Source organism: Caballeronia sp. AZ1_KS37, from assembly GCF_023631165.1.
Lineage (GTDB): Bacteria > Pseudomonadota > Gammaproteobacteria > Burkholderiales > Burkholderiaceae > Caballeronia > Caballeronia zhejiangensis.
The window spans coordinates 624,116-672,711 of sequence record NZ_JALQDP010000001.1; the positions used below are offsets into that span (position 1 = coordinate 624,116).

General features: G+C 63.0%; 40 protein-coding genes (1 of these 40 cut by a window edge). 27 read left to right on the forward strand and 13 right to left on the reverse strand.

Translation table 11 applies throughout. The features are described 5' to 3' along the window. The 4 genes from NCS00_RS02965 to NCS00_RS02980 all read left to right on the forward strand — a co-directional run. A protein-coding gene (locus NCS00_RS02965; protein ID WP_008351314.1) for a DegQ family serine endoprotease crosses the window boundary here: on the forward strand, positions 1 to 743 show its final stretch. Its footprint begins 763 nt before the window's first position; 743 of the gene's 1,506 nt are visible here — the last part of the coding sequence; its start codon lies off the left edge, out of view; the stop codon is at positions 741 to 743. A gap of 138 nt (positions 744 to 881) precedes the next feature. Next, positions 882 to 1,376 (forward strand): hypothetical protein, encoded by a 495-nt coding sequence (locus NCS00_RS02970; protein WP_034470827.1) that lies wholly within the window; start codon positions 882 to 884, stop codon positions 1,374 to 1,376. 143 nt (positions 1,377 to 1,519) lie between these two features. Further along, positions 1,520 to 1,897, forward strand: a complete 378-nt coding sequence (locus tag NCS00_RS02975) for a DUF427 domain-containing protein (RefSeq protein ID WP_008351311.1) — start codon at positions 1,520 to 1,522, stop codon at positions 1,895 to 1,897. A gap of 74 nt (positions 1,898 to 1,971) precedes the next feature. After that, positions 1,972 to 2,763, forward strand: a complete 792-nt coding sequence (locus NCS00_RS02980) for an SRPBCC family protein (protein WP_008351310.1) — start codon at positions 1,972 to 1,974, stop codon at positions 2,761 to 2,763. Between the two features lie 10 nt (positions 2,764 to 2,773). On the opposite strand, the gene NCS00_RS02985 is transcribed toward NCS00_RS02980, so the two are convergent. Continuing rightward, positions 2,774 to 3,418, reverse strand: coding sequence for a TetR family transcriptional regulator (locus NCS00_RS02985; protein WP_250439019.1), 645 nt, complete (start codon positions 3,416 to 3,418; stop codon positions 2,774 to 2,776). A gap of 449 nt (positions 3,419 to 3,867) precedes the next feature. Here NCS00_RS02985 and NCS00_RS02990 point away from each other — a divergent pair, with 449 nt between their 5' ends. The 6 genes from NCS00_RS02990 to NCS00_RS03015 all read left to right on the forward strand — a co-directional run bounded on the left by NCS00_RS02990 (position 3,868) and on the right by NCS00_RS03015 (position 16,147). After that, the gene (locus NCS00_RS02990; protein WP_034470730.1) at positions 3,868 to 5,127 is read left to right on the forward strand and encodes an efflux RND transporter periplasmic adaptor subunit; all 1,260 of its coding nucleotides are present in this window, start codon (positions 3,868 to 3,870) and stop codon (positions 5,125 to 5,127) included. 15 nt (positions 5,128 to 5,142) lie between these two features. Beyond that, complete coding sequence (locus NCS00_RS02995) at positions 5,143 to 8,307, forward strand: efflux RND transporter permease subunit (RefSeq protein ID WP_034470733.1); 3,165 nt, start codon at positions 5,143 to 5,145, stop codon at positions 8,305 to 8,307. A 1-nt stretch (position 8,308) separates the two neighbouring features. Continuing rightward, positions 8,309 to 9,835: an efflux transporter outer membrane subunit gene (locus NCS00_RS03000; protein ID WP_008351304.1), complete on the forward strand. Its 1,527-nt coding sequence runs from the start codon at positions 8,309 to 8,311 to the stop codon at positions 9,833 to 9,835. A gap of 477 nt (positions 9,836 to 10,312) precedes the next feature. Beyond that, on the forward strand, positions 10,313 to 11,488 hold the full coding sequence (locus tag NCS00_RS03005) for an efflux RND transporter periplasmic adaptor subunit (protein WP_051996422.1): 1,176 nt from the start codon (positions 10,313 to 10,315) through the stop codon (positions 11,486 to 11,488). A 17-nt stretch (positions 11,489 to 11,505) separates the two neighbouring features. Then, positions 11,506 to 14,685 carry an efflux RND transporter permease subunit gene (locus tag NCS00_RS03010; RefSeq protein ID WP_008351301.1) on the forward strand — a complete coding sequence of 1,060 codons (3,180 nt, stop codon included), beginning with the start codon at positions 11,506 to 11,508 and terminating at the stop codon, positions 14,683 to 14,685. A 1-nt stretch (position 14,686) separates the two neighbouring features. Beyond that, positions 14,687 to 16,147 carry an efflux transporter outer membrane subunit gene (locus tag NCS00_RS03015; protein ID WP_034470832.1) on the forward strand — a complete coding sequence of 487 codons (1,461 nt, stop codon included), beginning with the start codon at positions 14,687 to 14,689 and terminating at the stop codon, positions 16,145 to 16,147. Positions 16,148 to 16,226: 79 nt separating this feature from the next. On the opposite strand, the gene NCS00_RS03020 is transcribed toward NCS00_RS03015, so the two are convergent. Further along, complete coding sequence (locus tag NCS00_RS03020) at positions 16,227 to 17,618, reverse strand: nucleobase:cation symporter-2 family protein (protein WP_034470735.1); 1,392 nt, start codon at positions 17,616 to 17,618, stop codon at positions 16,227 to 16,229. Between the two features lie 334 nt (positions 17,619 to 17,952). On the opposite strand from NCS00_RS03020, the gene NCS00_RS03025 reads away from it, so the two are divergent. The 7 genes from NCS00_RS03025 (at position 17,953) to NCS00_RS03050 (ending at position 25,031) form a co-directional block, all read left to right on the forward strand. Beyond that, complete coding sequence (locus NCS00_RS03025; RefSeq protein ID WP_250439021.1) at positions 17,953 to 19,386, forward strand: xylulokinase; 1,434 nt, start codon at positions 17,953 to 17,955, stop codon at positions 19,384 to 19,386. A 108-nt stretch (positions 19,387 to 19,494) separates the two neighbouring features. Then, positions 19,495 to 20,709: an AGE family epimerase/isomerase gene (locus NCS00_RS03030; protein WP_034474373.1), complete on the forward strand. Its 1,215-nt coding sequence runs from the start codon at positions 19,495 to 19,497 to the stop codon at positions 20,707 to 20,709. A gap of 27 nt (positions 20,710 to 20,736) precedes the next feature. Next, positions 20,737 to 21,843, forward strand: a complete 1,107-nt coding sequence (locus NCS00_RS03035) for an S-(hydroxymethyl)glutathione dehydrogenase/class III alcohol dehydrogenase (protein ID WP_008351283.1) — start codon at positions 20,737 to 20,739, stop codon at positions 21,841 to 21,843. Between the two features lie 22 nt (positions 21,844 to 21,865). Next, entirely contained in the window at positions 21,866 to 22,714 is an 849-nt protein-coding gene (fghA, locus tag NCS00_RS03040) for an S-formylglutathione hydrolase (RefSeq protein WP_034474375.1), read from the forward strand. Between the two features lie 549 nt (positions 22,715 to 23,263). Then, positions 23,264 to 23,779, forward strand: coding sequence for a PAAR domain-containing protein (locus NCS00_RS33460; RefSeq protein ID WP_075583623.1), 516 nt, complete (start codon positions 23,264 to 23,266; stop codon positions 23,777 to 23,779). A gap of 2 nt (positions 23,780 to 23,781) precedes the next feature. Then, on the forward strand, positions 23,782 to 24,546 hold the full coding sequence (locus NCS00_RS03045) for a hypothetical protein (protein WP_034474377.1): 765 nt from the start codon (positions 23,782 to 23,784) through the stop codon (positions 24,544 to 24,546). Continuing rightward, positions 24,543 to 25,031: a DUF4952 domain-containing protein gene (locus NCS00_RS03050; RefSeq protein ID WP_034474379.1), complete on the forward strand. Its 489-nt coding sequence runs from the start codon at positions 24,543 to 24,545 to the stop codon at positions 25,029 to 25,031. Before NCS00_RS03045 ends, NCS00_RS03050 begins: the two co-directional genes overlap by 4 nt. 356 nt (positions 25,032 to 25,387) lie before the next feature. Here the strand turns inward: NCS00_RS03050 and NCS00_RS03055 are convergent, their stop codons facing one another. The 4 genes from NCS00_RS03055 to NCS00_RS03070 are packed head-to-tail and all read right to left on the reverse strand — an operon-like array spanning position 25,388 to position 28,443. Continuing rightward, complete coding sequence (locus NCS00_RS03055) at positions 25,388 to 26,176, reverse strand: metal ABC transporter permease (RefSeq protein ID WP_034474383.1); 789 nt, start codon at positions 26,174 to 26,176, stop codon at positions 25,388 to 25,390. An 8-nt stretch (positions 26,177 to 26,184) separates the two neighbouring features. Then, a complete protein-coding gene (locus tag NCS00_RS03060; protein WP_008351261.1) occupies positions 26,185 to 27,066 on the reverse strand; it encodes a metal ABC transporter ATP-binding protein in 882 nt (293 codons plus the stop codon). Continuing rightward, positions 27,063 to 27,944 (reverse strand): metal ABC transporter solute-binding protein, encoded by an 882-nt coding sequence (locus NCS00_RS03065; RefSeq protein WP_051996842.1) that lies wholly within the window; start codon positions 27,942 to 27,944, stop codon positions 27,063 to 27,065. Before NCS00_RS03065 ends, NCS00_RS03060 begins: the two co-directional genes overlap by 4 nt. 40 nt (positions 27,945 to 27,984) lie before the next feature. Beyond that, positions 27,985 to 28,443 (reverse strand): Fur family transcriptional regulator, encoded by a 459-nt coding sequence (locus NCS00_RS03070; RefSeq protein ID WP_008351259.1) that lies wholly within the window; start codon positions 28,441 to 28,443, stop codon positions 27,985 to 27,987. Positions 28,444 to 28,776: 333 nt separating this feature from the next. Here NCS00_RS03070 and NCS00_RS03075 point away from each other — a divergent pair, with 333 nt between their 5' ends. From NCS00_RS03075 to NCS00_RS03100, 6 genes are all read left to right on the forward strand, one after another. Then, positions 28,777 to 29,550: an L-iditol 2-dehydrogenase gene (locus tag NCS00_RS03075; protein WP_034474387.1), complete on the forward strand. Its 774-nt coding sequence runs from the start codon at positions 28,777 to 28,779 to the stop codon at positions 29,548 to 29,550. Positions 29,551 to 29,782: 232 nt separating this feature from the next. Continuing rightward, entirely contained in the window at positions 29,783 to 31,150 is a 1,368-nt protein-coding gene (locus tag NCS00_RS03080; protein ID WP_034474388.1) for an ABC transporter substrate-binding protein, read from the forward strand. A gap of 63 nt (positions 31,151 to 31,213) precedes the next feature. Then, positions 31,214 to 32,152 carry a carbohydrate ABC transporter permease gene (locus NCS00_RS03085; RefSeq protein WP_008351256.1) on the forward strand — a complete coding sequence of 313 codons (939 nt, stop codon included), beginning with the start codon at positions 31,214 to 31,216 and terminating at the stop codon, positions 32,150 to 32,152. Then, complete coding sequence (locus NCS00_RS03090) at positions 32,149 to 33,000, forward strand: carbohydrate ABC transporter permease (protein WP_008351255.1); 852 nt, start codon at positions 32,149 to 32,151, stop codon at positions 32,998 to 33,000. The genes NCS00_RS03085 and NCS00_RS03090 overlap by 4 nt, the downstream gene beginning before the upstream one ends. A gap of 10 nt (positions 33,001 to 33,010) precedes the next feature. Then, positions 33,011 to 33,724, forward strand: coding sequence for an HAD family hydrolase (locus tag NCS00_RS03095; protein ID WP_250439036.1), 714 nt, complete (start codon positions 33,011 to 33,013; stop codon positions 33,722 to 33,724). A gap of 46 nt (positions 33,725 to 33,770) precedes the next feature. Beyond that, a complete protein-coding gene (locus tag NCS00_RS03100) occupies positions 33,771 to 34,907 on the forward strand; it encodes an ABC transporter ATP-binding protein (RefSeq protein ID WP_008351252.1) in 1,137 nt (378 codons plus the stop codon). Between the two features lie 51 nt (positions 34,908 to 34,958). Here NCS00_RS03100 and NCS00_RS03105 read toward each other — a convergent pair whose 3' ends face one another. Next, a complete protein-coding gene (locus NCS00_RS03105; protein ID WP_250439038.1) occupies positions 34,959 to 35,633 on the reverse strand; it encodes a glycosyltransferase family 2 protein in 675 nt (224 codons plus the stop codon). Positions 35,634 to 35,903: 270 nt separating this feature from the next. On the opposite strand from NCS00_RS03105, the gene NCS00_RS03110 reads away from it, so the two are divergent. Then, positions 35,904 to 36,770 carry a glycosyltransferase family protein gene (locus tag NCS00_RS03110; RefSeq protein ID WP_008351247.1) on the forward strand — a complete coding sequence of 289 codons (867 nt, stop codon included), beginning with the start codon at positions 35,904 to 35,906 and terminating at the stop codon, positions 36,768 to 36,770. A gap of 85 nt (positions 36,771 to 36,855) precedes the next feature. After that, positions 36,856 to 37,707 carry an MOSC domain-containing protein gene (locus NCS00_RS03115; RefSeq protein WP_034474390.1) on the forward strand — a complete coding sequence of 284 codons (852 nt, stop codon included), beginning with the start codon at positions 36,856 to 36,858 and terminating at the stop codon, positions 37,705 to 37,707. Between the two features lie 4 nt (positions 37,708 to 37,711). Here NCS00_RS03115 and NCS00_RS03120 read toward each other — a convergent pair whose 3' ends face one another. From NCS00_RS03120 to NCS00_RS03135, 4 genes are all read right to left on the reverse strand, one after another. Next, positions 37,712 to 38,659, reverse strand: a complete 948-nt coding sequence (locus NCS00_RS03120; protein ID WP_008351245.1) for a sugar-binding transcriptional regulator — start codon at positions 38,657 to 38,659, stop codon at positions 37,712 to 37,714. A gap of 760 nt (positions 38,660 to 39,419) precedes the next feature. Then, positions 39,420 to 40,901 (reverse strand): xylulokinase, encoded by a 1,482-nt coding sequence (gene xylB, locus NCS00_RS03125; protein ID WP_034474392.1) that lies wholly within the window; start codon positions 40,899 to 40,901, stop codon positions 39,420 to 39,422. Positions 40,902 to 41,110: 209 nt separating this feature from the next. Continuing rightward, a complete protein-coding gene (gene dalD, locus NCS00_RS03130; RefSeq protein ID WP_250439040.1) occupies positions 41,111 to 42,490 on the reverse strand; it encodes a D-arabinitol 4-dehydrogenase in 1,380 nt (459 codons plus the stop codon). A gap of 1,038 nt (positions 42,491 to 43,528) precedes the next feature. Then, positions 43,529 to 44,353, reverse strand: a complete 825-nt coding sequence (locus NCS00_RS03135; protein ID WP_008351242.1) for an EAL domain-containing protein — start codon at positions 44,351 to 44,353, stop codon at positions 43,529 to 43,531. A gap of 252 nt (positions 44,354 to 44,605) precedes the next feature. Here NCS00_RS03135 and hmgA point away from each other — a divergent pair, with 252 nt between their 5' ends. Together hmgA and fahA are read left to right on the forward strand one after the other, a co-directional pair. After that, on the forward strand, positions 44,606 to 45,943 hold the full coding sequence (gene hmgA / locus NCS00_RS03140) for a homogentisate 1,2-dioxygenase (protein ID WP_034472986.1): 1,338 nt from the start codon (positions 44,606 to 44,608) through the stop codon (positions 45,941 to 45,943). Further along, positions 45,940 to 47,226, forward strand: a complete 1,287-nt coding sequence (gene fahA / locus NCS00_RS03145) for a fumarylacetoacetase (RefSeq protein ID WP_250439048.1) — start codon at positions 45,940 to 45,942, stop codon at positions 47,224 to 47,226. The genes hmgA and fahA overlap by 4 nt, the downstream gene beginning before the upstream one ends. Positions 47,227 to 47,346: 120 nt before the next feature. Here the strand turns inward: fahA and NCS00_RS03150 are convergent, their stop codons facing one another. Both NCS00_RS03150 and NCS00_RS03155 read right to left on the reverse strand, forming a co-directional pair. Beyond that, positions 47,347 to 47,772, reverse strand: coding sequence for a lysozyme inhibitor LprI family protein (locus NCS00_RS03150; RefSeq protein ID WP_034472982.1), 426 nt, complete (start codon positions 47,770 to 47,772; stop codon positions 47,347 to 47,349). Then, the gene (locus NCS00_RS03155; protein WP_075583545.1) at positions 47,769 to 48,266 is read right to left on the reverse strand and encodes a lysozyme; all 498 of its coding nucleotides are present in this window, start codon (positions 48,264 to 48,266) and stop codon (positions 47,769 to 47,771) included. The genes NCS00_RS03150 and NCS00_RS03155 overlap by 4 nt, the downstream gene beginning before the upstream one ends. Positions 48,267 to 48,596 lie beyond the last annotated feature (330 nt).

The window sequence follows — 48,596 nt, forward strand, 5'->3', positions numbered from 1 at the left end:
AAGGCGAAGTGATCGGCATCAATTCGATGATCTATTCGCAGACGGGCGGCTTCCAGGGCCTTTCGTTCGCGATCCCGATCAATGAGGCGATCAAGGTCAAGGACGCGCTCATCAAGACGGGTCACGTCGATCGCGGCCGTCTCGGCGTGACGGTGCAGGGCATGAATCAGACGCTCGCGAATTCCTTCGGCATGAAGTCGCCGCAAGGCGCGCTCGTGAGCTCGGTCGAGCCGGGCGGGCCGGCCGCGAAGGCGGGTCTGCAACCGGGCGACGTCATCACGGCGCTCAACGGCGAGCCGGTCACGGATTCGACCTCGCTGCCGTCGCAGGTCGCGGGTCTCGCGCCGGGCACGTCCGCGAAGGTCACGGTGTGGCGCGACAAGAGCGCGAAGGATCTCAGCGTGACCATCGGCGCGTTGAAGGACACGAAGACCGCGAGCGCGAAGACCGGCGGCGGTGACGAATCGTCGGCGCAGGATGCGCGCCTCGGCGTCGCGGTGCGTCCGCTTACGCCGGAAGAAAGGCAGAACGATTCGCTCTCGCGCGGCCTGCTCGTGCAGCAGGCGGGCGGCGCGGCAGCGAACGCGGGCATTCAGCCGGGCGACGTGATTCTCGCCGTCAACGGCCAGCCGGTGACGTCCGTGCAACAGTTGAAGTCGATGGTTCAGCACGCGGGCGACAGCATCGCGCTCCTGATCCAGCGCGACGACGCGCAGATCTTCGTGCCTGTCGATCTCGGCTGACGCAGCGCATCGGGCCGCGACGCGGGCACGAAGCATGCTCCCGGGTTCCCTGGTGCCCCATCGCGTGAAACCGACGCATCGGGCGTGACGCCGCCGGCGCTTTCGAGCGCGGCGGCATCGGAAAAAGGAGCTGAAAACATGACGAGCAGAACCACGGGCAGGCTGGCGGCCGCGCTTCTCGTTGCGGCGGCGAGCGCGAGCATGGCGGGCGGCGCCTGGGCGCAGCAGGCGAGCGGCGCCTCGGGCGGCACGGCGACCGATTTGTCGAGCGCCGGCAACACCAACGGCGGCGGCCTGCCGCAGATCGAGCAGCAAGGCGACGTTTCGTATACGTCGGGCGGCGTCGGCCTCGACGAGTCGCGCGCATTGTTGCGCGAACAGGCGCACTGGCCGCTATCGCTGCGCTTCACGGGGCCGACTTCCGATTACCTTTCGGGCGTGCATGTGCGCGTCGTCGGCGGCAAGGGCGGCGAGGTGCTGTCCACGGAATCGATGGGACCGTACATGCTCGTCAAGCTGCCGCCCGGCAACTATACGGTCTACGCGAAGTACAAGGATCAGGAGAAAAAGCAGGCCGTGACGGTCGCGGGGCCGGGCAAGGCCAAGGCGGCATTCCACTGGAACATTCAGTAAGCGCGGGCGTCGAAAGGGAAACGCCCGGGCCGTCGAAAGCGCTCACGCAGGATCGGAAGTTTGTCTCATAATTAAGCCACGGGTGTCTCGATGACTCGTGGCTTTTTCTTTGGAAGCCGGTTCTTACGCGGAGGGGCAGCACGATGGGCACGGAACTGAACGTCGGGCACGAAACGGCGCATCACATCGAGATCACGCTGAACGGGCGGCGCTGCCGCGTGATCCATCAGGGCGTGACCTACGCCGATACGCACGCATCCCTCACGCTCGTCGAGCAGGGCGCGGAGAAAGTGCACTACTTTCCGCGCGCCGACGTGAACATGGCGCGCCTCGAACGCTCGATTCACACCACGCACTGCCCGACGAAGGGCCAGGCGACGCACTATCATCTGCTGACCGAAGACGGCCCGGTCGAGAACGCCGCGTGGAGCTACGAAGCGCCGCTCGACGCCGCCGCGAAAATCAAGGGCTATCTCGCGTTCTACGGTTCGCGCGTCGATCGCATCGACGAGACTTCCTAGGCGCGCATCCGAACAGACACCTTACATCCGCTCCGCCATAACGAACGCATGCGATCCTTGTCCCGGAGGCTCGAATGGAAGTCACCGATGCGCTGTGCGTTCCGCTCGATTGCGCGCACGTCCGCGAGGCGCTCTCCGATCTCGCGTTGCTGCGCGCGAGCCTCGACAATTGCGAATCGTTCACGCGCACGCCCAACGGCGAGTATGTCCTCACGCTGATCGTGCCGCTCGGCGCGCTGCGGGCGCGCTACGAAATTCGCGCGCACGCCGCCGGGCGCACGCGACAGGCGGCGCATGAAGAAGGGGAAAGCGACGCGTCGCACGACGGCGCGTACGCGCGCACGCTGAGCTTCAAGGCGCGCGGCGAAGGCGTCGGCTCATTGCGCGGGCAGATCGCGGTCGCGCTCAATCCCGATGACGACGGCGCCGCGACGTGGATCGAATACACCGTCTGGGCGACGGTCTCGGGACCGCTCGCCGGCTTGCCCGCGCGTCAGATCGAAAACGCGCTTCGTGAAGGCGCCGACGATTTCTTCGCCGAGTTCTGCGAAGTGGTGCGTGCGAAGCACGGCTTGCCGTCGATGCGCGCGGCAGGCGCAAGCGCCGAGCGCCGGCATGTGTTCTTGCGGCCGGGCGCGATGTCGGCGGCGTTCTCGCGTCGCTCGGGCGCGATGCGCGGGCATTCCGCCGACGCCCACGCGAGCGGCGTGCTGCGGCATCGGCTGCACGGACACGGATTCGTGCACAACGACCGCGATCATTCCCACGATCCGCATCCGCTCGGCCTGCCGATATGGGCGTGGGCGGCGATGCTCGTGTGCATCGCGCTGTTCGCGTATTTCGCGCAGCGCATCGGTTCGCAATAGACGGCGCGAATCAGGCGCTCGCGGGCATCAGCAGCGACGGGCTGCAGCGCAATGCGTCGAAGCATGCGTCGATGAGCGCTTCGGCGTCGCGTTCCGGATGAACGATGTCGGGCAGCATCAGCGAATGGTGCAGGATGCCCGTGAAGAGACAGTGGAGCATGGTCATCGCGCGGCGCGTGTCGAGCGTCGCCGGAAGCTGCTTCTTTTCGACGGCGTTGCGCAGCGCGCGCTCGATGCGCTCCATGCCGTCGCGCATGTTGTTCCGATGCCGCTCGCGCACCGGCCCCATTTCCTCGACGAATTCGCATTTCATGAAGAGGATGTCGAAGACGCGGCGCCGCTGCTCGTCGGTCGTGATGTTGCGCATGCACCAGACGAAGAGTTCATGCAAACGCGCGAGCGGGTCTTCCTCCTTGCCGTCCAGCGTGGATTCCACGAGTTCGTCGAGCGGCAAAAGGCTGCGGTCGAACATCGCGTTGAAGAGATCGCCCTTGTTGGCGAAATGCCAGTAGATCGCGCCGCGCGTGACGCCCGCCGCCTGCGCGATGTCCGCGAGCGTCGTGCGCGATACCCCTTTTTCGTAGAAGACGCGCTCGGCCGCGTCGAGTACGCGGTTGCGCGTCAACTGCGCTTCTTCCTTGGTTCGTCTGACCATATCCTGCGGCCGGTGGCCGTCTGCTCCTGCTACTGCCGTTTGAAAGCCGCTCTGTGGACGACTCTGTCGAAGGTTCGTCGAACGTAATCGATTCCCCGGAGCGGTTTCTTCTCATCGCCAATGGGGAGAAACACGTACGGTTTTTTACATTCATTCGTGAATGTATATACAATACCACCCGTTTACGAATATTCACAAATTCATCCGGCGGGCGGATTTCGCATAAGCTTGCGTTTCCATTGCCCGTTCTGGCCGTCCTGTGGCCACGGGCGACGCCTCCGAGCGTCGCGCACGGGTATGAGGCGTCACGCGCAGGCTGGCGTCGCCGCTCACTCGCCGGACAAGTTGGTGTATTCACAGCGTCCCGAAGGACGCTCGTGCGCGGCGTTGCCCGGGGAAGGCCGCCGCGTGCCCAAACTTCACTCTCAGTCTTAGACAGAGGTCGCTCCATGCGCGTCGAACGGGTTCCACTCCGCTTAATCACCGCCGCGACGGCTGCCGTGTTCCTGGCAGCGTGCGGGCAAAAACAATCAGCGCCTCCGCCGCAAACGCCCGAAGTGGGTATCGTCACCGTGCAGCCGACGAGCGTGCCGGTCATCGTCGATTTGCCGGGCCGCACCAACGCCTATCTGGTCGCGCAAGTGCGCGCACGGGTCGATGGCATCGTGCTGCGCCGCGAGTTCACTGAAGGCTCCGAGGTCAAGGCCGGTCAGCGTCTCTACAAGATCGATCCGGCGCCGTACATCGCCGCGCTGAACAACGCCAAGGCGACGCTCGCGAAGGCGCAGGCGAACGTCGCGTCGCAGAATGCGCTCGTCGCGCGCTACAAGATCCTCGTCGCGGCCAATGCCGTGTCGAAGCAGGATTACGACAACGCCGTCGCGGCGCAAGGCCAGGCCGTCGCGGATGTCGCCGCGGGCAAGGCATCGGTCGATACCGCGCAGATCAACTTGGGCTACACCGACGTCGTCTCGCCGATCACCGGCCGCACCGGTCTCTCGCAGGTCACGCCGGGCGCCTACGTTCAGGCGAGCGCCGCGACGCTGCTCACGACCGTGCAGCAGCTCGATCCGATCTACGTCGATCTGACGCAATCGAGCGTCGAAGGCTTGCGCCTGCGCCGTCAGATTCAGGAAGGCCGTCTGCAGACCGAAGGCATCCACGCCGCGAAGGTCACGCTCCAGCTCGAAGACGGCCGCACGTACACCGAGCAGGGCAAGCTGCAGTTCTCCGACGTGAGCGTCGACCAGAGCACCGGTTCGGTGACGGTGCGCGCGATCTTCCAGAACAAGGACCGCGTGCTTCTGCCGGGCATGTTCGTGCGCGCGCGGATTCAGGAAGGCACGAACGACCACGCGCTCGTCGTGCCGCAGATCGGCGTCACGCATGACCAGAAGGGCACGCCGACCGCGCTCGTCGTCAACAAGGACAACAAGGTGGAACTGCGCCAGCTCGTCACGGGCAGCACGTTCGGCAACAACTGGGTGGTCGACAGCGGCCTGAACCCGGGCGACCGCGTGATCGTGAACGGCGTGGAGAAGGCGAAGCCCGGCATGCAGGTGAAGCCGGTCGACGCGAAATTCCCGTATCCCGTAGCCGGCGCATCGGATGCGCAGGCGGCATCGGCGCCGGCCAGTGCCAGCGGCGCGAGCGCTGCCAGCGGTCCGCAAGCCGCATCGGCCGCCTCCGCTGCATCGGGCGCGCAATAAAAGGGAGCCTGTTACATGGCAAAGTTTTTTATCGATCGACCGATCTTCGCGTGGGTGATCGCGATCATCCTGATGCTGGCGGGGATGGCGTCGATCTTCACGCTGCCGGTCGCGCAGTATCCGACGATCGCGCCGCCCGCGATCCAGATCAGCGCGACGTATCCGGGCGCATCCGCGAGCACCGTCGAAAACACGGTGACGCAGGTGATCGAGCAGCAGATGACCGGCCTCGACCACTTGCTGTACCTGTCGTCGACGTCCGATGACTCGGGCACGGCCACCGTCACGCTGACGTTCGCGGCGGGCACGAACCCGGACATCGCGCAGGTGCAGGTGCAGAACAAGCTGCAGCTCGCGACGCCGCTGCTTCCGCAAGTCGTGCAGCAGTTGGGCACGAAGGTCACGAAGTCGAGTTCGAGCTTCCTGCTCGTGCTCGCGTTCGTGTCCGAAGACGGCAGCATGAGCAAGTACGACCTCGCGAACTACGTGGCGTCGAACGTGGCGGATCCGCTCTCGCGTATCGACGGCGTCGGTACGACGACGCTGTTCGGCTCGCAGTACGCGATGCGCGTCTGGCTCGATGCGACCAAGCTCACGAACTTCGCGCTCACGCCTGTCGACGTGAAGAACGCGATCACGAACCAGAACGTGCAGGTGGCGGCGGGTGCGCTCGGCGGCACGCCGGCGGTGCCGGGGCAGATGCTCCAGGCGACCATCACGGAAGCGACGCTGCTGCGCACGCCCGAGCAGTTCGGCAACATCCTGCTGAAAGTGAATCAGGACGGCTCGCGCGTGTTGCTGAAGGATGTCGCGCGGCTCGAGCTCGGCGGCGAAAACTACAACTTCGATACGAAGTACAACGGACAGCCGACTGCCGGCTTCGGTATCCAGCTCGCGACGGGCGCGAACGCGCTCCAGACCGCGAAACTGGTCCGCCAGAAGATCGACGATCTGTCGAAATACTTCCCGCATGGACTGGTGGTGAAGTATCCGTATGACACGACGCCGTTCGTGCGACTGTCGATCGAGGAAGTGGTCAAGACGCTGATCGAAGGCATCGTGCTCGTGTTCCTCGTGATGTATCTGTTCCTGCAGAACCTGCGGGCGACGATCATCCCGACGATCGCGGTGCCGGTCGTTCTGCTCGGCACGTTCGCGATCATGTCGGCGGTGGGCTTCTCGATCAACGTGCTGTCGATGTTCGGCCTCGTGCTCGCGATCGGCCTGCTCGTCGACGATGCGATCGTGGTCGTGGAGAACGTCGAGCGGGTGATGTCGGAGGAGCATTTACCGCCGCGCGAAGCGACCCGCAAGGCGATGGGGCAGATCACCGGCGCGCTGGTCGGCGTGGCGCTCGTGCTGTCGGCGGTGTTCGTGCCGGTGGCCTTCTCCGGCGGCTCGGTCGGCGCGATCTACCGTCAGTTCTCGCTGACGATCGTCGCGGCGATGGTGCTGTCCGTCATGGTCGCGCTGATTCTCACGCCGGCGCTGTGCGCGACGATCCTGAAGCCGCATCCGGAAGGGCACGAGCCCGAGAAGAAGGGCTTCTTCGGCTGGTTCAACCGCACGTTCAACAAGAGTCAGGAGAAGTATCACAGCGGCGTGCAGCACGTCATTCGCCGCTCGGGACGCTGGCTCATCATCTATATCGTCGTGATCGTCGCGGTGGGCATGCTGTTCCTGCGTCTGCCGAAGTCGTTCCTGCCCGATGAAGACCAGGGCACGATGTTCGTGCTCGTGAACGCGCCGTCCGGCTCCACGCAGGAGTACACCGCGCACGTTCTGAAGGACGTGCAGGACTATCTGCTGAAGGACGAGAAATCGATCGTCGAATCGGTCTTCACGGTGAACGGCTTCTCGTTCGCGGGCCGCGGCCAGAACTCCGGCCTCGTGTTCGTGCGGATGAAGGACTACGCGGAACGCCAGCACAGCGACCAGAAGGTGCAGGCGCTCGTCGGACGCATGTTCATGCACTTCGCGCCTTACAAGGACGCGATGATCTTCCCGGTCAATCCGCCTTCGATTCCGGAACTCGGCACGGCGGCGGGCTTCGACTTCGAGCTGCAGGATCGCGGCGGCCTCGGCCACGCTAAGCTGATGGAAGCGCGCAACATGCTGCTCGGCATGGCCGCGAAGGATCCGACGCTCGCACAGGTGCGTCCGAACGGCCTGAACGACACGCCGCAGTTCAAGGTGAATGTCGATCGCGAGAAGGCGAGCGCGCTCGGCATCGCCGTATCGGACATCGATCAGACATTCTCGATCGCGTGGGCGTCGCAGTACGTGAACAACTTCCTCGACGTCGACAACCGGATCAAGAAAGTCTACGTGCAGGGCGATGGTCCGTTCCGCATGAACCCCGACGACCTGAACAAGTGGTACGTGCGCAATGGCGCCGGAACGATGGTGCCGTTCGGCGCCTTCGCGACGGGCAACTGGACCTACGGTTCGCCGAAGCTCGAACGCTACAACGGCATCTCGGCGGTGGAAATCCAGGGCGCGGCGGCGGCGGGCAAGTCGACCGGCCAGGCGATGACCGCGATGGAAGCGATCGCGGCGAAGCTGCCGGCGGGCATCGGCTACGAATGGACGGGCCTTTCCTATCAGGAACGCCAGTCGGGTTCGCAGGCGCCGATTCTCTACGGCATCTCGATCCTCGTCGTGTTCCTGTGTCTCGCGGCGCTGTATGAAAGCTGGTCGATTCCGTTCTCGGTCATCATGGTCGTGCCGCTCGGCGTGCTCGGCGCGCTGCTCGCGGCGACGCTGCGCGGTCTGGAAAACGACGTGTTCTTCCAGGTCGGCCTGTTGACGACCGTGGGTCTGTCGGCGAAGAACGCGATTCTGATCGTGGAATTCGCGCGCGAGTTGCGGATTCAGGGCATGTCGACGGTCGAAGCGGCGATGGAAGCGGCGCGCCTGCGGTTGCGCCCGATCCTGATGACCTCGCTCGCGTTCATTCTCGGCGTGATGCCGCTCGCGATCAGTAACGGCGCGGGCTCGGCGAGCCAGCACGCGATCGGCACCGGCGTGATCGGCGGCATGTTGACCGCGACCTTCCTCGCCATCTTCATGATTCCGATGTTCTTCGTCGTTATCAGCAAGTTCAGCAAGAGCAAGGACGTGCCGGCGCCGGGTTCGTCGGGCGACATCGAAGGCACGAACGGTAAGGAAGGACACTGAGATGCTTAAACATTCCTTGATCGCGGCCGCCGTGGCGGTATTCGCCGCGGGCTGCACGCTCCAGCCGAAGTACGAGCGTCCGCCCGAGCCCGTCACGCAGACGTTTCCGGAAGGCGGCGTGTACGCGCACCAGCCGGATGCGAGTTCGAGCGCGAGCAACGGCCGCACGGCGAACGGCCAGAGCGCGCCGGACATCGGCTGGCGCGATTTCTTCGCCGATGCGCGCCTGCAGAAGATCGTCGAGCTCGCGCTGAAGAACAATCGCGACCTGCGCGTCTCGGTGCTCAACGTCGATGCGGCGCGCGCGCAGTATCAGATCACGCGCGCGGGTCTGTTCCCGACGCTCGATGCGGCCGCGTCGCAGACGAAGCAGCGCACGCCGAAGAATCTGTCGTTCTTCGGTAACACGATCTCGAACGAGTATTCGGTCGGCCTGAATGCGTCGTGGGAAATCGACTTCTTCGGGCGCATCCGCAGCCTGAAGGATCAGGCGCTCGCGCAATATCTGTCGACGGCGGAATCGCGCAAGGCGGCGGAGATCTCGCTGGTGTCGTCGGTGGCGGACCAGTATCTGACGATGCTCGCCTACGACGATCAACTCGTCGTCACGCAGAACACGCTCAAGACGGCGCAGGAGTCGTTCCGCATCACCAAGCTGCAATACGAGAACGGCACCGGCACCGAACTCGATCTGCGTCAGTCCGAAGGCGTGGTCGAGGAAGCGCAGGCGAATCTGCAGACGCAGTCGCGTTTGCGCGCGCAGGCGGAAAACGCGCTCGTGCTGCTCGTCGGGGAGCCGTTGCCTGCGGATTTGCCGGCCGGCATGCCGCTCGATACGCAGAATCTGCTCTCCGACATTCCCGCGGGTCTGCCGTCCGATCTGCTGACGCGCCGTCCCGATATCGCGGCGGCGGAGCAGTCGCTGCTCGCGGCCAACGCGAATATCGGCGCGGCGCGCGCGGCGTTCTTTCCGCGCGTCTCGCTGACGGGCAGCTTCGGCACGCTGTCGCCGACGCTCGGCGGCCTGTTCAAGCCGGGGTCGGCTGCGTGGTCGTTCGCGCCGCAGATCACGGTGCCGATCTTCGAGGGCGGCCAGAACAAGGCCAATCTCGATCTGGCGAACGTGCAGAAGCGCATCGAGATCGCCAATTACGAGAAGGCGATCCAGACCGCGTTCCGCGAAGTCGCGGACGGCCTCGCCGCGCGCGGCACCTTCGACGAGCAGATCAAGGCGCTCGAGCGCTTCGTCAATTCGCAGAGCCGGCGTCTGGAGCTGTCGGACCTGCGCTATCGCAATGGCGTGGACAGCTATCTGTCGGTGCTGACCGCGCAGACGGCGCTTTACGAAGCGCAGCAGCTGCTCATCACGGCGCGGCTGAATCGACTGACGAACCTCGTCGATCTGTATCAGTTCATGGGCGGCGGATGGATCGAGCGTTCCGGCGACGCGCCGCGTCCCGCCGATGCGCCCGTCGACTACGGCTCGCAAGGCGCGCCGCAAGCAGCCTCGGCGCCCGCGGCGAGCTGATTCGCCTAAAACTGTCGCACTCGAAGCCCGGCCGCGCGCCGGGCTTTTTTTCGCGCTTTCGAACTTGTTCCACATCGTTTTGCATCGATGTCTGGGTGATGCAACAGACTTGGCACATTGTTTCAGTTGCCATCAAAGATCCACACATCTGCCTACTCTTTCGTCTTCCTCACTGCGCGCGATAACTATAATCGGCTGCTTGCCGCAGTCGTGACGGCGCGATCCGTTCCATCGATCGTTCGAAAAAGTCGTTGACGAAGCTCGCCGCGAGCGTCGCATACATTCAGTTATCCCAAAAATATGGCCGCATTTCTTCCGAAAGCGGCCAGCCCCATCCAAGGCGCGCGGGCCGCACGAATGCCCCGGTCGCCGCGGTCAGCGACTTTCGCATCGCACGACAGCACATTGCGCGCGGCTCGCGGTCAACGCGAAGACGCGCGCCTTTCATTGTCAGTAACCTCAGAGGTCTCGCGTTCCATGCGTCTCATACGGATTCCATACCGCCTCATCGGTGTCACGACGGCCGCCTTGCTGGCAGCCGGTTGCGGAGAGAAGCATCCCGCGATGGCGCCGCACACGCCGGAAGTCGGCGTTGTCATCGTCGAGCCGGCCGATGTGCCGGTCACGACAGAACTCTCGGGCCGCACGAGCGCCTTTCTCGATGCCCAGGTGCGCGCGCGCGTCGATGGCATCGTGCTGCGCCGCGAATTCACGGAAGGCAGCCTCGTCAAGGCCGGGCAACGCCTTTACAAGATCGATCCGGCGCCGTATATCGCGCAACTGAACAACGCGAAGGCGTCGTTCGCGAAGGCCCATGCGAATCTCGTCTCGACCGCGGCGCAGGCCGAGCGCTACAAGGTGCTCGTCGCGTCGAACGCGGTCAGCAAGCAGGACTACGACAACGCCGTGGCGGCGCAAGGCCAGGCCGAAGCCGATGTCGCGTCGGCCAAAGCCGCGATCGACACCGCGCAGATCAAGCTTGGCTATACCGACGTCACGTCGCCGGTTTCGGGGCAGGCCGGCATTTCCCAGGTCACGCCCGGCGCATACGTGCAGGCGGCGCAGGCGACGCTGATGGTCACCGTCCAGCAGCTCGACCCGATGTACGTCGATCTCACGCAATCGAGTCTCGACGGTCTCAAGCTGCGCCGTCAGATTCAGGAAGGGCGTCTTTCGACCAACGGCCCGAACGCGGCGAAGGTCACGCTGATCCTCGAAGACGGCCGTGAGTATCCGGAGCAGGGCAAGCTGCAATTCAGCGATGTGAGCGTCGATCCGTCGACCGGATCGGTGACGCTGCGCGCGATCTTCATGAACAAGGATCGGGTGCTGCTGCCGGGCATGTTCGTGCGCGCGCGCATCGAGCAAGGCGTGAATCCGAAGGCGCTCGTCGTGCCGGTGCAGGGCATCACGCACGATCAGAAAGGCACCGCGCTCGCGATGGTCGTCGGCAAGGACAACAAGGTCGCGATGCGCCCGCTCGTCACCTCCGGGACGCTCGGCCAGAGCTGGATCGTCGACAGCGGTCTGAACGCGGGCGATCGCGTGATCGTCGAGGGCATCGATCACGTGCGTCCGGGCATGGAAGTGAAGGCCGTGCCCGCGCGTCAGCCCGAAGCGAAAGCCGACGCAACGGCCGCCTCCGGCGCGTAAGGACGGGAGACACGTCCATGGCCAAGTTCTTTATCGATCGCCCGATTTTCGCGTGGGTGATCGCCATCATTCTGATGCTCGCGGGTCTCGCGTCGGTGACGACGCTGCCCGTCGCGCAATATCCGACCATCGCGCCGCCCGCGATCCAGATATCCGCGAACTATCCGGGCGCATCCGCTCAGACCGTCGAAAACACCGTCACGCAGGTGATCGAGCAGCAGATGAGCGGTCTCGACCATCTGCTGTATCTGTCCTCGACCTCCGATGACAGCGGCACCGCCACCGTCACGCTGACGTTCGCGGCCGGCACCAATGCCGACATCGCGCAGGTTCAGGTGCAGAACAAGCTGCAACTGGCCACGCCCAATCTGCCGGCCGTCGTGCAGCAGCTCGGCATCAGCGTGACCAAGTCGAGCAGCAGCTTCCTGCTCGTGCTGGCGTTCGTGTCCGAAGACGGCAGCATGAGCCGCGAAGACCTCGCGAACTACGTGGCGTCGCACGTGCAGGATCCGATCAGCCGGCTGAACGGCGTCGGCACCGTCACGCTCTTCGGCTCGCAGTACGCGATGCGAATCTGGCTCGATCCGAACAAGCTGACCAAATTCAGCCTGACGCCGGTCGACGTGCAGAACGCGCTGACTTCGCAGAACGTGCAGGTCGCGGGCGGCCAGCTCGGCGGCGTGCCCGCGGTGCCGGGTCAGTCGATGCAGGCGACCATCACCGAAGCGACGCTGCTGCGCACACCGGAGCAGTTCGGCAACGTGCTGCTGAAGGTGAATCAGGACGGCTCGCAGGTGCGTATCCGCGACGTGGCGCGCGTCGGTCTCGGCGGCGAGAACTACAACTTCGAGACGCAGTACAACGGCCGTCCGGCTGCCGGATTCGGCATTCAGCTCGCGACCGGCGCGAACGCGCTCGCCACCGCGAATCTGGTGCGCGCGAAAGTCGACGAGCTCGCGAAGTTCTTCCCGCACGGTCTCGTCGTGAAGTATCCGTACGACACCACGCCGTTCGTGAAGCAGTCGATCGCCGACGTCGTCAAGACGCTCATCGAGGCCATCGTGCTGGTGTTCCTCGTGATGTACCTGTTCCTGCAGAACCTGCGCGCGACGCTCATTCCGACCATCGCCGTGCCGGTCGTGCTGCTCGGCACCTTCGCGATCATGGCGGCGGCGGGCTTCTCCATCAACACGCTGTCGATGTTCGGGCTCGTGCTCGCCATCGGCTTGCTGGTGGACGACGCGATCGTGGTCGTCGAAAACGTCGAGCGCGTGATGACCGAAGAGGGACTGTCGCCGAAGGAAGCCACGAAGAAGGCGATGAGTCAGATCACCGGCGCGCTCGTCGGCGTGGCGCTCGTGCTCGCGGCGGTGTTCGTGCCGGTGGCGTTCACGGGCGGCTCGGTCGGCGCGATCTATCGCCAGTTCTCGCTGACGATCGTCTCGGCGATGGGTCTCTCGGTGCTCACCGCGATGGTGCTCACCCCTGCGCTGTGCGCAACGATGCTCAAGCCGCACCCGGAAGGCCACACGGAAAAGACGACCGGCTTCTTCGGCTGGTTCAACCGCACGTTCGCGAAGAGCCAGGCGAAGTATCACGGCGGCGTGGCGCATGTCATCAGGCGTTCGGGGCGCTGGCTCGTCATCTATGTGGTGATCATCGTGGCGGTCGGCATGTTGTTCGCGCGTTTGCCGAAGGCGTTCCTGCCCGATGAAGACCAGGGCACGATGTTCGTGCTGGTGGCGACGCCCGCCGGCTCCACGCAGGAGATGACGCAGCGCGCGCTGGACGATGTCGCGGGCCATCTGCTGAAGAAGGAAAGCGCGCTCGTCGAGTCGGTGTTCACCGTGAACGGTTACAGCTTTGCCGGTCATGGCCAGAACTCGGGTCTCATCTTCGTGCGGCTGAAGGACTTCGCCCAGCGCACGAGCGCCAACGAGAAGGTGCAAGCGCTGGTGGGCCGCACGTACGGCGCGTTCGCGGGCTACAAGAACGCGCTCGTGTTTCCGGTGAATCCGCCGTCGATTCCGGAACTGGGCACGGCGTCGGGCTTCGACTTCGAACTTCAGGATCGCGCCGGTCTCGGCCACGAAAAGCTGATGCAGGCGCGCGCGATGCTCCTCGGCATGGCCGCGAAGGACGAGACGCTCGCGCAGGTCCGGCCGAACGGCCTGAACGACGCGCCGCAGTTCAAGGTGAACATCGACCGTCAGAAGGCGCTGGCGCAGGGCGTCGATCCGTCGAGCATCGACCAGACGTTCTCGATCGCGTGGGCGTCGAAGTACGTGAACAACTTCCTCGATACGGACAGCCGCATCAAGAAGGTGTACATGCAGAGCGATGCGCCGTTCCGCATGTCGCCGGAGAACATCAACAGCTGGTACGTGCGCAACGCGTCGGGCTCGATGGTGCCGTTCTCGTCGTTCGCGACGACCGAATGGAGCTACGGCTCGCCCAAGCTCGAACGCTACAACGGCCTGTCGTCGATCGAAATCCAGGGTGTCGCGAAGCCGGGCAAATCCACCGGCGAGGCGATGGCCGCGATGGAAGCGCTCGCGGCGAAGCTGCCCGCGGGCATCGGCTACGAATGGACGGGGCTGTCGTATCAGCAGATCCAGTCCGGCTCGCAGGCGCCGATTCTTTACGGCATCTCGATCCTCGTCGTGTTCCTGTGTCTCGCGGCGCTGTACGAGAGCTGGTCGATTCCTTTCTCCGTGATCATGGTCGTGCCGCTCGGCGTGGTCGGCGCACTGCTCGCCGTGTCGCTGCGCGGACTGGAGAACGACGTGTTCTTCCAGGTCGGCTTGCTCACGACAGTGGGCTTGTCGGCGAAGAACGCGATTCTGATCGTCGAGTTCGCCCGCGATCTGCAGCTCTCGCAAAAGATGGGGCCGATCGAAGCGGCGCTCGAAGCGGCGCGCCTGCGCCTGCGTCCGATTCTCATGACATCGCTCGCGTTCATTCTCGGCACGATGCCGCTCGCGATCAGCAACGGCGCGGGCTCGGGCAGCCAGCACGCGATCGGCACGGGCGTGATCGGCGGCATGGTGACCGCGACTTTCCTCGCCATTTTCATGGTGCCGATGTTCTTCGTCGTGGTGCGCTCGCGTTTCGGCGGCGACAAGGAGGACACGGATGCCGCGCTCGCGCGTTACGAAGCGCAGCGGCGCGCGCAACAGGGCAACGAAGGACACTGACATGCGTAGACTTTCCTTGATTGCAATGGCCGTCGCCGTACTGGCGACCGGCTGCACGATGGCGCCGAAGTACGAACGCCCCGCCGCGCCGGTGTCGGCGAATTTTCCGGCGCACGGCGTCTACGCGACGCAGCCGGTCGCGACGCCGGACGGCGCACGCAGCGCGAACGGCGTGGCCGCGGCCGATATCGGCTGGCGCGATTTCTTCGTCGATGCGCGTTTGCAGCGGCTCATCGACATCGCGTTGAAGAACAACCGTGACTTGCGCGTCGCGATGCTCAACGTGCAGGCCGCGCAGGCGCAGTATCAGGTCGTCACGACGCTTCTGCTTCCGTCCATCACCGCCGTGGGCGCGCAGTCGAAAACGCGCAAGCCCGACAATCTGTCGTTCTTGAATCAGACCATCTCGAATACCTACACGGTGGGCCTGAATGCGTCGTGGGAGATCGACCTGTTCGGCCGGGTGCAGAGCATGCGGAATCAGGCGCTCGCGAAATATTTCGCGACTGCCTATGCGCGCAAGGCTGCGGAGATTTCGCTCGTCTCGCAAGTGGCGGTGCAGTACCTCCAGGTCTTGCAGACGGACGACCTGCTGAAGGTGACGCATCAGACGCTGGCCAGCGCGAGCGAATCCTACCGGATCGTCAAGCTGCAATTCGACAACGGCGCCGCGTCGGAGCTGGACGTGAGCCAGGCGCAAACGGTGATGGAAGGCGCGGCGGCGAATCTGCAGGCGCAGGAGCGCGCGCGGGCGCAGGCGGTCAATGCGCTCGTGTTGCTGCTCGGCGAGCCGGTGCCCGACGATCTGCCGGGCGGCATGCCGCTCGACGGTCAAGACCTGCTCGCGGACATTCCTGCGGGTCTGCCGTCGGATTTGCTGCTGCGGCGGCCGGACATCATGGAGGCCGAACAGAATCTGCTCGCGGCGAATGCGAACATCGGCGCGGCGCGCGCAGCGTTCTTTCCCAACATTTCGCTGACCGGCATGCTCGGCACACTGAGCCCGACGCTCGGTGGTCTGTTCAAAGCGGGGTCGGCGGGATGGAGCTTTGCGCCGACCATCACCTTGCCGATCTACGGCGATCAGTTCGCGAATCTCGAGTACGCGAATATCCAGAAGAAGATCGAGATCGCCAATTACGAGAAGGCGATTCAATCCGCGTTCAAGGATGTCGCCGATGGTCTCGCCGCGCGCGGCACCTACGATCAGCAGATCGCCGCGCTCGTGCGCGATACGGCCGCGCAGCAACGCCGGCTGGAGTTGTCGACGCTGCGATACAAGCAGGGCGTCGACAGCTATCTCGGCGTGCTGACCGCGCAGCAGGATCTGTATTCGGCGCAGCAGACGCTGATTGCCGCGCGCACGCAGCGGTTGGCGAATCTCGTGACGTTGTATCAGGCGCTGGGAGGCGGGTGGATCGAGCGGACGGGCGATGCGCCGCGGGCGGCGGATGCGGGCTGACGCGCGACCCTCGCTTCGATAAACAAAAAAACGCCGCGGCTCCCGCCGCGGCGCTCAACGCAAGTACAGCCCAAACTCCTCAGTGCGCGTCGCCCGCATGGGCCGCGCCTTCGAACTCATGCGCGGCTTCACGCGCATCGCGTTCGGCATCGCGTTCCTTGCGCACGCCGTTGAACACGATGTTCAACACCACCGCCGACACCGACGCCAGCAGAATCCCGCTGTGAAGGATCGGCTCCAGCGCGTGCGGCAGTTGCGTGAAGAACTTCGGCGCGACGACCGGCACCATGCCCATCCCGACGCTCACCGCGACGATGAACAGGTTGTGCTGATTCTTCGAGAAGTCCACGCGCGACAGCGTCTTGATGCCGTTCGCCGCGACCATGCCGAACATCACGATGCCCGCGCCGCCGAGCACGAACGGCGGCACCGACGCCACCACCTGCGCCATTTTCGGAAAGAGGCCGAGCACGACGAGAATCACGCCGCCTGTCGCGCAGACGAAGCGGCTCTTCACGCCCGTCACGCCGATCAAACCGACGTTCTGCGAAAACGACGTATGCGGGAACGAGTTGAAGATGCCGCCGATCAGCGTGCCGAGACCGTCGACACGCAAGCCGCGCACGAGCGCCTTCTGGTCGACCGGACGCTCGACGAGATCGCCGACCGCGAGGAACATGCCCGTCGATTCGATGAACGTCACGAACATGACGATGACCATCGTCGCGACGGAGAGCGCATCGAAATGCGGCATGCCGAAGTGGAACGGCAGCACGATGCCGACCCACGGCGCGTGCGCGACGCCGTCCATGTCGACGCGGCCGAGCATCGCGGCGATCACGAAGCCGACGACGATCCCGAGCAGCACCGAAATATTCGCGATGAAACCTCGCGCGAACTTGTTGATGAGCAGAATCAGCGACAACACGACGAGCGACAGCAGCAGGAAGACCGGATTGCCGTAGTCGGGATTGCCGATGCCGCCCGCCGCCCAGTTGATGCCCACGCCCATCAGCGAGAGGCCGATCACCGCGATCACCGTGCCGACCACGACCGGCGGGAAGAAGCGCAGGAGCTTGCCGATCATCGGCGCGAGGACGATGCCGATCACGCCCGCCGCGATGGTCGCGCCGAACACGTCGAGAATGCCGAGCGAAGGATTCGTGCCGATCGCGACCATCGGGCCGACGGCGGCGAAGGTGCAGCCCATGATGACGGGCAGGCGAATGCCGAAGATCCACAGGCCGAGCGTCTGGATCAGCGTGGCGACGCCGCACGAGAACAGATCCGCGCTGATGAGAAACGCGACCTGATCTTTCGGCAGGCCCATCGCGGCGCCGAGGATCAGCGGCACCGCCACCGCGCCCGCGTACATCACCAGAACGTGCTGGATGCCGAGCGTCAGCAGTTGACCGGCGGGGAGCCGTTCGTCGCACGGATGCACCGACGGGTTCACCGAACTTAAAGCCATGTCTCTCTCCTATGTCTACTTCCATTTGAATGGCCTCCAAGTTAAGTGCATCGGCAACCATGAACAAGACCACGCGGCGCTATACGTCGCGTTCGCGTGCCGATATGGGTTTCGCGCGCCGCGAGCGGCGCAAACGTGCGAACGGCCCTGTCACAAGGGGTTTGACGCAAATCAAGGGAAATTCGTCGCCTGACGGAAGGCCGCGATCTTCGGACGGTCGTTATGATGTGCATCACGCCCCGCGTATAGTCCATTTTTCACGTTCATCGCGCGATGGCGGGGTTAACCCCCGTTTTACGCGTTTTCCCTAACGCCTTTTCAGACTCGGAATCCCATGCGTTTTTTAGGCATCGATCTCGGCACGGGCTCCCTCAAGCTCGCGATCGTCGATGAAGCCGGACGCGACATCGCGTCGTCGAGTGCGGCGTACGCGGTGACGAGCGCGCAGCCCGGCTGGGCCGAAACCAGCGTCGATGCGTGGTATGGCGCGCTCGTCGACGCAGCATCGCGTTTGCCCGCCAACGAGCGTCAAGCGGTACGCGGCATCGGCTTTTCGGGGCAGATGCACGGCGTCGTTTTGACCGACGCGCATGGCCACGCGCTTCGCCCCGCGATGCTGTGGCCCGACACCCGTGCCCGCGATCTGCTCGACGCGTGGCGCGAGCCGCAGCCGAATCCGGTCGCGCCCGGCATGGCGGGGCCGTTGCTGCGCTGGCTCGCATCGAACGAACCGCGGATCGCGGCGCAAACGCGCTGGGCCTTGCAGCCGAAAGACTGGCTGCGCGCGAAGCTCGGCGGCGCGTTCGTCACCGATGCATCCGATGCGTGCGCGACCGCGCTCGCCGCGCCATCGGGCGAATGGGACGAGGCGCTGATCGACCGGCTCGGCTTGCCGCGCGCGTGGTTCGCGCCGCTCGCGGCATCGCATGAAGTCGGCGGCGCGTTGTCTGCGGCGTCGGCGTCCGCGCTCGGTCTCGAAGCGGGCATTCCGATGGCCGTCGGCGCCGGCGATACGCCGTGCGCTGCGCTCGGCAGCGGCCTTTGCGCCGATGGCGACGCGCTCCTCACCACCGGCACCGGCGGGCAGATCGTCGTCATGTGCGCCGACGCGCCCGCGCCCGTGCACGGCCTGCACACGTATCGCGCGGCCAACGGCGCGTGGTATCGCATGGCGGCGATGCAGAACGTCGGCGTCGCGCTGGAAGCGGTGCGCGGCTGGCTCGGTTACGCATCGTGGCCCGACGCCTACGACGACGCCTTCGCCGCGTCGGCGAGTGCATCGGTGAGTTTTCTGCCGTATCTGAGCGGCGAACGCTCACCATGGATGAACCCGAACGCGCGCGGCGGCTGGCTCGGACTCGGCCTCGAGGACACGCGCGGCACGATGATGCGCGCCGCGTTCGAGGGCGTGGCATTCGCATTGCGTGCGGGACTCGACGCGATTCGCGCCAACGGCACGCCGCTCGATGCGATGCTGCTCGCGGGGGGCGGCTCGGTCGATCTGCGCTGGCGGCAGTTGCTCGCCGATGCATTGCGCGTCGAGCTGCGCGCCGTCGATTGCCCGAACGCGGCGACGCGAGGCGCGGCGCTGCTCGGCGGCATCGCGGCGGGGCAGTGGCGCATCGGCGATATCGCTTCGCTCGCACCGAAGGCGACGCTCGCCGCGACGCCGCGTCCGAATCCGTCGCTCGATCAGCGGCTCGCCCGTTTCATCGATCTGTACCGGCGCACCGAAGACTGGTTCGCGATCGGGCGCGAGTCCGCTTAAACTTGCGTACCTTGGATCCCGACGCCATGCGCGCCGGGGAGTATGAAGCGACGCTTCATATGAGCGGTAACTGAAGCTCGCTTCGTCACGACAACATCGAACTCAGCCATGCCCGCACCGTCACCGTCACATCCCGATTTCCGCTCGCGCGCGTTCCTGCTCGATCACGCGCTGCGCACGATGACCTTCTATCATCCGCACTGCATGGACCCGGCGGGCGGCTTCTACCACTTCTACAAGAACGACGGCACGATCTACGACCGCACGTCGCGTCATCTCGTGTCGAGCACCCGCTTCGTCTTCAACTATGCGATGGCCTACAAGCACTTCGGCCTCGACGAATATCGCGGCGGCGTGGCGCATGGCATCGAATATCTGCGCGAGGTTCATCGCAATCCGCAGACGGGCGGCTATGCGTGGACGTTGAACGGCCGCGACGTCACGGATGCAACGAATCATTGCTATGGCCTCGCGTTCGTCGTGCTCGCGTATGCGAAGGCGGTCGAAGCCGGATTCGACGAAGCGCGCGCGTATCTCGACGAAACCTGGCATCTGATGGAGACGCACTTCTGGGACGCGCAGCACGGCCTTTACAAGGATGAGGCGAGCGCGGACTGGCAAGTGTCCGACTATCGCGGGCAGAACGCGAACATGCATACGTGCGAAGCGCTGCTCGCCGCGTTCGAAGCGACCGGAGAAGCGCGCTATCTCGATCGCGCGGCGCTGCTCGCGGACAACATGGTGAATCGGCAGGCCGCGCTCGCGGGCGGGCTCGTGTGGGAACACTACAAGCCGGACTGGTCGATCGACTGGGACTACAACAAGGGCGATCGCAGCAATATTTTCAGGCCGTGGGGCTTTCAGCCTGGGCATCAGACGGAATGGGCGAAGTTGCTGCTGATCCTGGATCGTCATCGGCCGGAGGCGTGGCACGTCACGCGTGCGCGCGAGCTGTTCGATCGCGCGCTGCAATTGTCGTGGGATCACGAGCACGGCGGCATGGTCTATGGCTTCGACACCGAAGGCAAGTTCTACGACGAAGACAAGTATTTCTGGGTTCAGGCGGAATCGTTCGCGGCGGCCGCGCTGCTCGCGGATCGCGCGCAACGCGATGGCGACGCGGCGCTTGCCGCGCGTTACTGGAACGATTACGACCGCCTGTGGACTTATAGCTGGGAGCATTTCGTCGATCACAAGTGGGGTGCGTGGTATCGCATTCTCACGCGCGACAATCGCCAGTACAGCGACGAGAAAAGCCCGGCGGGCAAGACGGACTATCACACGATGGGCGCATGCTACGAAGTCCTGAATATCGTGCGCTGAAACAATCACAACCTTGGGAGTCAGACGATGAAAACGAAAGCAGCAATCGCATGGGAAGCCGGCAAGCCGTTGACGATCGAAGAAGTCGATCTCGAAGGTCCGCGCGCGGGTGAAGTGCTGATCGAGGTGAAGGCGACGGGCATCTGCCACACCGATTACTACACGCTCTCCGGCGCGGATCCGGAAGGCATTTTCCCCGCGATTCTCGGGCATGAAGGCGCGGGCGTCGTCGTCGATGTCGGGCCGGGCGTCGGCACGTTGCGAAAAGGCGATCACGTCATTCCGCTCTACACACCGGAATGCCGCGAGTGCAAGTTCTGTCTGTCGCGCAAGACCAATCTCTGCCAGAAGATTCGCGCGACGCAAGGCAAAGGCCTCATGCCCGATGCGACTTCGCGCTTCTCGCTCGATGGCAAACCGCTGTTCCATTACATGGGGACGTCGACGTTTTCGAATTACATCGTCGTGCCGGAGATCGCGGTGGCGAAAGTGCGCGAGGACGCGCCGTTCGACAAGATCTGCTACATCGGTTGCGGCGTGACGACGGGCGTCGGCGCGGTCGTGTATTCGGCGAAGGTGGAAGCGGGCGCGAATGTCGTCGTATTCGGGCTGGGCGGCATCGGCCTGAACGTGATACAGGGCGCGAAGATGGTGGGCGCGGACAAGATCATCGGCGTCGATATCAATCCGGGCCGCGTCGAGCTCGCGAAGAAGTTCGGCATGACGCACTTCATCAACCCGAAGGAAGTGGAGAACGTCGTCGATCACATCGTGCAATTGACCGATGGCGGCGCGGATTATTCGTTCGAATGCGTCGGCAATACCACGCTCATGCGTCAGGCGCTCGAATGCACGCACAAGGGCTGGGGCCAGTCGTTCATCATCGGCGTGGCGGCGGCGGGGCAGGAAATCAGCACGCGTCCGTTCCAACTCGTCACGGGCCGCGAATGGAAGGGCTCGGCGTTCGGCGGCGCGCGCGGCCGCACGGATGTGCCGAAGATCGTCGACTGGTACATGGAAGGCAAGATCAACATCGACGATCTGATCACGCATCATCTGAAGCTGGAGCAGATCAACGACGGCTTCGACCTGATGAAGAAGGGCGAGTCGATTCGTTCCGTCGTCATCTATTGAGCTACTGAGCGAGGAAAACGCGATGCTGGAACTCGTGGAAGAACATCGTTGTTTCGATGGCGTGCAGCGCATCTATCGGCATGAATCGCAGACTATCGGCCTGCCGATGCGCTTTTCCGTCTTTTTGCCTGCTGCCGCGTCTTCTTCGAAGGTGCCGGCGTTGTTTTATCTCGCCGGCCTGACTTGCACCGAAGAGACGTTCCCGATCAAGGCGGGCGCGCAACGTTACGCGGCGGAGCACGGCATCGCGCTGATTGCGCCGGATACTTCGCCGCGTGGCGCGGATATTCCGGGCGAGACGGATTCGTGGGATTTCGGCGTCGGCGCGGGGTTTTATGTCGATGCAACGCGCGAGCCTTGGGCGCGGCGTTATCGCATGTACTCGTATGTGACGCAGGAGTTGCGCGAGACAGTTCTCGCGGAGTTGCCGGTGCGAGAGGATCGTATCGGCATCTTCGGGCATTCGATGGGCGGGCACGGGGCGCTCGTGCTCGCGTTGCGCAATCCGGATCTTTATCGGAGTGTGTCGGCGTTTGCGCCTATTGCGGCGCCGTCGCAGTGTCCGTGGGGCGTGAAAGCGTTTTCTGGCTATCTCGGCGATGATCGTTCGGCGTGGGCGCAGTACGATGCGAGCGAGTTGATTCTCGGCGATGCGGCTGCTCGGTTCGAAGGCGGGATTCTCATCGATCAGGGACTGGCGGATCAGTTTCTCGCCGAGCAGTTGCATCCGGATGTCTTGGAGCGCAATGCGCGTGATGCCGGACACAGTTTGATCGTGCGGCGGCATGAAGGCTATGACCACGGGTATTTCTTCATTTCTACCTTCGTCGGGGAGCATGTCGCGCATCATGCGCGGGTTTTGTGTCGGTGAGGTTTTTTGATGTTCCGGTCCGCTGAAGGCGTTGGAGGAGAGCGGACCCCGATCGATACAGGCTTGTCGCGGCCGGACGACAATCCGGGTTGCTTGCCTCGGGAGATATGTTTGCCTGAAAGCAGGCCCGTATCGAATGCGACAGTGTTTGCGCAGGTGTGAAACAAGCTCGCGCGCCGATATGTTCGAGAATGCAGGCTCCGGGTTCGTCAACACAAAATGACCTGGGTTCTCTTCCAATCTGGCTTTTAACTCTGTAAGTTCGTTATCCATATCAATGGCTTAGATAGAGATATGCAGGAACGTTCGTACCTAGTGTCGACGATCGGTAAATCGGTCACGTATAGCGATGAAAACGAAGCCAACATTGCTGACGAAAGGGGGCTAGTCGCTATATGGGCTAATACACTGTTCGCGTTTGTTGGCTTAAAGCTCAACGACCGAGATCGAAACGTAATAACTCCGCGCTTAACGTTCGGTACACCCATAAATGGCAGCGAGTCAATTGCGGGCCACGATTCCCTTTTAATCTCCGATCAAGGCTGAGCCATGCGTAAAGCAGCGATACGCGAGGGCGATCCAACAACCACAGGTGGTTACGTCATCGCAGGTTCATCGACGATCAGCGACGACAGACGGAAAGTCGCTCTTAGCGAGGATCAAGCGACGTGCGGAAGCTGCAACGGAGCGCACAGAATTCATGGCACCGGTCTAGGCATAAAGGAAAAGGGCCTTTGTGCGGTCGTCGAAGGCGACATAGTGCTTTGCCCGTGCGGTAAAAATCGTGTTGCCGTGGGAAGAAATCCAGGCATCTTTCTAAGGAGTGGCGGGGACAAGGGTCACGCGCTAACTACGAGAGCGCCGTCGCCAGCGGATATTGCTCCTTCTGTCTTCGACGAGTTGATTGTGTTGCGGGACGAGGACGGCCAGCCAATTTCGCATCAACGCTTTCGCATCAAGTCAGCGGACGGCGCGACATACGAGGGCATCACGAGCGATGCAGGCGAGACGGTACGCGTTCGCACGAATGCACCCCTACAAATCGAAATCGAACTCTTGGTATAGAGATGACCGGATTGAATGTCCAATTCTTGAGGAATCACCGCGCACAAACTAACGCCAATCAAGCGAGCACGCACGCGGTGACCGTAGAGACGCGCTACCTACGCTTGCCTGGCGACACACACGGCTGGATTGACGTAATCATTGAAGCTACCCGTGACCGGGTTAGCCTCTGCGAATACACGAAGGTTGCTTTGGTGAAGGATGATGGCGAGCGCACCTACTTCCGAATCCAAGATGGATCAATTGCCGTTGGTCAATTGGCAAGCATGAAAAGCAGTGCCGCAAAAGCGCATTTCAAGAAGACGCCGCCAACCGTTGCGACGAACACGGTCTCGGTGAAGTACGGAACTCTTGGTAAAGAAGACTCACCGTTCAAAGGTCGACTCCGGCAGCAATGGGCCACGCTGAATGTCGGAGGCGAGGCCATTACAGTCACGCTCAATAGCGTCTGGAATGAGGGATACACACCGATCGCTTCGGGACGTCACCGGATCATGTCACCAGATCGGTCTCATGCGAACGTAAGTACCGAGGGATATCGAAATAGTTATCCCGGAAGGATCAAAGCGAACGATGTCTGGTTTCCCATCGAACTTGAAGGCGGACGCGGAAACTCATCTCGATACGTGCACATTGGTCACTTGTCAGAGGGTTGCGTGACCGTGCATGACATCGTTCGCTGGAATTTGGTCTATAACTACCTCATTTCGCACCGGCTTCCGGATACAGACGGGAAGTATGTGGCTTTGTTGGATGTTGATAAATGAAGAAGCTGTTAAGTTTGAGTATTTTGATCTTCGCAACGATTGCGCGGGCGGATAGCGATCCGACTGTTGTAACTCATGCAAGCTCCTCATTCAATGACACGGCAGAGCCTCCGCTCGCGTGTGGTGATTTTCTGAAGCAGATGGGACGGGATCGACCGGAAATTGTTTTCGTGGGGTGCCGGTCGATTGAAGGAAACAATGCGAATGATCCTGGTTTTGAAGCGACTTACCACGTCAAAGGTAAACATATCGATGCGACCGATAACTGGATCGGTACTTGGGCGAAATGGGAACGCCTGCGGTTCTCCTGTTGCCAGTGGGATGCGCCGAGGGGCTTTTACCGGGACAATCTGGGATCACACTATGAAGTCAACCTGTTCGCGGAGGCGTACATTAACGGGGGGATCATGGTGAACCAGCGTAAGGACTTTCCAAAGCTACCCTACGCAATCTTGACCATAACACACTACCTGTACCGGCCCTAGCACGTGTAGCAAGCTCTTTGACCGCCCGCGAGAGTTCGTGGAAGAGTGCCTATGCCCTCAGAGAAACCAAGCCCTCGCGCATGATCCTGCCTTGTGTGCATGATTTTTTCTTTGAAAGATCGTCGGAACGCACGCACGGGTATCCAGATGAGTCGGCTATGCTGCTCCGAACTGCGGTCGGAAGCGTCTCGCGGACGAATCCTTTCTTTGCGCAGGACCAGAGTAAGCGCTAAAGCGCTAACTCTGGTCGACGGCAAAGAAAGTGACTGCCGCCCCGCACAGGGGCAGTGCTATTAGGCCGACATGAACATTGGATCCGGCGAAGAAATCAACGAAACCGGGCTCCAGCGAAGAAATCAATTCCCCCGCTTTCCCAACAGGCTCGCCCCATAAACAACCGCAGCCAGCATAGTGATCCAGAAACTAGTAGGCCAATCGGTATAGAAGGCGAGCGTAAGCCCAACCCAAGCCTGTGCGAGTGCAAACAGCGCCGCAAGCACGAGCCCTGACGACAATCGCGTCGTGACGTTCTGCGCCGCCGCCGCGGGCCCGACCATCAACGCAAAAACGAGCAGCACCCCGACGATCTGCGTGCAAGCCGCGACTGCCAGCGCGGTGATCGCGAGAAACATCACGGAGACGAGCCGCAACGACACGCCCTTGGCCTCCGCGAGCTCCGGCTGCAAGGACGCAAACAACAAAGGCCGCATGATGACCGCAAGCGCACCGAGGCTGACGACAGCGAGCCCGGCAAGCACGACCAGCGTGTCATGACTCACGCCAAGCACGTTGCCGAACAGAAGCGCAGTAGCCTGAGTCGCATACGCGGTGAAGAAGTGCAGAAACAGCAACCCGAACCCGAGCGAGAGAGAAAGAATCACACCGATGGCCACATCGCGGCCCGAGAGCCGCTCGCCGAGCGCACCCATCCCGACGCCCGCCGCGAGCGTGAATCCGACCATCCCCCAGAGCGGCGGCATGCCGAGCAGCACCGCGCCCGTCGCGCCGGTAAAGCCGACGTGCGATAGCGCGTGACCCGCGAAGGTCTGTCCGCGCAGCACGAGAAAATACCCGACGATCCCCGACAGCACCGCGACGATCCCTGACGCCGCGAATGCATTCACCATGAAGTCGTATTCGAACATTGCGCTTTCTATTTGACGTGACTGTGGCTGTGGCCGTGATCGTGCTCATGGCCGTGATCGTGTTCATGCTCGTGCTCTCCGCCTTCCTCGTGCGCGTGATCGAGCTTGTCGATTTCGACATCGCCCGACATCACGAAGATGCGGCCGTTCACGCGCATCACGTCGATGGGCGAGCCGTACAGACGCGAGAGCACCGGCTTCGAAATGACTTCATCGACAGTGCCGAGCGCCGCGCGCCCGCTGCCGAGATAAAGCACGCGGTCGAGCGAATTGAGCAGCGGATTGAGTTCGTGCGCCGAGAACAGCACGGTGATGTTCAACTCGCGCTGCACGCGCCGCACGAGTTCGACGACCCCCGTCTGATGCCGCGGATCGAGGCTGATCAGCGGCTCGTCGAGCAGCAACAGACGCGGATTGCCGAGCAGACACTGCGCGAGCAAAAGACGCTGGCGCTCGCCGCCCGACAACTCCGACAACGGACGCGAAGCAAGCTGATGCGCGCCGACGAGCTCCAGCACGCGCTCGACATCCGCACGGATGCGGGCATTGCGATGCGGCAGTCCCCAGTGATGACCATCCGCGGCCATCGCGACGAAATCGCGGCCGAGCACGCGCCGGTTCGCGAGACCCGTGCGTATCTGCGGCATATAGCCGATCGACGGATTGCCGCGCACGACCGCTTCGCCATTCACGCGAATCGTCCCGCTCTTCACAGGCACGAGTCCGAGCAGGGCGCGCATCAGCGTGGTCTTGCCCGCGCCGTTCGGCCCGAGCACGCCGATGAACTCGCCGTTCTTCACCGTGAAACTCGCGTCGTTGAGAATCTCGCGCCCGCCGAGCGCGAGCGTCACGCGATCGACTTCGAGCGCGGGCTGCATCGTCGCATTCATCGCTGCCATCCTTGCAAGGCGCCCGCTAGCGAGTCGAGCTGCGACTGCATCCATTGCTGATACGTCTTCTTCGCGGGCAAAGTCTCCGTCACGCTGATGCTCGGCACATGCGCGTCCTTCGCGATGTCGAGCAGACGCTTCGTCAGCGCGCCCGTCGCCTGGCTGTTGTAGATGAGCACGTGCACGCGACGCTCGCGCAGATCCTTCTCGAACGCGGCGATGTCGGCGGGACTCGGCTCGGTCTCGTTCATCGACGCGAGCTGGAAGCGCTGGTTGCGCATCTCGAAGCCGATCGCATCGGCCATGTAGCCGAACACCGGCTCGGTCGCCGTCACGGGCACGCCCTTGTAATGCGACTTCATCTGCGCGACGGTCGCGTCGATCGGTTTCATCGAATCGAGGAACGCTGCGAGGCGCGCGTCGTAATCGCTCTTGTGCGACGGGTCCGCGCTCACGAGATACGCGCTCACCGCCTTCGCGACGACGGGCATCGTCGCCGGGTCGTACCAGAGGTGCGGATTGTCGCCGCCCTTCTTGCCGACGAGCTTCGCCGCGACGATCGCCGTGCGCTTGCCATTGCTCTTGGATGCCGCGAGCAGCTTGTCCATCCACGGATCGTAATCCGCGCCGTTATAGACGACGAGCGCCGCGTGCTGCAACGCGCGCGCGGTCTTGGGACTGGCTTCGAAGAGATGCGGGTCTTCGTCCGGATTGTTGAGGATGCTCGTCACCTGCACATGATCGCCGCCGAGCTGGCGAATGACGTCGCCGTAAAAGTTCTCCGCCGCGACGACCGGCACGCGCGCGGTCTGTGCCGATGCCGCGCTGCAAAAGCCGAGCGCGAGGGCGAAGCAGGTCAGGACGTGCGCGAGTTTCATCGATTTCCTTGCAAGTGAGATGTTCTTGAGACGCGGCGATTCAGACATCGCGATGCTTTCGCTGGCAATCGGCGCACAGCCCGCTCAACTCCACGACCTGGTGATGCACCTGAAAGCCGTGCGCGGGCGGGCTCGCCGACAGCGACGATGCGAGTTCGCGGCCCTGAATTTCGAGCGTCGCGCCGCATTCGTCGCAGATGAGGAACTGGCTCTCGTGAGGCTTGCCGGCATCGCAACACGCGATGAACGCGTTCTTCGACTCGATGCGATGCACGAAGCCGTTATCGACGAGAAACTCCAGCGCGCGATACACCGTGGTCGGCGGCACGCGCGCGCCGCGTTGCGGCTCCATCGCGTCGATGAGGTCATAGGCGCCGATCGGCTTATGCGCCTTCAGCACGAGTTCGTAGACCTGACGGCGCAGCGGCGTCAGCGCGACGCCGCGCTCGATAGCGAGCGCTTCGGCGCGCGCCAGCATGTTTTCGACGGATGCGGTCATGTGATATCGGCCACGCAGAGGTGGCTGCAAAAGGTTGAAGCGCGAGCGAGGGCCGCTCGTCGGACGTTTGGGCGATGATATAACGTATCACGTTCCGTTGCACATTCGCGCACGCTTTATTTTCGGCGGCCGCGGTACGCCTTTTGCTCTCGCGCGCTTGCCGGACGGGGTTTTCCCGAGGTTTTGCGATGTTTGCGCGTCGCAGCATCGAAAGCTGTGTTGACACCTTGACACGATCACGCGCAGCGCCGATCATTCGATCAAACAGAGAGCAATTGTTCATTCGCGGAGCGTTCGCTCGCCGCGAGGGACAAAAAACTATCGGAGACATCGGTGAGATTGAGAGACAAGGTCGCGATCATCACGGGCGCCGCGAGCGGCATCGGCGAAGCAGTTGCGCGGCGCTATCTGGAAGAAGGCGCGAACGTCGTCGTCGTGGATGTGAAGAACGAAGACGACATGGCCCAGCGCTTCGCGGACGTGGCCGACCGCGTGCTCGCGCTGAAGGCCGACGTCACGCAGCGCGACGACATCGCACGCATCGTGACGCGCACCGTCGAACGTTTCGGCGGCATCGACATTCTCTTCAACAACGCGGCGCTTTTCGACATGCGCCCGATCCTCGACGAATCCTGGGACGTCTATGACCGCCTCTTCGCGGTCAACGTCAAAGGGATGTTCTTTCTGATGCAGGCGGTCGCGCAGCGCATGGTCGAGCAGGGGCGCGGCGGCAAGATCATCAATATGTCATCGCAGGCCGGGCGGCGCGGCGAAGCGCTCGTGTCGCATTACTGCGCGACCAAGGCGGCGGTCATCAGCTATACGCAATCGGCGGCGCTCGCGCTCGCGAAAGAGCGCATCAACGTGAACGGCATCGCGCCGGGCGTCGTCGACACACCGATGTGGAAGGAAGTCGACGCGCTCTTCGCGCGTTACGAGAATCGTCCGCTCGGCGAGAAGAAACGGCTCGTCGGCGAAGAAGTGCCGCTTGGACGCATGGGCGTGCCCGACGATCTGACGGGCGCGGCGCTCTTTCTGGCGTCATCCGATTCGGATTACATCACCGCGCAGACGCTCAATGTCGACGGCGGCAACTGGATGAGCTGACGCGCCGCACGCGCGCCACGCAGCTTGAAGCGCGGGAAGCACCGTCTATAGTGAAACGGCGTCGAGTCGATGGCGCCAAGTCGGCGAAGGCAAGGGCGGCAACAAGGATAACCCCGGCAACCACGCGATCCACGATCGCGCACCCTCAAAAGCAGGCAGCGGCATCCACGGCGCTTGCGTCATGCAGCGAGACCATCGCGGCGCCCGTGCCAACAAAAAGGAGACGAACTCAATGAAACGCACTCAACGCATCGTTCGAGCACAACCGCGCGCGCGTCGCGCTCCGTTCGCGACCGCGGCGCTGTCCGTCGCGCTTGCAGCGGCCGCGCTCGTGCCGCTGTCGGGGCATGCCGCGACGACCATCACCATCGCGACGCTGAACAATCCGGACATGATCGAGCTGAAGAAGCTCGCGCCGGCGTTCGAAAAGGCCAATCCGGACATCCAGCTGAAATGGGTGATTCTCGAAGAGAACGTGCTGCGCCAGCGCGCCACGACCGACATCACGACCAACAGCGGCCAGTTCGACGTCATCACCATCGGCACGTACGAAGCACCGCAGTGGGGCAAGCGCGGCTGGCTCTCGCCGATGACCGGCCTGCCCGCCAACTACGATCTCGACGATGTCGTGAAGACCGCGCGTGACGGCCTCTCGTCGGGCGGCGTGCTGTATGCGCTGCCGTTCTACGTCGAAAGTTCGATGACGTACTACCGCAAGGATCTGTTCCAGGCCGCGGGACTGAAGATGCCCGATCAGCCGACCTACGACCAGATCAAGCAGTTCGCCGACAAGCTCACCGACAAGTCCAAAGGCCAGTACGGCATCTGCCTGCGCGGCAAGGCGGGCTGGGGCGAGAACATGGCGTACGTGTCGACGGTCGTGAACACGTTCGGCGGCGAGTGGTTCAACGAGAAGTGGCAGGCGCAGCTCGACACGCCCGAATGGAAGAAGGCAGTCGGCTTCTACGCCGATCTGCTGAAGAACGACGGCCCGCCGGGAGCGAGCTCGAACGGCTTCAACGAGAACCTCACGCTGATGTCGTCCGGCAAGTGCGCGATGTGGATCGATGCGACGGTCGCGGCAGGCATGCTCTACAACAAGTCGCAATCGCAGGTGTCGGACAAGATCGGCTTCGCGGCCGCGCCCGTCGCCGTCACGCCGAAGGGCTCGCACTGGCTGTGGTCGTGGTCGCTCGCGATCCCGAAGACGTCGAAGCAGCAGGAAGCCGCGAAGAAGTTCGCCGCGTGGGCGACGTCGAAGGAATACATCGAGATGGTCGGCAAGGACGAAGGCTGGGCATCGGTGCCGCCGGGCACGCGCAAGTCGACCTACGCGCGCCCCGAGTACAAGCAGGCCGCGCCCTTCGGCGACTTCGTGCTGAAGGCGATCGAAACCGCCGATCCGAACGATGCGACGCTGCACAAGGTGCCGTATAGCGGCATCCAGTTCGTCGGCATTCCGGAGTTCCAGTCGTTCGGCACGGTGGTCGGCCAGTCGATCGCGGGCGTCGTCGCCGGACAGACGAGCGTCGATCAGGCGTTGAAGGCCGCGAATGCCGCGGCGGATCGCGCCGTGAAGCAAGCGGGCTATCAGAAGTAATTCCTGTGGTAACGGGCCGCGTCGCCTGATGCGGCCCGGGAAGCATCATCGAGAGGTGACACGATGAGTCAACTGAATCCCCCCATCACCGATCATCATCTGGAGGAGTCCGCCGCCGAACGCGACAAGCGCCGCGCGAAGTCGGTGCGATGGCTGATCTCGCCGTCGACCGGACTGCTCTTCCTGTGGATGGCCATTCCGCTCGCGATGACGATCTGGTTCTCGTTTTCGCGCTACAACCTGCTGAATCCCGATGTCAAAGGTTTCGCGGGCTTCGATAACTTCGAGTTTCTCGTCACCGATCCCGCGTTCGGGCCGTCCATCGGACATACGCTGACGCTGATCGTGTCGGTGCTCGTCATCACGGTCGTAGGCGGCGTGCTGCTTGCCGTGCTGTTCGATCGCAAGTTCTTCGGACAGGGCATCGCGCGTCTGCTCGTGATCGCGCCGTTCTTCGTGATGCCGACGGTCTCCGCGCTCATCTGGAAGAACATGATCCTGCATCCGGTGTACGGCCTGATCGCGAGCCTGATGCGCTCGATGGGCATGCAACCGATCGACTGGTTCGCCGACTATCCGCTTTTCGCGGTCATCGTGATCGTCGCGTGGCAGTGGCTGCCGTTCGCCTTCCTGATTCTCTTCACGGCGATCCAGTCGCTCGATCAGGAGCAGAAGGAAGCGGCGCGCATCGACGGCGCGGGTCCGTTCGCGATGTTCTTCTTCATCACGCTGCCGCATTTGAAGCGCGCGGTGGCCGTGGTCGTGATGATGGAAACCATCTTCCTGCTGTCGATTTTCGCGGAAATCTATACGACGACGGGCGGCGGTCCCGGCACCGCGACGACGAATCTGTCGTACCTGATCTACGCGCTCGGCCTGCAGCAGTTCGACGTCGGCCTTGCATCGGCGGGCGGCATTCTCGCGGTGATTCTCGCCAATATCGTCGCGTTCTTCCTCGTGAGAATGCTCGCGAAGAACCTCAAAGGGGAGTACGAGTCATGAGCACGCAATCGGTCAATGTTCCGCCGCGGACTTCCGCGCTCGGCCATGCGAAGAACATCGTGCCTGGCATCGTCGCGTGGATCGTGTCGATCCTGCTGTTCTTCCCGATCTTCTGGATGACGATCACCGCGTTCAAGACCGAGCAGCAGGCGTACTCGTCGTCGCTGTTCTTCACGCCGACGCTGGAGAGCTTCCGCGAAGTGTTCGCGCGCAGCAATTACTTCGGTTTCGCGTGGAATTCGGTGCTGATCTCGGTCGGCGTCACGGTGCTCTGCCTGATCCTCGCCGTGCCGTGCGCCTACGCGATGGCCTTCTTTCCGACCAAGAAGACGCAGTCGGTGCTGCTGTGGATGCTGTCGACGAAGATGATGCCGTCGGTCGGCGTGCTCGTGCCGATCTATCTGCTGTGGAAGAACACGGGCCTGCTCGATACCGTGTCCGGCCTCGTGATCGTGTACACGCTCATCAATCTGCCGATCGCCGTATGGATGGCCTACACGTACTTCAACGAAGTGCCGAAGGACATTCTGGAAGCGGGCCGCATCGACGGCGCGACGACGTGGCAGGAAATCGTCTATCTGCTGATGCCGATGGCGTTGCCCGGTCTCGCATCGACGGGGCTCTTGCTCATCATCCTGTCGTGGAACGAGGCGTTCTGGAGCATCAACCTGTCGAGCTCGAACGCGGCGCCGCTGACGGTGTTCATCGCGTCGTATTCGAGTCCGGAAGGCTTGTTCTGGGCCAAGCTCTCGGCGGCTTCGTTGCTCGCGGTCGCGCCGATTCTGATCGTCGGCTGGGTCTCGCAGAAGCAACTGGTGCGCGGCCTTACGTTTGGCGCGGTGAAGTGAGGACGCACTCGTGAATCTCACTCCATCCCGAGACGCCAATCTCGAAGATCGCCTGCTGATCTGCGATTGCGACGGCGTGCTGATCGACAGCGAAACGGTGGCGGCGCGCGTGCTCGTCGCCGAGTTGCAGGCGCTGTGGCCGGGCGTCGATGTCGAGCCGGTCGTGATGCCGCTGCTCGGCCTGCGCATCGAGGCCGTGCTCGCCAGCGCCGCCGATACGGTGAACCGGACGCTGACGCACGATCAGGTCGTCGCCATCCGGCGGGCCGTCGAAGCCGCGGCGATGCAGGCGCCGACCGTGCCGGGCATCGCCGAGGCGCTCGCGGCCGTGCCCTTCACGAAGGCGTGCGCGAGCAACAGCTTCTCGACGTATGTCGATGCCGTGCTGCAGCGCACGGGTCTGCTGCGCTTTTTCGGCGAGCGGCGTTTCTGCGCGGACATGGTCGCGAATCCGAAGCCCGCGCCGGACGTGTATCTCGCGGCGGCGCGCGCGATGCGCATCGATCCGCTGCGCTGCCTCGTCGTCGAAGACAGCGTGACCGGCGTGACGGCGGCGCGCGCGGCGGGCATGCCGGTGCTCGGCTTCATCGGCGGCGGACACGCGACCGAAGGGCAGATCGGCGCGCTCGAAAAAGCGGGCGCGCAGGCGGTATTCGACGACATGACGCGACTGCCTGCGCTCGTCGAGCAATGGCTGCAGAACGCGACGTTGGAACTCAGATAGCGATGGCGTTTGATCGCATCGCCAATGAAGACTGGAGACACACACCATGGCTAGCCTGACACTGCGCAACATCAGCAAGCGTTATGAAGAAACCGAGGTGATGCGCAACATCAACCTCGATATCAACGACGGCGAGTTCGTCGTGTTCGTGGGCCCGTCGGGCTGCGGCAAGTCGACGTTGATGCGGATGATCGCCGGCCTCGAAGACATCAGCGGCGGCGACCTGATGATCGACAATGCGCGCGTGAATGAGCTCGCGCCCGCGAAGCGCGGCATCGCGATGGTGTTCCAGTCGTACGCGCTTTATCCGCACATGACGCTGTACGACAACATGGCGTTCGGCCTCAAGCTCGCGGGCGAGAAGAAGCCCGCGATCGACGCCGCCGTGAAGAACGCCGCGAAGATTCTGCACATCGATCATCTGCTCGATCGGAAGCCCAAGCAGCTTTCGGGCGGCCAGCGTCAGCGCGTCGCGATCGGGCGCGCGATCACGCGCAAGCCGAAGGTGTTCCTCTTCGACGAGCCGCTCTCGAACCTCGACGCCGCGCTGCGCGTGAAGATGCGCCTGGAATTCGCGCGCCTGCACGACGATCTCAAGACGACGATGATCTACGTGACGCACGATCAGGTCGAAGCGATGACGCTCGCGGACAAGATCGTGGTGCTGTCGGCGGGGAACATCGAGCAGGTCGGCACGCCGAACACGCTTTATCACGCGCCGGCGAACCGGTTCGTGGCGGGCTTCATCGGCTCGCCGAAGATGAACTTTTTGTCGGGCACCGTCGCCGCGGTGCAGAACGACGGCGTCCTCGTGAAGTACGCGACGGGCGAGACGCAACTCGTCGGCGTGCTGCCGGGCAATGCGAAGCCGGGCGATGCGGTGACGGTCGGCGTTCGTCCGGAGCATCTGCAGCCGAATTCGCCGGAAGCGGGCGATTACGGTCTCTCCGCGACGGCGATGACCGTCGAGACGCTCGGCGATGCGGCGTATCTGTACGCGGAAACCGAAGTCGCGCCGGATGGATTGATCTCGCGCATTCCGCCGCTGGAGAAGCACGCGCGTGGCGAGAAGCTGAAGCTCGGCGCGTCGCCTGAGCATTGTCATCTGTTCAACGCGGAAGGGCAGGCGTTTACGCGCAAGGTGGTCGATTCGTGGCTGCGGGAGCACGCGACGGCGGCTTGAGCGTTCCTCGGGTGTTGCGGGCGCGGTTCGTCGGGACCGCGCTTTTTCGTTTTATGCCGCGTTATTCGACCTGACACCTTTCCAAAGGGCTTCGGTGCAAAGCGCAATGTGCTCCGGACTGCGCGGATAGACTTGCTCGCGGGCCTTTACGACTTCGTTGAGCATTCCCAGCAACCGGCCTTCTAGCTCGACGCGGCTTGCGCCCCAAGTCATATCGATATCGGAGATGGCAACGCCTACGGATCGGTGCAGCTTGATCAGGGCATCGACGATATCGAGATTCGGGTCGTAGCGGATAGCGTGTTTCTGAATGAACGCGCGCCGGAACATGGTGCTCGGATTGGCTAGATAAGCCGCTCCGAGAAGAAAGCGGCCTTTGATGGTCGCATCGTCGAGCGGAAAGTCGGTTATGGATTCTTCGTCGCCAGAGAGCCTGATCTGAGAGCCGACCACGGTCACATCCGGATTCGCATCGAGAAAATCTGCCTGTTTTCGGAGACGCCCCGGTTCGGCCAGATCGTCGTGATCGATGCGCGCGATGTATTCGCCCCGGCACAGATCGAAACCGCGATTGGCGTTGGCAGGGCGGCCCTGATTGTGCTCGAGCGGGAAGATGCGGATGCGCTCGTCGTTCAGGCTTCGAACGAGTGAGAGCGTGTCGTCGGTGCTGGCGTCGTCGAGAACGAGGATTTCGAAGTCGGCGTCCTGATTGAGCAACGATTTCAACGTTTCGACGATATGCGATTAGGTGTTATAGGTTGGAACGACGATTGATATTTTTGGCATTACTAATAGTGAAGGAATAAAGTCGGCGCGTAGCTTACGTCCCAATGTCGCTCAAAAGGAACCAGCGCATCGATTAATCATTTGAGTTGCCTGCAAATCGATGATCCGCGTCAAAACCTTGTTTCTCTCGGCTTCCTCCTAATCAAATCACGACAGCGAGCCGCTAGCATGTCGTGCACATTTATGCACCTGACGCGACAAGGAGAAGCAGTGCGTTTCGACGGCTATTTCATCAATCTGGATCGGAGTCAGGATCGGCGCAAGTCGATGGAGACGCAACTGGCGAGCATCGGCTATCAGGATCGAATCGTGCGTTTCCCCGCGGTTGACGGCATCGCCCAAGGACCGTTCGACAACGCGGGCAAGAACTGCGTCTGGGCATGTCGGCAATCGCACGAACGGGTGATCCTCAACTCCTCCGCCGACACCGCCACCGTCGTGCTGGAAGACGACGTGGAACTGAGCCCGCTCTTTCCGACGCTCATCAACGATCAAATACTCGCGGCGCACATCGGCAACAATCCCGACCTCGACCTGATGTTCCTCGATTGCGCACCCGTATTCGACCGCGTGTCCCTTCTGCTGCTGGAGGCGGAGAAGCGCATGAACGGCCGCGCGAATCCGCAATTGCTCGGCGATGGCCGTCACTATTTCGACAATGTCAGTTTGTTCGACGCGAGGGCAACCTACGCGTTTTGTGCGGCGGCGTACGTTGTCACGCCGAAGGGAAAGCAGAAACTTCGTACGCTGTATTCAGCGTCGGAAGACCAGGCCGTGCCGGTCGACATGCTTTTCAGGCACTGGCTGCACTTCGACGGGCTGTCCGGCCAGCTGGTCGTTCCGTTCCTCGCAACGCCGGAATACATGAGCGCATCGACGATTTCGTACGATGCACTCGACGCGCCCGTCATCGATCAGACAGTCGGCCTGGCGATCGGCGCCATCCGCAGGCTGCTCTTCGCCGGCGATGCCAATCTCGACACGAACAGGATCGATGCGCTCATCGAAGCCGGCCCGCGTTCGCCCGAATACAAGCTAGGGCTGGAACTTGCCGCAGCGATGATGAGGGCGTCGTAAAACCGTACCCGTATCGGGCGATGCGCGATAATCTCGGCTTTCGACCGGCCACATCCGATGACCGGCGCCGAACCCCCATACCGCCATGCCCGTCCTGAACGAAATCTTCGTCTATCCGATCAAGTCCTGCGCGGGCATTTCACTGCGCCGCGCGACGCTCTTCGAGACCGGCCTCGAATACGACCGCCACTGGATGGTGATCGACACCGCCGGCGCCATGTTCACGCAACGCTCGCATCCGCGCATGGCGCTGGTCCGCACCGCGTTCGATGCCGATGATCTCGTCATCGACGCGCCCGGCATGCCGACCCTGCGCACGCCCTTGCGCGCCGAAGCGCTCGCCGATGCGAAGCCGATTCGCGCGACCGTCTGGCGCGACACCGTCGATGCGCTCGACGCGGGCGAACAAGCCGCGCACTGGTTCAGCACGTTCCTCGGCGTATCCGCGCGGCTCACGCGATTCGCACCGGCATCCCGCCGCGATGTCAGCGATAAATGGACCGCGCCGCAATCCACGCACACGCGTTTCGCGGATCAGTTTCCGTTGCTGGTCGTCGGTCAGGCATCGCTCGACGATCTCAACGCGCGGCTGTCGGCCAAAGGCGCGCCGGGCATCGCGGCGAATCGCTTCCGCCCGAACCTCGTGATCGGTGGACTCGATGCTTACGAAGAGGACTACGTCGGCGAAATGCGGATCGGCGATGCGCAATTGCGGCTCGTGAAGCTCTGCACGCGCTGTCCGATTCCGTCGATCGATCAGGCGACGGGCGCGCCGAACCCGGCATGGCCGCACGAACCGCTCGACACGATGAGCGCGTACCGTGGCAGCGACCAGTTCGACGGCGCGCTCACCTTCGGCAAGAACGCGATCGTTCTGGAAGGCGAGGGCGTTGCGCTGGAGATCGGACAGGAAGTGGAAGCGGAAATCGACTTCTGAGCCGTCAGGCTTCGAGCGCGGCCTTCGCGCACAGTTCATCGGTGACGAGCCCCGACAGCCACTTTCCCTTCAACGCCGCGACCAGTGCTTCGCGCTTGCGCTCGCCGCCCGCGAAGCCGATGGTCGGACGTTTGGGCGGCGAGTCGAGCGCGAGGCTCGTCGCGCGCGCGCCGGTCTTCGATTGCACGCGGCGGCCGTCTGCATCGATCGGCAGGCCGAGCCATTCGGCGACCGCGCCTGCCGACATCATTTCATCGACTTCCGCGCGCGTGATGAAGCCGTCCTCGTGCAGCGGGCAATTCACGCCCACGTTGCCGATGCCGACGAACGCCACGTCCGCCTTCTGCGCGAGTTCGCCGACGATGCGATACAGCCGGTGATTGACCCACTGCGCGCGCTCGGCGACGTTATCTGCCATGAGCGGCGCGGGCAGCATGAAGTGCTTGCCGCCGGTCTTTTCCGATAGCTGCTGCGCGACGTCGTAACGATTCGACGAGCCGTCCTGCGCGATTGCGCCGACCATCGACACGAAACGATGCTGCGGCCGGTCGATCTGTCCGATCTGCGCGACGCAGGCTTTCAGCGTGCGCCCGCTGCCGATCGACACGACGAGCGGCTTTTCTTCGAGCAGATAGCGCTCCATGACCTGCGCGCCGGCGACGGCGAGCTTGCGGTCGACCTGTTCGGGCGCATCGCCGTCGATGGGCACGACTTCGCACATCGCGAGGCCGTAGCGGTCGCTCAGCGCTTTGGCGAGCGAAAGACAATCGGCGATGCGGTGATCGACGCGCACGCGGATCAGGTTTTTTTCGACCGCGAAGGCGACGAGGCGCTGCGCCACCGGACGCGAGATCTGGAGCTTTTCGGCGATCTCGTTTTGGGTGTTGCCGGCGACGTAGTAGAGCCACGCTGCGCGCGTTGCGAGATCGAGTTTTTCAGTGGATTTGGGCACTGGGGGTTTGGTTTTCGGTTCTTGGTTTTTGATTTTCGCTTTCTGGCGAGGGTGTTTGTCGTGGAATCCTGATTACGTGTCGGTCTATTAGCACTGCCCCTGTGCGGGGCGGCAGTCACTTTCTTTGCTGCTGCAAAGAAAGTAAGCAAAGAAAGCAGCTACTGATACGCCCGCGGTCACACGCAATTTGGGTAGTCCTCTCGTCCATCGTGGGCTGCCTAAAGAGTGCCCTCATAGGCCCCATCGGGCTTGGCTCGCGCACGGTCTGTCTCATCGCACCACACACCAAACTGGTTCAGCACCAAATAGCTCCGGCCCGCTTCGCGGCCGACCGGTCAATCGGGTCCGCGCGTGCTTCTCTACTAACGTCTCCGTCCCGCTGCAATCGCCGCCCTTTGGTTTCCCTTGCATACCCAACGGCAGCGCGTAGCGCTGTGCCGAAGCTCTTTCGTGCTGAACCAGCGGCCATCTAAAACCAGCTCGTCAGACCGTGCGCGATCCAAGCCCGATTGGTCCTTTGAGGGCGACACTTAGGCGAGTGCCACCGAGGACGAGAGAACTACCCAAATTGCGTGTGACCGCGGGCGTGTCGAGCTGCTTTCTTTGGTTACTTTCTTTGCAGCAGCAAAGAAAGTGACTGCCGCCCCGCACAGGGGCAACGCTAATAGACCGACACGAAAACGGGATCCGGCGAAGAGAAAAAAAGCGCCAAACCCCGCACCGCCCACACGCTTCATAGAAGCTCAATACCAATACAAAATCAAGCCAACCGCGGCCGCGCCGAATCGAACAACGGCCTCACATGCTGATACAGCTCCCGAAACCCCTTCAACCGCTGCCGCAGCAACGCATGCCGTTCGGAATTCGGCGTGAATTCCTGCTTGATCTCGGGCTTCGCGAGCACCGTCGCCGGATCGCCGCCCGCCGCAAGCCACCCGAGCCGTGCCGCGCCGAGCGCCGCGCCGGTCTCGCCGCCGCCGTGCGTGCGCGTCGGGGTATCGAAGGCATCGGCGAACATCTGCGCCCAATACGCGCTACGTGCACCGCCCCCGAGCATCGATAGCGCGCGCGCCTGCGTGCCCGCGGATTGAAGCGCATCGAGGCCATCGGTCAAGGAGAGCGTCACGCCTTCGAGCACCGAATAGCCGAGCAACGCGCGATCGGTCGCGTGCGTCATGCCGAAGAACACGCCCTGCGCATACGGATCGTTGTGCGGCGTGCGCTCACCACTCAGATACGGCAAAAACAACGGCGCAGACGACAAAACATCGACAGGCAAAGATTCGATTTCCGCGAGCAGCGTCGGCTCATCCGTCGATGTCAGCTTGCACACCCAGCGCAAACAGCTTGCCGCCGACAGCACCACGCTCATCTGATGCCACCGATCCGGAATCGCGTGACAGAACGCGTGGACGGCCGAAGCCGGGTTCGGCCGAAAGCGATCGCCGATGACGCACAGCACACCCGATGTGCCCAGCGACAGAAAACCATCGCCCGGATCGGTCGCGCCGATGCCCACCGCGCTCGCGGCATTGTCGCCGCCGCCCGCCGCGACGATCACGCCTTCGCGCAAGCCGAATTCGCGCGCGAGCTCGGGCCGCAAGGTGCCCGAGGGCGCGCTGCCTTCCGCGAGCGACGGCATCTGCCGGCGCGACATGCTGCACGCGGCAAGCAACTCGTCGGACCAGTCGCGGCGCGCGACATCGAGCCAGAGCGTGCCCGCGGCATCGGATGGATCGGACACTTTCGTGCCCGTCAGATGCATCCGCAGATAATCCTTCGGCAACAGCACGCACGCGGTCTGACGGAAGACATCGGGTTCGTTGTGCGCGACCCAGAGCAGCTTCGGCGCGGTGAAGCCAGGCATCGCCAGATTGCCGGCGATCTCGTGCAGGTTCGGCGCGCGCTCGTAGAGCTCGGCGCATTCCTTGTCGCTGCGCATGTCGTTCCACAGGATCGCGGGACGCAGCACCTTGTCCTGCGAATCGAGCAGCACGGCGCCGTGCATCTGACCGGACAGACCGATGCCGCGCACCTGCGCGAACTCATCGGGGAATTTCTCGCGCAGCTTGAAGAGCGCGGCGCGCGTGCCTTCCCACCAGTCGAGCGGATTCTGCTCCGACCAGCGCGGCTTCGGACGCGAAACGGTGAACGGCGTGCCGGCCGTGCCGACGACGCTGCCGTCGCTCGCGAGCAGCAGCACTTTCACTTCGGAGGTGCCGAGGTCGATGCCTAAGTACATGAACGGACCCTTTGTCGTTGCCGGAATCGAACTTGGTCAGAAACCAGGCGGGACGCCATATCGGCGGGAGGCGCTAATTTAACGCCACGCGCGACGCCGCGCCATGAGCACATTACCCGAGCGGCGCGGCTTGCAGTTTCGCGATGCCATTAACGCGGCGATAACAGCGCGCTTATGGCCGCTTATGGCCGGTTATGGCCGCTTGCCGCCTACGGCCGATTGGCGAGCCATGCATCGACTTTCGCAATCGCGCTGCGCATCACGCGTTCGAGGCCTTCGGTCTGCGCCATGCTGCCCCACAGGAGCTTGTCGCTCGTGAAGGCCTTGACCGGATCGGGCGACGTGAAGAAGCCGTGCGCCACCTCCGGATCCATCACGCCATCCTGATACGCATACGGCAGCTTGCCCTCGTGCCAGCGTTCGAGAAAGCGGAAGAAGAGCGCAGGCAGGATCGCGGTCGAATCGGGATCGACCTTGCGCGCGAAGCATTCCGAGAGCGTCGGCGCGATGAAGCCCGGCAGCTTCGAGAAGCCATCCGCCGCGACGCGCTGGTTCGTGTCCTTGATGTACGGATTGCTGAAGCGGTCGAGCACGACATCGCGATATTTCTCGAGATCGATCGGGCTCGGCGTGAGGCAGGGAATCACGTCGTCGGTGACGTAGGCGTCGGCGAGCGCGCGGATTTCCATGTCCTGCGTGCCTTCGTGAATGTATTGCAGCCCGACGAGCGTGCCCGCCCACGCAATGCAGCTATGGCTCGCATTGAGGATGCGGATTTTCGCCTCCTCATACGGATGCACCGATTCGACCATCTCCGCGCCGACCTGCTCCCACGCGGGCCGCCCGGCGATGAAGCTGTCTTCGATCACCCACTGGATGAACTTTTCTCCCATCACGGGCGCTTTGTCGTCGAAGCCGGTCGCGGCCTTCACGCGTTCGGCGACGTCGGGCGTCGGGCGCGGCGTGATGCGATCGACCATCGCGTTCGGACACGACGTGTTCGCGATCATCCACTCGCGCAGCGCGGTCTCGCCGCGCCGTTCGAGAAATTCGAGCATGCCCGCCTTGAAGCGGTCGCCGTTGCTGCGCAGGTTGTCGCAGTTCTGCAGCGATACCTGGCCCGCGCCATTCTTCATGCGCGCATCGAGGATCGCGGCGAGCGCGCCGTAGATCGTGGTTTTTGCGCCCTTGAGGTCGGCGGCGAGATCGGGGTTCGCGGTGTCGAGCTTGTCGTGCTCGTCGAGGTAATAGCCACCTTCGGTGACGGTGAACGACACGATCTTCGTCTTCGGGTCCGCGCCCACGGCGACGAGTTCGGCGAGATCCGCGGACCACGGCACGACCTTTTTGATCGCGCGGATCGTCTCGTATTCGCGCTCGCCCTTCGGCGTGACCGTTTCGAGCGTGTATTCGCCGTTCTGCGCGGCGAGGGCATCGAGCACGGCGTTCATGTCGCCGCGAATATTGCCGACCGCGAGCGACCAGCTTTTGTCGCCCGACTCGTTCAGTCGATGCAGATACCACGCCTGGTGCGCGCGATGAAAAGACCCGGCGCCGATGTGCAGGATCACGTTGGCTTCGTTCGTCATGTCGTCTCTTCCTCTGAATGGCGGCGCGCCCGTTCTTCGCGGGCGGCTGGTCGCTTTGGCGCCACGACGGCGGCGGTCAAGGCGGTTTGAGTGAACATTTGCTCGTTCGATGATCGAATGATCGTATTCGGTTCGGCGAAAGTCAAGGCGCGAGGTGGGGTGGGGTTTGCCGCAATGCGGCGCAATTCGCGCGCCTTTGAGCGTTGGGAAGGCGAGTGGTGGAGCGCTCGCGAGCGCCGTTGCAGTGCAGCAAGCGATGCGGCAGCGGGAGATCGGGAATAACCCGTAGCGGTGATGCTTTCGGCACTAAGCGAGCCAGATGCCTTCGGATCGGGGGCAGTGTTCGAGCCGATTTCCCAGCGCGTGGATCTGCGCCTTCATGAAATCCTGTCTTCGCGTCGGTCTATTTGCACTGCCCCTGTGCGGGGCGGCACCTACTTTCTTTGCTGCTGCAAAGAAAGTAGGCAAAGAAAGCAGCTTTTCAGGCCCGCGGTCACACGCAATTTGGGTAGTCCTCTCGTCACAGGGGGCACTCGCCTAAAGAGTGCCCTCAAACACCTAATCGGGCTTGGATCGCGCACGGTCTGACGAGCTAGTTTTCCAAGGACACTGGTTCAGCACGAAACAGCATCGGCACAGCGCTACGCGCTGCCGCTGGGTCTGCAAGGGAAACCATCGGTTTGCGCGCGCAGTGTGCTAAAGATGTTAGGAGCGAAGCGCGTGCCTCCCCGATTGACCGGTCGGCCGCGAAGCGGGCCGGAGCTATTTGGTGCTGAACCCGTTTGGCGTGTGGTGCGATGAGACGGACCGTGCGCGATCCAAGCCCGATTAGGTGTTTGAGGGCACTCTTTAGGCAGCCCACGATGGACGAGAGGACTACCCAAATTGCGTGTGACCGCGGGCGTATCGGAAGCTGCTTTCTTTGCTTACTTTCTTTGCAGCAGCAAAGAAAGTGAGTGCCGCCCCGCACAGGGGCAGTGCTAATAGACCGACACGAATACGGGATCCAACGACAACCAAGACCCCGAAAAAAACACGTCACCGCGCATGCAAACTCGGATGCGCATCAAACACCGGTCCTTGCACGAAATGCACATCGAACTGCTGAAGCGCATTGAACTGCGCCTCATCGCAGACATTCGAAAAGATGAGCGGAATCCTCAACCGATGTGCATACGCCACGAGATGCTTCACCACCGAATCCCGTAAAGCCTGCGCCGCATCCATCTTGATGAAATCGAGCCGCGCCATATCCGACACTGCCATGATCTGCCCGGCATTCGGCAGATTCCCCGCGACCTTGAATCCGTAATGCTGATAGCTCTTCGTGAGATACCCAAGAAACGTCTTGTGCGCGACCGCCGCCGCAGGCAATTCGATCACCACCCGCGACGGGTTCATCCCGAACTCCATCAGCACGGAAGAGAAGTGCAGTCCGTGGTCATACTTCACGCTCTTCAATAGCCGCTCATGCACGCGCAGAAACAAAAGCCCCGGCCGATGCGGCCCGAAGAAATTGAACGCATGCAGCGCGCGCGACAGCCGGTCCAGCACGACCAGCTCGCGATCGTCTTCCAGTTGTCCGAACGGATCGCGCGGCGCATCGCCCTGAATGAGCGTCAACGCCTGCACGCCGAGTTCATCGCCGAAACGCTCCGCGCTCTCCGGCGATGCGCTCAAAGTCTGCGGAAAGCTGTGCGTGCCGACATCGAAGATAGGCTCGTAGGCGCTCGAAATGCACAAATCGCGGTAATGCGCGATCGCCTGACCGGCGTGCTCGTTCTCGCCAAGCACGACATGCGCGCCAAGAAACGGATGTTCCGCGGCGCGGGCGACGAGTTCAGGCAGGGACGGGGCGATCATGGATGGAGCGTCGAGTTCGTGAGGCGTGCCGTACCGGGCAATTTTCATTCGAATGGTCGATGGTATCAGCGCGCAACGCCGCGTCCAGCACCAAATTCACATATTGATATGCGCGGCGAGGCCCGTCGATTAAGGGTATACGATGAATTTCACTAATCGTAATTGGTTTTACCATCCGTAAATTGCAGCGACGACATGCCGCGCACGGCGCCGTCGCCTGAACCGTTGCACTTTTCGTCGAGGATTCCGACCATGCCAACGTTCGAGACGCACACGGACGCGAACCAGCACTATCAATCGGGTTTCGCCAACGACTTCGCCACGGAGGCGCTGCCGGGCGCGTTGCCGATCGGCCGCAACTCGCCGCAACGCGCCGCTTACGGCCTGTACGCCGAGCAGCTTTCGGGCACCGCGTTCACCGCGCCGCGCGCGCACAATCGCCGTTCGTGGCTCTATCGGATACGTCCGGCGGCCGTGCACAAGCCGTTCACGCGCATTCCCGCCGACATGCTGCGCGCGAAACTCGTGGCCAATTTCACCGATGTTCCGCCGACGCCGCCGAACCAGTTGCGCTGGGATCCGCTGCCGATGCCCGCCGCGCCGACCGATTTCATCGACGGCTGGGTGACGATGGCCGGCAACGGCGCCGCGGAATCGATGTCCGGTTGCGCGATCCATCTCTACGCCGCGAACCGCTCGATGCAGGACCGCTTCTTCTACAACGCCGACGGCGAATTGCTGATCGTGCCGCAGCAGGGACGTCTCGCGATCTTCACGGAACTCGGCAAGCTCGATATCGAGCCGCACGAAATCGCGGTGATTCCGCGCGGCGTGCGCTTTTCGGTGACGCTGCCCGATGGCGAAGCGCGCGGCTACATCTGCGAAAACTTCGGCGCGCTGCTGCAATTGCCCGATCTCGGTCCGATCGGCTCGAACGGGCTGGCGAATCCGCGCGACTTCCTCACGCCGAACGCCGCGTATGAAGACCGCGAAGGCAGGTTCGAACTCGTCACGAAGATGAACGGCGTGCTTTGGCGCGCGGACATCGGTCATTCGCCGCTCGATGTCGTCGCGTGGCACGGCAATTACGCGCCGTACAAGTACGATCTGCGCCACTTCAACACCATCGGCTCGATCAGCTACGACCATCCGGATCCGTCGATCTTTCTCGTGCTTCAATCGCCGAGCGACACGCCGGGCGTCGATTCCATCGACTTCGTGATCTTCCCGCCGCGCTGGCTCGCCGCGGAAGATACGTTCCGGCCGCCGTGGTTTCATCGCAATGTCGCGAGCGAGTTCATGGGACTCGTGCACGGCGTCTACGACGCGAAGGCCGAAGGCTTCGTGCCCGGCGGCGCGAGCCTGCACAACTGCATGTCGGGGCACGGGCCGGATGCGGAAACGTTCGAGAAGGCATCGAAGAGCGATACGTCGAAGCCCGCGAAAGTCGACGCCACGATGGCCTTCATGTTCGAGACGCGCACGCTCATCAAGCCGACTCAGTTCGCGCTCGAAACCGCGCAGTTGCAGGCGAATTATTACGAGTGCTGGCAAGGTCTCACGAAACACTTCAACCCGGAGCAACGATGAACGACGCGCTGAAGGCCACACTCGCGCCCACTTTGAAGAGCTGGATCCAATCCGCGAACGATCCCGCGAGCGACTTCCCGATTCAGAACCTGCCGTTCGGCATATTCAGCGACGCGGTGAACGCGCAGCCGCGCGCGGGCGTCGCGATAGGCGACTGGATCGCCGATCTCGCCGTGCTCGCAGACGCGCGTCTGATCGATGCGCGCGGCACGTTCCACGCATCGCGCCTGAACGACTTCATCGCGCTCGGACGCGAGACGTGGCGAGGCGTTCGTATCGCGCTGTCCGCGTTGCTCGCGCACGGCAATGCGACGTTGCGCGACGACGAAGCCTTGCGCCGCCGCGCGCTCGTGCCGCGCTCCGATGCGACGATGCATCTGCCGGTCGAGATTCCTGGCTACACGGATTTTTATTCGTCGAAGGAGCACGCGACGAACGTCGGCTCGATGTTCCGCGATCCGAAGAACGCGCTTCTGCCGAACTGGTCGGAATTGCCGGTCGGCTATAACGGGCGCGCGTCGTCGGTGGTCGTGAGCGGCACGCCCGTGCGCCGCCCGAACGGTCAGATCAAGCTGCCGAACGAAGAGCGCCCGATCTTCAGCGCGTGCCGCAAGCTCGATATCGAACTGGAGGCGGGCTTCATCATCGGGCGCGGCAATGCGCTCGGCGAGCCGATCGCGTGTGAGGACGCGGAGGCGCATATCTTCGGCATGGTGCTGCTCAACGACTGGAGCGCGCGCGATATCCAGCAATGGGAGTACGTGCCGCTCGGCCCGTTCAACTCGAAGGGCTTCGCGACGACGATCTCGCCGTGGATCGTCACGCTCGATGCGCTCGAACCGTTTCGCACCGCGACGCCCGCGCAGGATCCGCAACCGCTCGCGTATCTGCGTCACGAAGGCGATCACGCGTTCGATATCGAACTGGAAGTCACGCTGCGTCCGGAAGGCGCGCACACGCCGACGACCATTTCACGCACCAACTTCAAGCTGATGTACTGGTCGATGGCGCAGCAGCTCGCGCATCACACGGTTGGCGGATGCAATACGCGCGTCGGCGATCTGATGGGATCGGGCACGATAAGCGGGCCGACGCCGGATTCGTGCGGCAGCCTGCTCGAAAGCACCTGGAACGGCCAGCGGCCCGTGAAGCTGGAAGAGGGCGGCGAGCGCGCGTTTCTACAGGACGGCGATGAAATCACCCTGCGCGGATGGTGCCAGGGCGAGGGATATCGCGTGGGCTTCGGCGAATGCGCGGGACAGATTTTGCCGGCGCGCGGGTGATCGATTACGAAGGACGGAGCGGCCCGATTGGGCCGCTTCACGCAATACACGGATTACATCGAGCAGCGTGAGTGTGAGTTGCTCGAGCACTCGGCTATGAATCGGCAACGCGTGCCGCACTTAAGAGGGTGCACCGCCCGTGCTTGCGGATAGCTTCTTCGTCATCTTCTTCGTCGCCGCGGTCGCGCAGATCGCAAGCGCCGCTGGCCGCATCGACCCGTTGCCCCATTCCCTGCGCGCTGACTTTTCGCACGATTCATCGCGGGCCTTTCTCCAATTCGCGATTTTCGCTTCGAGTGCGGCCTTGCGCTCAGGATGTTCGCCGATCTGCTTCTCCACGACCTGCTGCAGGTCGCGCTCGGCGACGATCTGGTCGCGCCACGCGCAGAAATTCATGCTGGTCTGACTTGAATCGCAATTGTTTAGCAGTGCGCCGACTTCACTGGCCGGCAGACCGCTGCGGGCCGCGATCTCGTCGGCCGGCGTCTGATCGGCACGCGCGGCGGCCGACATCATCAAGAGTAACCAGAAGCAATGTTTTCTCACGGTGCGCTCCGTCGCTGGAACGGGGCGGTCTCCAGCCGACGCCGGTTTACGAGACCATTCGACCGCACTGCGGAAAGTCGACGCCCACGAGCGTCGCGCGGATGGATATAGACGCGATGATTCATGTGCGACACGACGCCCGCATCATCGTTCTGGTTCGCCGAGCGCAGTGCGTCGAATGCACCGGCATTGCCGACATTGTAGGTGTAGCTCACAAGCTCATCGAATTGCGCCTGCGTCAATTCTCGCTGTGTGACGGTTCTACGTACCTGGGCTTCTGCTCGGCCGACTCCCGTAGCCAGCTGCGCATTGACCTGAGCTGGCGTAACCGGGCGGCGCAGTTCTTCGGCCGTGCATAGCCCTGTGTGTGCGAGCGTGCCCACGCCGAAGGTGCAGTTGTTCGCTTGATCGTTGTAATAGGCCATGACCGCGTGTTCCCGCGTCCGCAGCTCGGCCCGGCCTGCCTCGCTCAGCTGCATATTTTCGTTTGCCATCGCCGCCCTCTCGTAGCGCTGTTCGTGGTCCGTCGCGTCAGTCGATCCGCTTCGTGCGACAAGCGGCTCAAGTCGTCAAAAAAAGAAGGTAACGAATTGCGTCGAATGAAGGGCGAGGCGATCCGTAAATCTTCGTTGAATTCTGCGACGCGGCTTCTTCGGGTTGCTTGAATGGTCGCTCGCTTTCAGTCGAATAACGCAATCTATTGCCGTGAAGCTGGAAGAGGGCGGCGAGCGCGCGTTTCTACAGGACGGCGATGAAATCACCCTGCGCGGATGGTGCCAGGGCGAGGGATATCGCGTGGGCTTCGGCGAATGCGCGGGACAGAT

Bases quoted from the DNA above. Each gene is read 5' to 3' on its own strand.
- xylB (WP_034474392.1), bottom strand. From the start codon at position 40,901: ATGTACTTAGGCATCGACCTCGGCACCTCCGAAGTGAAAGTGCTGCTG.
- NCS00_RS02970 (WP_034470827.1), top strand. From the start codon at position 882: ATGACGAGCAGAACCACGGGCAGGCTGGCGGCCGCGCTTCTCGTTGCG.
- NCS00_RS03045 (WP_034474377.1), top strand. From the start codon at position 23,782: ATGACCGGATTGAATGTCCAATTCTTGAGGAATCACCGCGCACAAACT.
- NCS00_RS03090 (WP_008351255.1), top strand. From the start codon at position 32,149: ATGAGCACGCAATCGGTCAATGTTCCGCCGCGGACTTCCGCGCTCGGC.
- NCS00_RS03060 (WP_008351261.1), bottom strand. From the start codon at position 27,066: ATGAATGCGACGATGCAGCCCGCGCTCGAAGTCGATCGCGTGACGCTC.
- NCS00_RS03155 (WP_075583545.1), bottom strand. From the start codon at position 48,266: ATGGCAAACGAAAATATGCAGCTGAGCGAGGCAGGCCGGGCCGAGCTG.
- NCS00_RS03000 (WP_008351304.1), top strand. From the start codon at position 8,309: ATGCTTAAACATTCCTTGATCGCGGCCGCCGTGGCGGTATTCGCCGCG.
- NCS00_RS03035 (WP_008351283.1), top strand. From the start codon at position 20,737: ATGAAAACGAAAGCAGCAATCGCATGGGAAGCCGGCAAGCCGTTGACG.
- NCS00_RS03055 (WP_034474383.1), bottom strand. From the start codon at position 26,176: ATGTTCGAATACGACTTCATGGTGAATGCATTCGCGGCGTCAGGGATC.
- NCS00_RS02995 (WP_034470733.1), top strand. From the start codon at position 5,143: ATGGCAAAGTTTTTTATCGATCGACCGATCTTCGCGTGGGTGATCGCG.
- NCS00_RS03030 (WP_034474373.1), top strand. From the start codon at position 19,495: ATGCCCGCACCGTCACCGTCACATCCCGATTTCCGCTCGCGCGCGTTC.
- NCS00_RS03065 (WP_051996842.1), bottom strand. From the start codon at position 27,944: ATGAAACTCGCGCACGTCCTGACCTGCTTCGCCCTCGCGCTCGGCTTT.
- NCS00_RS03080 (WP_034474388.1), top strand. From the start codon at position 29,783: ATGAAACGCACTCAACGCATCGTTCGAGCACAACCGCGCGCGCGTCGC.
- dalD (WP_250439040.1), bottom strand. From the start codon at position 42,490: ATGACGAACGAAGCCAACGTGATCCTGCACATCGGCGCCGGGTCTTTT.
- NCS00_RS03115 (WP_034474390.1), top strand. From the start codon at position 36,856: ATGCCCGTCCTGAACGAAATCTTCGTCTATCCGATCAAGTCCTGCGCG.
- NCS00_RS03005 (WP_051996422.1), top strand. From the start codon at position 10,313: ATGCGTCTCATACGGATTCCATACCGCCTCATCGGTGTCACGACGGCC.
- hmgA (WP_034472986.1), top strand. From the start codon at position 44,606: ATGCCAACGTTCGAGACGCACACGGACGCGAACCAGCACTATCAATCG.
- NCS00_RS03015 (WP_034470832.1), top strand. From the start codon at position 14,687: ATGCGTAGACTTTCCTTGATTGCAATGGCCGTCGCCGTACTGGCGACC.
- NCS00_RS03020 (WP_034470735.1), bottom strand. From the start codon at position 17,618: ATGGCTTTAAGTTCGGTGAACCCGTCGGTGCATCCGTGCGACGAACGG.
- NCS00_RS03025 (WP_250439021.1), top strand. From the start codon at position 17,953: ATGCGTTTTTTAGGCATCGATCTCGGCACGGGCTCCCTCAAGCTCGCG.
- NCS00_RS03070 (WP_008351259.1), bottom strand. From the start codon at position 28,443: ATGACCGCATCCGTCGAAAACATGCTGGCGCGCGCCGAAGCGCTCGCT.
- NCS00_RS03100 (WP_008351252.1), top strand. From the start codon at position 33,771: ATGGCTAGCCTGACACTGCGCAACATCAGCAAGCGTTATGAAGAAACC.
- NCS00_RS03010 (WP_008351301.1), top strand. From the start codon at position 11,506: ATGGCCAAGTTCTTTATCGATCGCCCGATTTTCGCGTGGGTGATCGCC.
- NCS00_RS03050 (WP_034474379.1), top strand. From the start codon at position 24,543: ATGAAGAAGCTGTTAAGTTTGAGTATTTTGATCTTCGCAACGATTGCG.
- NCS00_RS03085 (WP_008351256.1), top strand. From the start codon at position 31,214: ATGAGTCAACTGAATCCCCCCATCACCGATCATCATCTGGAGGAGTCC.
- fahA (WP_250439048.1), top strand. From the start codon at position 45,940: ATGAACGACGCGCTGAAGGCCACACTCGCGCCCACTTTGAAGAGCTGG.
- NCS00_RS02975 (WP_008351311.1), top strand. From the start codon at position 1,520: ATGGGCACGGAACTGAACGTCGGGCACGAAACGGCGCATCACATCGAG.
- NCS00_RS02980 (WP_008351310.1), top strand. From the start codon at position 1,972: ATGGAAGTCACCGATGCGCTGTGCGTTCCGCTCGATTGCGCGCACGTC.
- NCS00_RS33460 (WP_075583623.1), top strand. From the start codon at position 23,264: ATGCGTAAAGCAGCGATACGCGAGGGCGATCCAACAACCACAGGTGGT.
- NCS00_RS02990 (WP_034470730.1), top strand. From the start codon at position 3,868: ATGCGCGTCGAACGGGTTCCACTCCGCTTAATCACCGCCGCGACGGCT.
- NCS00_RS03135 (WP_008351242.1), bottom strand. From the start codon at position 44,353: ATGATCGCCCCGTCCCTGCCTGAACTCGTCGCCCGCGCCGCGGAACAT.
- NCS00_RS02985 (WP_250439019.1), bottom strand. From the start codon at position 3,418: ATGGTCAGACGAACCAAGGAAGAAGCGCAGTTGACGCGCAACCGCGTA.
- fghA (WP_034474375.1), top strand. From the start codon at position 21,866: ATGCTGGAACTCGTGGAAGAACATCGTTGTTTCGATGGCGTGCAGCGC.